The following is a 57,671-nucleotide window of genomic DNA, read 5'->3' on the forward strand; positions in this document are numbered from 1 at the left end:
CGCGCACCGGGCTGTTGTGCATCGCGCTGCTCGCGGTGCTGATGCTGCGCACGGTCAAGCGGCGGATGCTGTACATCGGCGCGCTGGCGCTGGCGGGTGCGGCGGCGGTGCCGATGCTGCCGTCCTCGTTCAGCGAGCGGATGGGGACGATCAAGACGTACCAGGCCGACGAGAGCGCCTCGACCCGGCTCGCGGTGTGGCAGTGGACGTGGGATTACGCGAAGACGCATCCGTTCGGCGGCGGGTTCGACGCCTATCTGCAGAACCGCATCCGCTACGACACGGTGTCGGTACAGGGGACCGGCGCCTCGACCACGGTCAAGCGCGACCTGACCGTGGACAAGAGCCGCGCGTATCACAGCAGCTATTTCGAGATGCTGGGCGAACAGGGCTATGTCGGGCTGGCGCTATGGCTGTTGCTCCAGGCGATCGGATTGTGGCGGATGGAGGTGATCCGGCGCCGCCATCGTGCGGAGGACGACGAACTGGCATGGGCCGGGCGGCTGGCGGGCGCGTTGCAGCACGCGCACCTGATCTATCTGCTGGGCGGCGCGTTCGTGGGGATCGCGTTCCAGTCGTTCCTGTACCTGCTGATCGGCGCGCAGATCGGGGTGGATACCTATTCGACGCGCAAGCGGCGCGAGGGCGTCGCGGCGGCGCGGGTGACGCGGCGGGGGATGGCGGTGGCGCTGGCGTAACCACCTCGTCACCCCGGGCTTGACCCGGGGTCCCGCTTCTTCCTTCTTCGCCGCGCGTAATAGCGGGACCCCGGATCAAGTCCGGGATGACGGAGCGATCACCATTTGCGTGCGGTCACCGTGATCCCCTCGCCCAGCGCATTATCGCGGATCGCCAGCGGCTCGCCGGACCAATTGCCGACGAACACCGGTCGCCACGTCACGCCGGGTGCCAGCGTGGCGCGGTTGCGCTCCACCACCAGCCCGGTCGAATCGTTGTTCGCCCCCTCCGGCGCGACCGAGATCATCACCGAGTGATTGTCCTTGTCGCGCCCCATCACGAAGATGTTGTCCGCGATCCGCCCGCGCGCGCCGTTCGACAGGTCGATCATGTAATTGGTCAGATGACCGCGCGTGTCGTCGAAGCTGTTGCCGGTCACCTCGATACGGGGGCTACGGCTCTTGACGTAATGCCCCCCCGCCCCGCGCTCGAAGCGGCAGGCGGTGACGCGCAGCGCGCCATAGTTGCCGACATAGATCGAATGCGCGCCGTTCCCGGTCGGATCGTTGCCCAGCCCGGCGAAGGTGGAGCGTTCGACCGTGATCGTGCTCGCGGGATCCTCCGCCGACAGGATCCCCGACTGGCTGTCGAGGAACATCGACTGGCTGACGGTCAGATTGCCCTTTTCGATCCGGATGCCCGCGCCATTGCCGTCGCCGACCTCGAAGTTGCGGAACACGATGCCCTCGACACGCGCCGCCCGCCCGCGCAGCACCAGCGCCGCCTTGTCCTCGCACGTCACGCGGGTGAAGATCACGCTGCCGGGGCGATCCGCGACATAGGCGATGCGGCCCGCATCCTGCACCGCGCATTCGCGATAGGTGCCGGGCGCGATATGGATCGTCCCCTCGCCATCGCCGATCGCGGCGACCGCATCCTGCAACGTCGCGAACCCCTGATTGCCGATCGTGAAGCGCGTGCCCGGCGCCTGCGCGACGGCGCTCCCGGCGGCGAGGGTCAGCAACAGGACGGCGAAACGCATGGCAACCTCCGGCGTTGGACGCGCCCGCTGTGCCACAGCGGAGGTTACCGAAGGATGGTCGTCAGCCGCCGTGCGCGGCCATCCATTCCTCGACCACCGGGGCGATGCGGGTGCGCCATTTGGAACCGTTGAAAATGCCGTAATGGCCGACGCCCTCGGCCATGTAATAGCGCTTCTTGTCCTCGGGCAGGTTGGTCGACAGCGTCAGCGCCGCCTTGGTCTGGCCCAGTCCGGAAATATCGTCGCGCTCGCCCTCGATTGCGAGCAGCCCGACGTCGGTGATCGCGTTCAAGTCGATCCGGCGCCCGCGATGCATCATCTCGCCCCGGGGCAGCTTGTGGTTCTGGAACACCACGTCGATCGTCTGAAGGTAGAATTCCGCGGTCATGTCGCAGACCGAGCGATATTCGTCGTAGAAGCTCTTGGTCGCGTCCGCGCTCTCGCCGTCGCCCGTGACGAGATGCTTGAACATCTCGTAATGGCTCATCATGTGATTGCCCAGGTTCATGGTCATGAACCCGCTCAACTGCAGGAAGCCGGGATAGACCTTGCGTCCCGCGCCCGGATACAGCGCCGGGACGGTCGCGATCACATTCTGCTCGAACCAGGCGAAGGGCCGCTCGGTCGCCAGCGTATTGACCGCGGTCGGCGCCTCGCGCGTGTCGACCGGGCCGCCCATCATGGTCAGCGTCCTGGGCCGGCACGGATGCTTGTCCGCGCTCATCACCGCCACCGCGGCGAGGCTGGGCACCGACGGCTGGCAGACGGCGAGCATGTGCGTGCCGCCCTCCCCCTCGTTCGGCCCGATCGCCTCCAGGAAGCCGATCAGGTAATCGAGATAATCCTCCAGGTCGAAATGCCCGTCTGCCAGCGGCACCAGCTTCGCATCGCGCCAGTCGGTGATATAGACGTCGGCGACCGGCAGCATCCGCTCGACCGTACCGCGCAGCAGCGTCGCGAAATGGCCCGACATCGGCGCCACGATCAACAGCTTCGGCCCGCCCGACACGCCCTCGCGCACGAAGCGCTTCAGCTGGCCGAATGGCTTCTGCGCCACGATCTCTTCATGGACGGCGACCTCGCGCCCGTCGATCACGACATGGTCCAGCCCGAACGCCGGCTTCCCGCGGGAGGCGGACGCATGCGCGAACACCTCCAGCGCGGACGCCATCATCGGCCCGCCGCCCAGATAGCCGAACGGATTGGACGGATTCTTCAGCCAGTTGGCCCCGAAGGTCGCCATCGCACTGGCAGACGCCAGCCACGACCGCTGGAATTCATAGGCATCGTACAGCATCGAAATCCTTCCCGATCGACGGACCGGTTGTAAGCCAAAACCTTTACCCCGCAACGCAGCATCGTGGCAAAGGTTACGTTACATGTCTCGACGTGGCGCATCGGCCACAGGGCGGCTCTCCTGTTCCGGCGCACGCCGGAACCCAGGATCAAGCAGGATCCAGGATCAAGCAGGATAACGTCGGTTGGCGCTGACAACCCCGGGGCTCATGCGTTCGCAGGAGCACAATGGTCACCATTGAGCCCTCCGCCCACCGCCTGCTAGGGCGCGGCGCATGGCCAGCGCTCCCGACGTCGCCCCTTCCCGCCGCATCGGCAATCTCGCGATGGTATGGCACCATGCGCGGCGCTATCCGGCGCAGATCGCCGCGGCCTGCCTCGCGCTCGCGGTCACCTCCGCGGCGACGATCGCGATCCCGTACAGCTTCAAGCGCGTGATCGACCGCGGCTTCACCGGCGGCGGCGGGTCGGAGGCGTCGGTGTCGTCCTCCTTCCACTATATGCTGATGATCGTACTGGTGCTGGCGATCGGCACCGCGATCCGCTTCTATTTCGTATCCTGGCTGGGCGAGCGGGTGGTCGCCGACATCCGCACCAACGTGCAGCGCCACCTGATGACGCTGAACCCCAGCTTCTACGAGGAGAACCGCCCATCGGAGATCGCCTCGCGCCTGACCGCGGACACGACGCAGATCGAGACGGTGGTCGGCTCCACCGTCTCGATCGCGCTGCGCAACAGCTTCACCGCGGTGGGCGGGCTGATCTACCTCTTCGCCATCTCGCCCAAGCTGGCGGGGATGCTGCTGCTCGGCATCCCGCTCATCATCGCGCCGATCGCGCTGCTGGGGCGGCGCGTGCGCAGCTATTCGCGCACCTCGCAGGACCGCATCGCCGACATCGGCGCGATCGCGACCGAGACGCTGGGCGCGATGAAGATCGTCCAGGCGTTCGGGCAGGAGGCACGCGAGAGCGGGCGCTTCTCCGCCGCGGTTGAGGCGACGATGGCGGCGGCGCAGAAGCGCGTGGCGTTGCGCGCGGTGATGACCGCGATCGTCATCGGGCTGATCTTCGGTGCGATCACGCTGGTGCTGTGGGAGGGCGCGATCGATGTCGCCGCCGGACGGCTGTCGGGCGGCGCGATCGCCGCCTTCGTGCTGACCGGCGGGATCGTCGCGGGCGCGTTCGGCGCGCTGACCGAGGTCTATGGCGACCTGCTGCGCGGCGCCGGCGCCGCGGGGCGACTGTCGGAGCTGCTCGCCGAACGCCCGACGATCGCCGCACCCGCGCGCCCGGTCGCGCTGCCGCAGCCGCCGCAGGGGCGCGTCGCGTTCGAGGGGGTCGAGTTCCGCTATCCGACCCGCCCCGACATGGCGGCGCTCCACGATTTCTCGCTGAGCGTCGCGCCGGGCGAGACGCTGGCGGTGGTCGGCCCGTCGGGCGCGGGAAAGTCGACGCTGTTCCAGCTGCTCCAGCATTTCTACCAGCCCGCCGCCGGGCGCGTGACGGTGGACGGGGTCGACCTGCGCGATGCCGATCCGGCGGAGGTGCGCGCGCGCATCGCGATGGTGCCGCAGGAGACGGTGATCTTCGGCACCAGCGCGCGCGACAATCTGCGCTACGGCCGCTGGGACGCCGACGATGCCGCGATCTGGGCGGCGGCGGAGGCGGCCAATGCAGCCAGCTTCCTGCGTGCGCTGCCGGACGGCCTCGACACCTTCCTGGGCGAAGGCGGCGCACGGCTGTCGGGTGGACAGCGCCAGCGCGTCGCGATCGCGCGTGCGCTGCTGCGCGATGCGCCGATCCTGCTGCTCGACGAGGCCACCAGCGCGCTGGATGCGGAGAGCGAGCGGCTGGTGCAGGATGCGCTCGACCGGCTGATGACCGACCGTACCACGATCGTCATCGCGCACCGGCTGGCGACGGTGCGCGCCGCCGACCGGATCGTGGTGATGGACGCCGGGCGCGTCGTGGAGGAGGGGCGCCACGCCGACCTGACCGCGCGCGGCGGCCTGTACGCGCGGCTCGCGAGCCTCCAGTTCCACGACGCGTGACCCCGTCACCCCCAGGCTTGACCCGGGGTCCCGCTGGTGCGCGCCGCTCGAAGAAGAAGCGGGACCCCGGATCAGGTCCGGGGTGACGGTGTATTGCCGTACCGCCCCCAGTGCCCCACAACCCCGACCAAATCATCACAGGAGAGCAGCATGTCCCGCGAGTTCGACGTCATCGTCTATGGCGCGTCCGGCTTCACCGGGCGACTGGTCGCCGAATATCTGGCGCTCACCTATCCGCAGGGATTGAACTGGGCGATGGCGGGGCGCTCGCTGACCAAGTTGCAGGAAGTGCGAAGCGAGATGGGCGTGCCCGGCGACATTGCGCTGATCACTGCCAATGCCGACGACCCCGCCAGCTTGCGCGCGATGTGCGAGCGCGCGACCGTCGTCATCACCACGGTCGGCCCGTATCAGCTCTATGGCAGCGATCTGGTCGCCGCCTGCGTCGCGACCGGCACCGCCTATGTCGACCTGTGCGGCGAGCCGGCGTGGATGCGCGAGATGATCGACCGGCACCATGAAGAGGCGCAGCGCAGCGGCGCGCGGATCGTCTTCTCGTGCGGGTTCGATTCGATTCCATTCGACCTCGGCGTGCTGACGCTACAGGAAGCGGCGCAGGCGCAGTTCGGCAGCCCCGCGCCGCGCGTGAAATGCCGCGTGCGCCAGATGAAGGGCGGCTTCTCCGGCGGCACCGCCGCCAGCCTGAAGGCGACGCTGGCCGCCGCCGCGCGCAAGCCGTCGCTGGTGATGCTGCTCAGCGATCCGTTCGCGCTGGCACCGGGCCATGCCGGGCCGCACCAGCCGGCCGGGCTGCTGCCGGAGTTCGACCCCACGATCAACGCCTGGACCGCGCCCTTCATCATGGCGCCGATCAACACCAAGAACGTGCACCGCACCAACTTCCTGCTGGGGCAGCCATGGGGCGACATGGTCTATGACGAGATGGTCGTCGCGGGTCTGGGCGACATGGGCAAGGCCGCCGCGGAGGCGCTCGCCAAGATGAACCCGCTCGCCGGCGACAAGGGGCCGAAGCCGGGTGAAGGTCCGTCGAAGGAAGAGCGCGAGGCGGGGCATTTCGACATATTGTTCGCCGGGCTGATGCCCGACGGCACGCGGATCGACGCGGTCGTCACCGGCGACAAGGATCCCGGCTATGGCTGCACGTCGAAGATGCTGGCGGAAAGCGCGTTGTGCCTGCTGCGCGACGTGGAGGGCGCGGGCGGCGTATGGACGCCGGGCGCGCTGATGGGCGCGAAGCTGCGCGAGCGGCTGGTGGCGAACGCGGGGATGACGTTCACGGCGGGGTGAACGCCGCCGTCACCCTCACCCTTCCGGCGCTTCGCGCCTCCCTCCCTCTCCCACCGGGAGAGGGAAGGGGTCCGCCCGGCGCAGCCGGGTGGGAAGGGTGAGGGCGAGGCGAAAAGCTACCCCCCGATCACCATCGCCCCTGCCGCGGCGAAGCCCGCCACCGCGAGCATCCCCAGCACGCGCGCCAGCGATTCCTTGCGGAAGTCGCCGAGGCGCTTCTCGACCAGCCAGAACTTGCCCTCGGGCGTCTTCTCGATCGCGCCGAACGCCAGCATCCGGTCGAACACGCGGCGCTCAATCCGCCCCTTGGGCCGGTCGAACGCGATCGCCGCCTCCTTCCGCGTCGCTCCGGCGGAAACGAAATGCCACTCGATCCGCTTGCGCGCGCGTGCGACCAGCGTCGCCATTACCGTTCCCGACATGATGTCCCCTTACCGCTTGCGGCCCTGATGTCGGATGTTCGCCGGGCGCCCGCGCCGCTTGAGCACGCGCGGCGCCTCGCGCCGGCTTTCGCGCGCCGCGCCGCCATAGCGCCCCTCGGGCAATTCGAAGCGCAGCGCGCCGGACACCGGGTTCGCCTCTGCCAGCCGTAGTTCGACGCGCTGTCCCTGCGCATAGACCTCGCCGCTATGCTCGCCGACCAGCCGCCGCGCGCCTTCCTCGTAGCGGAAATATTCGCCGCCCAGGTCGCGCACCGGCATCAACCCGTCGCCGCCGACGCCGTCGACGGTCGCGAAGAAGCCGAAATTGGTGACGCCGGTGATCCGCGCCTCCACCACCTCACCGACGCGCTCCGACAGATAGGCGGCGACATAGCGGTCGATCGTCTCGCGCTCCGCTTCCATCGCGCGACGCTCCAACTGGCTGATGACCTGCCCGGCGCGCTCGAAATCCTCGTTCCCCGCCAGTCCGCCCGGCCCCAGCGCATAGGCGGATACCAACGCGCGATGCACCATCAGGTCCGCATAGCGGCGGATCGGCGAGGTGAAATGCGCATAGCTGCCCAGCGCCAGCCCGAAATGGCCATGGTTGAGCGGCGCATAATAGGCCTGGGTCTGCGTGCGTAGCACCTGTTCCATGATCTCCGGGCGGAACGGCACGTCGCCGACCCGCTCCAGGATACGGTTGAACGTCGCCGGCTTGACGACCTGCCCCAGCGCGAAGGCGACGTCGAAGGTCGCCAGATAGTCCTTCAGCGCCACCAGCTTCTCGCGCGCGGGCGGTTCGTGGACGCGGTACATGACCGGCGCCTTCTTCGCCTCCAGCGCCTTCGCCGCGGCGACATTGGCGGCGATCATATAGTCCTCGATCAGCCGGTGTGCGTCGAGCCGCTCGCGCGGGGCGACCGACATGATGCGCCCCTTCTCGTCGAGCACGACGCGGCGCTCGGGGAGGTCGAGGTCGAGCGGCTCGCGCTTGTCACGCGCCGCGGCGAGCGCGCGCCAGCAGTCCCAGAGATGCGTGAGCGGCTCCAATAGCCCTCTCCCCTCTGGGGAGCATCGGGTGAACAGCGCCCCGCGCTGTTCAGTCCACGCCGGGGGCGTGGACGACCCGATGCTGGTTGGGTGAGGGGTTGAGGTCTCACCGAGGGCAGCGTTCGCGGCGGCCCCTCCCCCAACCCCCTCCCCGGAGGGGCGGGGGCTATTTGCGCCGTCAATCAGCTCTTGCGCATCCTCATAGGCGACATTCGCCGCCAGCCGCACCACCGCCCGCGTGAACCGCCACGACATCAGCGCCCCCGCCTTCGTCACCTGCAAGTGACACGCCAGCGCGGCGCGATCCTCGCCTTCCTTCAGCGAGCAGACGTCGGCCGACAGCACCTCGGGCAGCATCGGCACGACGCGATCGGGGAAATAGACCGAATTACCGCGCGCCCGCGCCTCGCGGTCCAGCGCCGAGCCGGGGCGCACGTAGAAACTGACGTCCGCGATCGCGACGATCGCCTTCCACCCGCCCTCGTTCGCGGGATCGTCGTCGGGTGCGGCCCAGACCGCATCGTCATGGTCGCGCGCATCCGCGGGATCGATCGCGACGATCGGTAGATGGGTCAGGTCTTCGCGCCCCTCCCCCAATGGCTGCCGCGCGACGCGCTCCGCCTCGTCCAGCGTCTCCTGCGCGAAGGTGTCGGGGATCCCCAGCTTGTGGATCGCGATCAGCGAGAAGCTGCGTGGCGCGAACGGATCGCCCAGCCGCTGCACGACGCGCGCGGTAATGCGCGGCGGACGCCCGGCCTTCTCCGCCAGCACCAGATCGCCCGCCTGCGCCTCGCCAGCGTCGGACACAGGATATTCGCGTCGTTCCTTCTTCTCGACGCCTTGCAGAAACAGCCGCTCGCCTTCGCGGCGCAGCACGCCGATCATCTGCTCCGACGCGGGCGCCAGCACCTTCATCGGATGCGCGGTCCAGCCGTGGCCGGTCTCCTCGGTGCGCGCCAGTACGCGCTCACCGACGCCCAATGCGCCGCGCTTGCGTTCGCGCACGCGCAGCCGCGGCGCGGGGACGTCGGCCTCCCACCGCTCCGGCGTAGCCCAGACGTTGCCGCCCTCGTCCACGTCGACGATGCGCAGCAACGTCACCTTGGGCACCCCGCCCGCGGCGTGGAAGGCGCGACCGGGGGCACTGTCGATCAGCCCCTCGTCCGCCATGTCCTTCAACAGCGCCTTGAGTGCGATCTTCTCCTGCGCCGACAGCGCGAAGGCGCGCGCGATCTCGCGCTTGCCCGCCGGCTTGTCCGACGCGGCGATGAAATCCATGATCTGCTGGCGCGTGGGCAGGCCGGGCGTTGGTTTTTTGGGCACCGGGATCAGATAGGGCGTCTCACCTCCCGCGTCACCCTGACAAAGTTCCCGCCGTCATGCCGGACTTGTTCCGGCATCCAGGGTTCCGCGCACCTCACGAACGTTGGGTGAGCGGAACCCTGGACCCCGGAACAAGTCCGGGGTGACGAAGGATGTGACGCGAACGTCACTTCACGTCAGGGGTGACGGGACGGCGGCCGTTGTCTCGCTGATCGGCTGCTTCGGCGCATCGGACAGCGTGCGCACCAGCGTCTCGAAGGTACGGTCCGCGTTCACCCGGATCTCGTTGAACGCGGGCGGCGAATGGCGTGTGCGCTTCGACAGCGTGCCCGCGCCGATCAGCCGGATCTGCCAGTCGTCGCGCGCCACCGGAATGTCGAACGGATCGTGGACATGGCCGGACAGCACCGCATGCGCGCCGGCCTGCGCCAGCGCGGCGAGCGCGACGTCGCCATTGCGGGTGCGCGCCGTGCCCTTGGTCGGCCCCTCGATCAGCGGGTGGTGCCCGGCGACGAAGATCAGGTGATCTTTCGGCGCCGCCGCGATCAGCGCCAGCGCGCGGCGCAGCGAGCCGGTGCTCACCCGCCCCTTCGACCAGTTCCAGCGCCATTGCGCACGCGCGGTGGTCTTCAGCGGGACGACGGTGATGCCCGCCACGTCGAGCGGTCGCTCGATCATCCGCTCCACCGCGGCATAGCGCGAATAGGGCGAGAACAGCCGCCGGAACGGATCCCAGTAATACGGGATGTCGTGGTTTCCCACCTCCAGCGTCACCGGCACGCCCAGCCCGGAAAGCCAGGCACCGCCCGCCTCGAACTCCTTCGTGGTGGCGCGCATCGTCAGGTCGCCGGTCATGATCACCGCATCCGGCTTCTCCGCCGCCACCCGTTCGCCGAACCACGCGATCGCGGCCGGGTCCTCGGCCCCGAAATGAACGTCGCTTACGTGGAACAGCTTGGTCATACGGCATCGACTCGCGCGAAGGTGTCGGGAATGCAACCGCCAACGCACGCGCGCGCCAACGGCTGCATGGCGTGACGCGCCCAGCTTGACGGACGGGGCACGGTTGCGCTTCTTGGGTGCCATGACGCTCACCGGCCCCACTTCGCACGCCTTCGTCTCCCAGCGGCTGCGGCTGCACTATGCCGACTGGGGCAATGCCGGCGCGCCGCCGCTGCTGCTGGTGCATGGCGGGCGCGACCATTGCCGCAGCTGGGACTGGGTGGCGGAGCGGCTGCGCGACCGCTGGCACGTGATCGCGCCCGACCTGCGCGGGCATGGCGACAGCCAATGGTCGCCCGACGGCACCTATGACAATGCCGGCTTCGTCTATGACCTGGCGCAGCTGGTGCATCAGCTGGACGCCGGGCCGGTCACGATCGTCTCGCACTCGCTGGGCGGCAACGTGTCGCTGCGCTACACCGGCCTCTATCCGGAGACGGTGACGAAGCTGGTCGCGATCGAGGGGCTGGGGCCGAGCCCGAAGGTGCTGGCGGAGCGCGCGCAGACGCCGTTCGCCGACCGCTGGCGCAAGTGGATCGCGGACAAGCGCGCCGCCGCGGGCCGCCTGCCCAAGCGCTATGCCACGTTCGAGGATGCGCTGGCGCGGATGCAGGCGGAGAACGCCTATCTCACCGACGAACAGGCACGCCACCTGACCATCCATGGCATGAACCGCAACGAGGATGGGACGTGGAGCTGGAAGTTCGACAACCACCTCAACGTCTGGCCCTTCACCGACGTGCCGCAGGCGGAGATCGAGCAATTGTGGCAGGCGATCACCTGCCCCACGTTGCTGCTGTACGGCGCCGACAGCTGGGCATCGAACCCGGAAAAGGACGGCCGCATCGCCCATTTCCGCAACGCACGCGTGGTGGAGTTCGAGAACGCCGGCCATTGGCTGCACCACGACCAGTTCGAACGGTTCATGGGGGAGTTGGAGGGGTTTCTGTAGCCCCTTGTGTTCCGGCGAACGCCGGAACCCAGGGTCAAGCAGACCCACGGTGCTTGGCGTTCGTGGCCCTGGGCTCCTGCCTTCGCAGGAGCACAAGGGATGGCCTCACTCCACCAGCCGCGCCTCGACCCGGTCGCGCCACGCATCGTCCGCGCCCAGCACGTCGCGCGCATAGGCCGCCACGCTGCCGTGCCGCGCGCGGATCGCCGCCATCGCGGTGTCGAGATATGGCGCCTCGACCGACATCAGCGTGACGATCGCGTCGTCGCTCATTCCTGCGCCGTACCGCTCGCGGATCCCCGCCGCGGCCGCCTCGATCCGCGCGTGCTGGTTGCCCGCGGTGTTGGTCAGCAGGTAATCCGCCATCGCATCGTCGGGATGGACCCCCAGCAGGTCGTGGACCAGCCCCACCGCCAGTCCGGTCCGGTCCTTGCCCGCCAGGCAATGGACCAGGTTCGCCCCCTCGCCCTGCGCCAACGCCGCCATATAGAGCCGCAGGCTCCGCACCAGCACCGGACGGAACGCCATATTCTCGTAGAGCCGCGTCATCGCCGCGCGCGCTTCGTCCGCGGTGGCGATCCACGCCCCCGCCTCCTCGTGCGGTGCCAGTTCGATCCCCGCGGTTTCACCGGGCGCGAACAGCACCTCGGCGCCGAATTCGGGATGCCGCACGCATGGTGCCGCGGCGCGCTCCGCATCGCCGCGCAGGTCGACCACGGTGCGCAGGTCGAGCGCATGGATGCGGTCCAGGTCCGCGGCGCTCGCACCCGCATGCTGCCCCGACCGGAACAGCATCCCGCGCCGCAGCGTCCCGGCCGCCGCGCGATACCCGCCGTAATCGCGGAAATTGTGCACGCCCTCCAGCGGCTGCACCCGTCCGTCCGCCACCATCGCCGTCTCCTTCGTCGTCCCGCGCGCCGTGCCATGCAACGATGCCGCGGGCCATGACTTTTTCCATCATGGCGTGGCAGGCGCGTGCCGTTGCGCCCATATGGAAGGCGTTCGTTCATCGCAGCGCAGGGTGCGATGCGGCAGGTGGCGCCGGATCGCAGGAAGGGAGCAAGGTCGCGTGATCGTTTCGGGGGTTGCACAATTCCATCGCGGGTGGCGCGCGGCCATCGTCGCCGGGCTGATGGCGACATCCGCCGCCGCCGGGGCGCAGGTCGCGCCGCAGCCGATCCCCACCGTCACGCCCCCGCCCCCGCCAGCGGCGATGATACAGGCGGCCGCGCCGCTCCCCACGCTGTCCGATACACAGGCGCGCCAGCTGGCGAAGCTGATCGCGGCGGACGAGGTGAAGCAGGGACTGCGCGTCGGCGCCCCGCGCGATCTCGCCACCCGCGACCATGACGCGCTGGTGCGGATCGCGCTCGACCATGCGCGCGCGGTGCGCACCGGACGGCTGATGCCGGACGATTTCCAGAAGGACTGGGGCATCCGCCCGCGCGCCTACGACCCGCTGCCCGCGTTCGCCGACGCGGTGGCGCGCGACCGGCTGTCGGCATGGATCGCCTCGCTGCCGCCGCCCTATGTCGGTTATGACACGCTGGTCGAGGGGCTGGAGCGCTATCGCACCATCGCCGCGGCGGGCGGCTGGCCGGTGCTGACCGGGACGGTCAAGTATGGCGAGCGCGGCCCCGCCGTGGCGCGACTGCGCGAGCGGCTGGCGATCGAGGATTCGCAGCTGTCCGCCGGCGGCGATCGCTTCGACGACGCGCTGCTGGAGGCGGTGCGCCGTGCGCAGCGCCGCTATGGCCTCAACCCCGCCGGGCAGGTCGGCGCGCAGACGCTGGCTGCGCTCAACGTGCCGGTCGAGCGCCGCATCCGCCAGGTGATGGCGAACATGGAACGCTGGCGCTGGCTGCCGCCCGAACTCGATCCGCGCCGCGTCCAGGTGAACATCGCCGCCGCGGTGCTGACCGTGTTCGACGGCGACACGCCGACCATGTCGATGAAGGCGGTGACCGGGCGTCCGGGCAACGAGACGCCGATGCTGATCAGCCGCATCAACAGCATCGTCATCAACCCGCCGTGGAACGTCCCCACCTCGATCGCGACCAAGGAGCTGTGGCCCAAGGAGCGCGCCAACCCCGGCTATCTGAAGCGCAACGGCTTTCGCGTGATCGACAATGGCGACGGCAGCAAGCGGCTCCAGCAATCCTCGGAGAAGAGCGCGCTGGGGCGGTTCAAGTTCGATTTCCCCAACGACTTCGCGGTCTATCTCCACGACACGCCGGCGCAGTCGGGCTTCTCGCGCTTCGACCGGCTGTCGAGCCATGGCTGCGTCCGGCTGGAGAAACCCGCCGATCTCGCCAAGCTGCTGATGCGCACCACCCCCGACTGGCAGCCGCCGCAGATCGACGCCACGGTCGATGCGGGCAAGACGGTGCGCGCGAAGATGGCCGATCCGGTCAGCGTCTATCTGCTTTACTGGACCGCATTTGCGAACCAGAAGGGCGATGTCGGCTTCCGCGAGGATCCCTATGGCTGGGATGCGAAGCTGGCGGCATCGGTGGAGCGACGCTCGGCGACCCAGGCGCTGGCGGCGAAGTGAAAGGACGTTTGGGCGTGAGGACTTTTCCGGCTCGTGGCCTCCTGCTGGCCGCGGCGTTGACCACCGCGGCGCTCTCGGCCTGCTCGCGGTCCGAGCCCGATCCGGTGCCGGAGGCGAATGTCGACATGCCCGCGGAGCCGATCAACGCGCTTCCCGTCGAACCCGCCCCGCTGCCCGAACCGACGCCCGTCGCCAATGCGGTGGAAAATGTCGCCGACGTCCCGCCGGAGGAGGCGCCCGCCCCCGACGAACAGGTCCTCGACGACGCCTCCATCACCGGCATGACCGCCCGCGCACAACGCGACGGCGCGACCGACGAGGCGCCCGCCAAGCAGAAATGATCTTACCCGTTGACGTCGCCGGCTCCGCCATGGCAGGGCCGTGCCACGCCGACGCGCGGGTGTAGCTCAATGGTAGAGCAGAAGCTTCCCAAGCTTACGACGAGGGTTCGATTCCCTTCACCCGCTCCACATTCGCGCTGAACCCACATAAATCCGCCATTCCGGCGTCCGGCGGCGCCTCGCGGGACACCGGATTGTGCACCAAGATGTGCACACGATGGTATCGTCCGCCCGCATGAGAGGTCCGCGCCGGCGTCCGGGCGAGACGTGGACGTGGCCTCGATTTCCTATCTCTGGCGGCGCGGCGCGCGCTATCACTATCGCCGCAGGTTGTACCTGCGGAAAATCGTCAACCGTCCTATAACGGTCCCTTTGGCCACCGCAGATCCGGCCGAGGCACGTCGTCTCGCAACCCGGCTCTCGGCGAAATGGGAGGTGTTGACGATGCAGATGTTCGATCGTGCCGGTCGCGGCTTTCTGAAAGCGGGCGAGTTGGAAAGCGTGTTCCGGGCGGGCCTGGACGAGGAGCTGGGGCTGGCGATGGCCTCCCGGCTCGACGGCGGCATGGCGGCGGGGCTCGACCGTCGTCCGCTCCGCGTCCTGGAGGCGACCTATCGGATCGCCGCGCGCCTGCCGGCCGATGCCGACAGTGTGCCATCCGACCTGATCGACGAGCTGACCGACGGCTTCTCCGCGCAGGACCGCGCCGCCGTCGTGCTCATGCTCAAGTCGCTCGCGCCGCACCGAAGCGCCCGGCGGGACGCCGAGCATGTCCTGAACCAGCTGTCGGCACCGGTGACCGACCGGACGATCGGCGATGCGCGGGTCCAGCTTCTCCTCGCCCGGGCGGAAGCGCAGGCGCGCGCGAACTTCGCGGGCCATCCGCTCGTCGTCCGACAGGGCGATCCGTTCGCGGCGCTGCTCGACGACGACGTCGTCGCGGCAATCCGTCGAGGGAGAGCGCCGGCCATCAGGCACCGGCTGACCTGGGTTCCGCTGTCGATGGCGATCCCTACGCGGCCTCCGCCGCTTCCCTGTTCCTCGTGCCGGATACCCGACACTTCAGCGAGATCATCGAGCCGACCATCACGCTGATCCACAAGTCGGGCGACTGGAACGCCGACCTTGAGCAGCGGCGCCGCGTCATCCATGGCTTCGCCTGGATCAGTGGCGACAAGCGACTCTGCGATTACGGTCCGGCCGACGCCCAGCTTTTCGCCAAGACCTTGCGGGAGCTGCCGGTCGATTTCCGCTGGGGGACGTCGACAGAGGGCGCCATGTCCCGTCCACTCGCCGACGTCCTCGCCGAGATCGAGGCGATGCCGGCCAAGACCTCGCGCAGCGATCGCACGTTCAATCGCGACCTGACGATCATGGCGCGCTTCTCGCGCGAATTGGCCAAGACCGCGTGGCGACCGAAATTCGGCAAGGACCTGATCGTCGACTTCAACGCCTTCACCACCTCGATCAAAGCAATTCCCGGCGAGACGGATCGGATGCCGTGGACCGAGGAGCAGCTGGTCTGCGCCTTCTCCAGCCCGATCTACACCGGCGGCGGCGGATGCAAGCGGCGGCTGAAGAACGATCCGAACGCAACGGTCTGGCAGGACGCCGCCTATTGGGTGCCGCTGCTGCTGGCCTATACCTTCATGAGCCGCGAGGAAGCCTGCGGGCTGGAATGCATCGAGGTCATCTTCGACGTCACCACGCCGTTCCTGCTCGTCAAAGCCAATATGACGAAGAGCAAGGACGGCATCCACGCGGCCGGCCTCAAGCGCGCCTCACGCTACCGCGTCATCCCGCTGCACCCGGAACTCCTGCGCCTCGGCTTCGAGGACTATGTGGCGGCGATCGAGGCCGAAGGGCACAAGATGCTGTTTCCCGAACTCTATCGCGGAGATCTCGCAAAGCGTGGCGGCGTCCGATTTTACGCGACGTCCGGTCGGTACCTGCTCGATCATGTCGATAGGATCACGCCGCTCCTCCGGACTGCGTCGGGCAAGCGCGCTGATCTACACTCGATGCGCACCTCCGGGGGGAGCGCGCTGGAGGATTCGCGCGCCAAGCAGATCCACGTCGACGACATCATGGGCCATGCGCGCAAGGGCACGGGTCCGCGCAACTACAGCAAGGCGTGGTTCGCCAAAGGCGGTGCCGCGATTCTGGAAAAGCGGCTCGCGCTGATGTGCGAGGCGACGCCGAACGTCACGGCGCACCTCGCGCGCGCGCCGCTCGCCCTGCTGCCGCTGGAAGAGCGGTCGCGGACGGGGTCGTCGGTGGGATGCGCCTCCCGTAAGAAGGCGTGACGGTCGACGCGTCGGCACCCCTTCCCATGAAGGCGTGGCATCACGATCCACACGATCGCGATGCCACGCCGCATCTAGGCGAAAACGGATTACCGCGCGCCATCAGGTGCGCTGGTCACCCGATTGGGGCAGTGCGCCCAGCGATCAGGGCTTGCGCCTCTGCCGATCCGGCAGCGGTGGTGATCTTGCCCGCCTGGATATCGTCGGCGATCGCCAGCAGGCGGGCGCTGATCACGGTGCCGGTTTCCGCTTCCTCCGGGATGGCGATACCGCCCTTGGTGTCCGCTACCCGGGTCCATGCGGCCCGCACCGCTGCCCAATAGTCCTTGGTCTTCGCCCAGTAATCGTTGGCGGCCTTCACGTCATAGCCGTCGAACCGCTCATAGGTGTTGAGAACCGATTCCTGCACGATCGGCACGGGCTTGCCGTCCTTCAGCGCCATCTTGGTATTGTCCTGCCAGTGAATCCAGCCGGTCGGCGTCGGCTGGTGGCGGTTGATCGAATAATAGCGGTCATAGACCGGATGGCGCACGGCATCGCGGCGGGCGAGCGGCCGCCAGGTCCAGTTCGACCGCCAGCGGCGGACACCGGCCTGCGTCTCGAACTGGCCCCAGCCGGCATAGCGTGGGCTGTCGTCGACCTGATAGACGGTCTGCGACCAGCGCCCGGCACGCATGCGCTCGGGCACCGCCTCCCACACCCATTTGCCTTGGCCCGAATAAACCAGCACTCGGGTCGGCTGATAGTCCCAGTCCTGTCGCCAATGCTTGATGACATGGGATTTGCCGTCATGCTCGACGACCAGCAGGTGCTGGAGTGCAATGTGATCGGGCGTGTCCTCGATCACGCGCACCACCTCGTTCCCACCGGAAACCTTGCGCTCCAGCGGCGTATAGCCCGCCACCCAGGGGGTCGTCTCCTGCATGTCGAAGCGCACCCTGTAGTTGCCCGCCATCGCCAGGATCTCGGCGCGGTCGGCGGCTTTGGCCGCCAGCGCCTCGGCGGCGGTCTGCTTGACCGGGCCATCGGCCAGCGCGGGGACGGGCAGCAGCGCGAGCGCCGCGACGATCAGCATCGAGGGATTCTTCATGATGTCTGTCCTCTCAGAAGCGGAAGGTGAGCGAGGCGCTGGCGTTGCGGCCCGGCTGGGTGAAGGCGACCGGGGGGACATCGGCCGCGCCGGCGGGCAAGGGTCGCGGCACCGACAGGCCGCGCACGTCGGACCACCAGGCGTAGGTGGCGTTGGTCAGGTTGAAGACGCCTGCGCGCAACGTCAGCGTGTCGGTCAGCCGGGCGAAGACGGTGGCGTCGAGGATGGTGAAGGCGTCGGGCCGGAAGCAGGTGCTGGAGCACAGGCCGGTCGTGTCCTGCGCGGCCTTGCGCGCGCTGTGCGTCATGATGAGCTGTCCGCCGAAGCGGCCGGCTCCCGGCTCGCGCCAGCCCACGCCCATCACCAGCTTGAGCGGATCGACCGTCGACAACGGCGTGGTCATTCCGTCGGGCGCGATCTGGTCGCCCTCGGCATAGGAGATGGCGATCTGTCCGGTCAGGCCGTTACCCGCGCGCGCATCCAGTCGCGCCTCGGCACCCTTCACCTTGGCGCGGTCCAGATTGATGAACTGGTACACGGCCGGATTGGTCGGGGTGAAGGCGCCGCTCACCACCTCCTGGCTGATGAAGTCGCGATAATCGGCGCGGAAGACGCTGGCCGATAGGTCGACCGCCGTGCTGTTCAGGCGCAGGCCCGCCTCGATCGCCTCGCTGGTTTCGGGTCGCAAATTCGGGTTGGGGGCCGAGGTGTAGCCGAAGGCGAGGTTCGAGAAGAACTGGTTGATCTGCCCCGGCTCGGGCGCGCGGAAGCCACGGGCATAGCTGGCGAACAGCCGCACCGTCGGGGCGAGCGCCAGCACCGCGCCGATGCGCGGGCTGACCCGGTCGGCGGATTGGCCCGCGCCGGTGAATTGCGGCAGCAACGGATCCTTGTCCGGCGACAGGCGGTACCAGTCATAGCGCAGCGCGGGGTGCAGGGTCAGCGGGCCGATGCCGATCTCGTCGCCGACGAACGCGCCCGCCAGCGTGAAGTCGGTGCTCGGAAAGGCGCGGGTCGGGAAGGTCTCGCCCGCCGGCGGCACCGTGCCGTCGCGCACGCCCCGCTGGCGTAGGACGCTGATATCGGCCCCCGTCACCAGCCGATGGGTGATCCCGCCCGTGGCGAAGCCCAGCCGCACCTCGCCCGAGCCGCCATAGACCCGGTTCTCCAGCGTGTTCAGCCGGGTACGGTCGGCCAGCGTGCGGCGATCCTCGGCGCTGAACTGGCGGTTCTCGGCGTCCTGGACATAGACCGCCGCCCGCGCGAACTGGACTAAACCGATGCCGTCATAGGTCCAGTCGAGCCCGCCGCGCCAACGCTTGCCGGTATCGCGCGCCTGCAATCCCGCCACACTGGCGTTGATGCCGGTCAGCACGTCGGTCGCCACCCGGTTGTCGAGATATTCGCCGGTGGCGCGCAGGCGGTGGCCGGGCGCGACATCCCAGACCAGCTTGCCCATCAACGCGTTGGCCTGTCCGTCCTGCGGATTGGGCGCGGTGCGGGTGACGCCGGTGCCTTCGACATCACCCTTGTTCTTCAACTCGGAAAAGTCTCGGCGGGTATAGGCCAGCATCGCCGACACCGCGCCCGTTTGCCCTGCCACCACCGCCGACTGGGTGAACTCGTCGTCGGCCGAATTATACTGGGTCCGCAGCGATCCGCCGAAGGACTTGCTCCCCAGAATGTCGGCCGGATCGCTGGTCGTGAAGCTGACCGCGCCTGCCAGCCCGTCGCTGCCGTACAGCGCCGAGGCGGGTCCGCGCAGGAACTCGACCGACTTGATGAGGCCGATGTCGACATAGTCACCGCGCCCGACATCCTGCGCGCCGAAACTGAAGCCATAGGGTACACGTACTCCGTCGACCTGTATCAGCACACGGTTGCCGCCGATGCCACGCACGACGAAGCCTTCATTGCCCGCGCGCCCCGTCGACCCCATCGCCGCACCGAACCGGGTCGGCGCGCGCCGCACGCTGATGCCGGGTTCGAAGCGGACCATATCCTTGATGTCGGTGGCCAGTTCGTCGGCGATCTCGTCTGCGTCCTTGACCGAGACGGTGACCGGCGCGTCCTGCGCCTCGATCGGCGCACGTGTCGCGGTCACGACGATATCGCGCTGCTCGACCGGCTCGTCGCCCCCACTCGCCGGATCTCCAAGCGCTGCCAGCGCCGCCAGCGTTCGAAACATGACCCACCCCATTTTAGCTATCGACTATCAGTCGCAATAAAGAGGCGACTACAGGTCGGCAACTAGGATCTGCGAATGCGTCGCATTACTTTATCTGTCTGGTTCAGTAGTGGGCTCGATCAGGGTCGCGCGTGGGACCAGATATCGAACCGCCGGCACGGGTGCGGCGAACAGCGGGAGCGCCCGCCAGTCGAACAGCCGCTCCCTGAGCCAATCAGGTTGCAGCCATTCGTCCGTCACGTGCCGGCCGACCAGCAGGAACAACCAGGCGGCGACGACGTCGTCCTCGGAGGGGTCACCCTCGGTGTGATAGGCACACTGTTGAGACAGGTAGCCGGTGATCGCCCAACGCCGCTCCGCCCAGTGCCACCAGATCCGGCAGCGTTCGTCGTCCAGGAGGATGTCGTAATCGTGGTCGATCAGCCGCGACAGGTCCGGGTCGGGCATGTCCGCGCCAGTCTGGGCGACGATGCGCGCATAGGCGCGGTCGGCCCATTGCCAGATTTTCTCGTCGGCATCGCGAGGCGTGTCCCGCATCATCCGGACGTGCATCGAGAGGTTGGTGAAGCGTTGCCGCGCCTCCTTCGCCCAGAAGGCGAATTTCGGGTCGCGCGCGATCATTTCCTCATAGCTGGCATAGCGCGGCATGGAATCATCCTCCCACTCGAATTCCGTCCCGTCGCCAACGGGAAGGTCGAGCGGGCAGTGGAAGGGGAAGGCCCGGACCGCATCCCAATACGGGCGCGGGATCGGCCGACCGGATTTTTCGAAATCGGCCGGCGGCAAGACGAACCCCGTCGTCAGCGCGCCAGGGACGCTGTCGGTCTCCTCAGCCATCGGGAGTGCCGGTGCATCGTCATGCTCAACCAACCCCTCGTCACGCGCTCGCATGAATGCAGCATGGAAAAGCGCGGGCGCCGGCATGGCGGCCTTGCGCTCGCGGGTGAGCGCCCCCTTGATCCTCGCCGGCAGATCCGTCGCCAGTTCTTCCGCTGGTGATCTGCCCTTCTTCTCCGACCGCTCGACATACTGCCGCTGCTGCTCCAGCTGCGCCAGACGCAGCAGTTTGCCCAGGGTCGCGGGCAGCTCCGATGCCAACTCGTTACGCAGCCGATAGATCGCCGGTTGAGCGTCCTTGAGCGCGCTCGCGGTCGTGCTCGTGCCCCAGGGCTGGCGCACGGCCTTGCGATCGCCCCGCTGGATCAGCGCATCAATCTCGGCCTCCAGCCGATCGCCGTGCTCCTCGCACGCGGCGACCAGCGCCTTCAGGAGCGTGTCGGGCGCAAATCGCCAAAGGGGCGCGTCGTCATCGAGCATTCGGGTCCTCGCGTCGTCGCCATCGCCATGACGGCCAGTGCCGCGAGTGTAGGCAAGGATCGTAAACCGAACCTTGCCATTCACGTCCGCGAGTGTCTCTAACTCTGCTATCGGCGGATGGCGTTCCCGCCAAGGGTTATTCGGCAAGGATTTTTCCACGATCCTTGCCAAACCTCAATTCGCATTTCCCCTAAAACTCGGATTGAGCCGATTTCTGACCCCATTATTCGGGAATACAGCCCCGAACGATTCAAGTTGCGCAAGACCTTTGCCGGGTATGCGGCACACCCGATAAAGGGAAAGCTCTGGCGAGCGGTCGCTTTGCGATAATCACCGTCGTCATCGACGGTGGCGGCAATAAGCCGTAAATCTTCCCGGTTCATCCTATAAACCGTGGAGACACATGTCATGCACAATTTCTATTGTGTATCGATAGTATCCGGTGGACACTATCGACCATGACATCGCAGCTCGCCTTCAACTTCGAACCCCCGGCCGAGATGAACTCGCACGAAGCTGCCCGCGCACGGGCCGCCATCGGGCGATACCGCTCGCGAATGTCCGATGACGATATCACCGGGCGCGAAACCGACGTCATGGGCCTGCAGCGACGTCGGACGATCGACGAACCGAAACGTCAGGTCGCGGCTGAGCGGCCGGCTCGTCAGTCGCGCGGTCTGCCGCCGGCACGCTTTCATAGGCCCCGCCCGCCGGTCGGCAGACCGTGCACCCCGGACGGGCGGCAAGCGTTCCACTTCAAGCTGACGAAGGTCACCAAGGGGGTGGATGGGGCATGCCGCACCAATGACGGTGAGGCCGCCGATCCCGTCGGCCACATCGGTTATGTGACGCGCGAAGACGCCGTCGCGCTCGCCGTCCCGGTCGAGGTCCATGACGCCGTCGCGCATGTCGGCTATGTGGCACGCGATGAAGCCCTCGCGCGCGAGGGTGATGGCGCGGCGATGATCGAAAGCAACATCCCGGGCGATGCCGGTGCCTTCTTCGCCACCGTGCTCGCCCATGAGGACAGCGGCCATCCCGACGGCATCTGCCTGGCCGAGCGGTTCGATCCGCAAATGCTCCACGTCATGATGGAAACGCCCGACATCCCGCCAGCGCTCAAGACCGCCCTCGAGCGGATCATGGCCGATCCGGAGGCGCATCGGGTCGAGAAGGCGGGGCGAACGGACGGGGGCTCGAAGAGCCGGACGCACCCCTTCCAGGTGGACGCCGACATCGCCGGTTGCGCCGGCTGGTTGAAAGAGCATGATCCCGATAGACGGGTCCACCTCCGCGAGGGCCGCGGCGGCATCGTCCAGCGCCGGATCACCGGCGAGTTGTCGGCGGATCTCGATCTCGACGGATGCCGCAGGGTCATGAAGGCAATGGGGAGCGAATTGGCTCGCCGAGACCTGCGCTATTATATCGCGCTGCACGCGCCGACCGCCGCGAACAACGAGCGCAACTGGCATTTCCATCTGCTCTACTACGACCGTCCGTGCGAGCGGATCGACGGCCAATGGGATTTCGCCATCGTGGAGGAGAAGCGAACCGCATCGCGCAATCGCCGGCGGAGCTATCCGCATCGCCAGAAAAAGTGCGCCGAGGTCCGTCACAAGGACTGGCCCATGTACATGCGGACGCGCTTCGCCGACGCGGTGAACGCGGAGCTGGAGGCGATCGGATCGCCGCGGCGCTACGATCCGCGTTCCTATGCGGATATGGGAATTGAGGCCGAGCCGCAGCAGCACCTCGCTCCTCGGCTCGCGTTTATTGCGGCATGTGGCGCCGCGCCCGAAAAGGATGTCGAAAACGCCCACAAGGGCTGGTGGGCGCGAATGGTCGCGTGGCTCAAGCGACACGACGAGATCGAGAAGGCCGACGAAGAACGGGTCGCCGATCTGCGCCGGACAAGCGTCGAAGGGCCGGAGGATGGCGCTTTCCTCGCGGACCTCGCGCGCGAATTGGCGCGGCGGCGCGCGGAAGCGCGCACCGCCGATGTGATCCTCTCGATCCTGCATCCCATGGCCCGCAGCAATGCCGAACAGACCGCCGAGAAGATGCGCGGCTATGCCGACGACCTGGCCGACAAGCTGCGGGCGAAGGGCAAGGACCCCGAGGGGCACCCCCGGTACGAGGCGCTCGTACAACGCGAGCGGGACGCGCACGCCTATCTTGACGACCTCGAAAAGGCAGTCGCGCCCGACGTCGCATTCGCAAAGTCGCTGGCAGACCATGCCCAGATCGGTCGCGACCAGATCGAGTGGGGATTCCAGATGATGCAAAAGACCGCGATCTGGCGGCGCGAAGACGCCGGGATCGAACACCCGATGATGCCCACGCCTTCGAAGGAAACCGGCCAGCGCCAGACGGTGGAAGATACCGTGCCCCCGCTGACCGTGACGGCTGAGCCGGCATCGGCCCCGGCGCCCTCGGCCAAGGAGGAGGTTGCAGCGAAGGCCCTGGCCAGCGCCGAGGTCGACGACTGGCTGGCGCGGATCCGGACCCGCCGTCGCCGTATCACGCGCCGCGATGGTCGAACCGAGCCTTACAAAATCGATGATCTGGACCGCCGGATGCTCGACTTGGCATCAGCGGAGCAGGTGAAGGAGCTCGACCTGATCCGCGACCGGCAGAACCGGCTGATCGGACGAATGGTCGAGGCCGTAAAGGCGGAGCCCGGCATCCTCACCATCCCCGCAGACCCCAGCGGCAAATGGACGCTCGCGCACCGCGAGCGCGATCTCCAGGACGGGCTGCGCTGTTACATCGCCGATCCCGACGTGCAGGGTCGGCTGCGCAACGCCCGGGACGAGGGCCTGGAGCTGCAGGCGGCGACGCGGCAGGCACGGCCGCAGGTTCACCGCGCGATCGACGAGATTTCCCGCGCGAATATCCCGGTCCACCGGCAGGACGACAGCATCGTCCTTCGCGATACCGATGCGGCTCGGCTGGGTGTCACCCCCGGGGCATTGCAGTCGAAAGACGCGCAGCGCCGGCTGGAGGGCATCCGTCAGTCGCAGGAGAAGCGGACCGCGCCGGTCGCCCGGCCGCCCGCGACCGAAGCTCCACGTCCACCGATCGAGCCTACGACGTCGCCCGCACCATCGCCAACGCCCGCCGTGTCGACGGCGCCGAAGACCGAGCGTCCCGCAGCGGCGGACATGAAAGATATCGCCCCGGTCGTGCCGCCCGTCGCAGCCCACCCGCTGGTCCTCAGTTGGCGGGAGGCGCATGACGCCAACCTACGGCCCGGCAGCGCCATCACGGTCGGCGAACGCAACCGGCGCGCGGCGGTGGCCCTGGCCGACAAGGTCGCGGCGGCCGAACTGGCCCGGCTGGCCCCGGCGATGTTGGCGGAAGCGACGATGCAGGCAGCCGCAAACCGGCGATATATGCAGCGCGCCGCCGGGCGAACGGGTCCGTCCCCCCATATCCGGTGAGGGGTGCGCGTCCATGACCGTGTCGCGCCAGCCACGCCTTCGCCCTTGGCGGACGGATTGACCATCCCGATATCACCGGCGCAGATGATCCGATCAATCGCGAGGGGATAGACCATGTCCATACCGCCCGTGGATACCGATCGCATCGACGAAGCCGTGCTGGCGCTGCTGTACCTGACCCTCCATCGCGATGGTGCCGGGGATCCGGCATGGCGCGCATGGAAGACATATGACTGGTCGGCGCTGGACCGGCTTCACGAGCAGGGACTGATCGCCGATCCGGTCAGCAAGGCGAAGTCGGTTGCGCTGACCGAGGAAGGTATCCAGCGCTGCAAGCAGGCATTCGACCGTCTGTTCGTCCGGCAGTCCTGATCATTGAGACCGACCCACGGCGAAGAACCTTGCGAAATCACAAGGATTGCCGGCACCGGTGGATGAAGGGCGAAACGCTTCGTCCATCCACCGGCCGTGGGCAATCGATCGAACCACGGCCAGCCGTGATCACATCGTGATGTACCACTTGCCATCGACGCGGCGGACCTTGTCGGTATCGGTCTGCGTCGATCCGTCGCCAAAGCGGGTGACGGTGGTCACCACGGCGTGATCGGCGTCGGTCTGATCGATCTTTCCGACCGTAACCGACGTGACCCCGCCCTTCGCCTTGGCCTTCTTGGCCTTGTCCTGGAGCATGGGCGTGATGAAGATGCCGGCGGAGGCCTTGATCTCAGGGTCAATCCGTTCGAGCGCCTCGGCGGTCTCACCGCGACCGGTCGCCTGCGTCGCCGCACGGACAGTATCTCCTGGGCCTTGGCCGCAGGCGGTTAGCGCCAGAAGGGCGGCTGCTGCGACAAGCGGACGGATGTGCATCGTGGGGGTCGCTCCCATCCGGCGCTTCACAGCGTCGGCTTCTTGGCGCGAGCGGCGATGAAGGCGTCGGCGGCCTGCTCGACCAGCCGGCCAGGTTGCTGGCGCGATCCATCTGGCTGCGCGATCTCCACGGTGCCGCCCCGTGGGCCGATATTCGCCGCAGCCCGGAACCCATTCCCGGCGGCGCCCCAGCGCGCCGCGAATGTGTCACCCGCCTGCTCTTCGCGGGGTTTGCCCCATTTCTCGACCAGCATCCGGCGCCATTCTGCTGCCCCCGCACCCTGCGGCGCGAGGTACACAATCGACGAAATTCGCGCGCCATCGGGCCAGACCAAGGTTTTCAGCATGTAACGCCCACCCGCGTCATCAGTCAGCGTCGCCTCGCCGAGAACACCGCGCTTGGTCGGCACGCCAGCGGCACCGCCGCGCATGTTGATGGCGCTGCGCACCTGCGTCTCGAAATCGACGTAGCGCATCACGGTCTTGGTGGTCAGGTGGCGGGCCGAAGCGATCGCCTCGGCCTCCGCCTCACTCATGCCGAGACGAAAGCCACCCAGGTCATAGGTCGCCGGATCGCTCGCTACGGTGCGATCCACAGCCTTGGTCAGCCCGACAATCACCGGCGTCGCGGGCAAGGTGATTGATGGCTGCTTGGGCCCGCTGCCCAGCAGGCTTGGGACCTTATCCAACAGCCTGGTGATGGGTGCTCGCTGCGCAGTGGCGGGCACGGCGGCCAGCCCGATGACGAGCGCGATGGTCAAACGCATGAGTGTCTCTCCCTGTGATATCGGTCGGATCAGAAGCCGGATTGCCAGCCGACGAGCGCGGCGACGGAGCCGTTGGTGACGTCGTGCATGACACCGAGGCGGAGCGGCATGGCGGTGCGACTGACGTACCCGGCGGTCAGCTGGACGCGGCGTTGCCCAGCGAGGCTGGCGCGGGTGACGCCGTACATCACCGAGCGCGTCGCAAGGTTGTAGCCCGTCCCGAGGGTCAGCTCCGCCGCGCCCGCCTCGTTGGCGAGCGGCTGCGCGATCCCCAGCGTCAGCAGGCCGCCGGGCACCGCGCCGGTCGCCTGCACGCCGATCCGGCTGCCGATGATCGGGGTCGCGCCGGTGACGAGCGAGGCGGCGTCGATCTTCAGCCGGGTGACGCCCAGCGAGCCGTATCCCTCCAGCGTCCAGCCATCGGTCACGCCGATCCGGTGGTGAACCTCGACCATCACCGTGCGGGCGCCGCGTCCCAGCCGCAGCGCACCGCTGCCGGTCGGCATCCCCATCAGCGTGCCGTCCTCGTCGATGAACGAGGCGCGTAAGGAGAGATCGCCACGGCTCCAGCCCAGCGTCATCGCCTGCGCGGCGCTACCGGCGGCGCGTCCCGCCGCCATGGTCAGCCCGAGCCGCCCGCCACCGACCGCCCGGTCAACGCCGAGGCTGGTGCCAGCTTGCGGGACATAGGCGAGCACGCCATCGGCGAAAGGCGCCAGCCCCATCACGTCCGCCTGGAGCATGTCGGCGCCGTTCCACGCCGCATGCACCCCGGTCGTCCCGTCGGTATAGCCGAAGGTCCCCGCCGTCGCCGCGGCACGGACCTGATCCTGTCCGGGGCCGATGCGAACACTTGTATAGCCCATGGTGCCGCTGAAGCCGCCAAACGACAGCCTCGCCTGCCGCCCCATCTGCTGGACGCGCCGTTCGATCCGGCGGTCAGCCATGACCTGCGGCTGGACAACGAGTGCAGAGATCGAGCCGGTAAAGTCGCGGCCAAAGGCGTCGAGCACCGTGACATGTGATAGCGCCGTCTGGATCCCGGTTGTGCTGACCGCAGTCGGCACCACCATCACCGATGTGGCGATGCTGGTCTGGGTGCTGCCGTTCGACAGCGTCGGATTGACCGGCGACAGCGCCGCCTGGAAGTCGACCAGCCCCATGCCGAACACCTCGTCCGGCCCCGGTGCACCGATGTCCTTGGCGGTCTTCAGGATGACGTCGCCCGCCTGCTGGCCGCTCAGCTGCGGCCATTTCGACAGGATGTCCGCGGCGAGAGCTGCAACGCTGGGCGAAGCCGAACTGGTGCCAGAGAACACGCCGACCGTGCCGTCCACCATGGTGGTGACGTTCGAGCCGACGGCCGTCACGGTGCGCTCCTTCATGGAGCCCGCCCTGTTGGAGTAGCTCTCGATCTGGTAGGAGTAGAGGCCCGGCAAAAGGGCGACCACGAACAGCACGGCGTTGCGGTTGTTGTCGTTGATCCACTGCGCATTGTAGGGATCGGCAGTTCCGAAGTTGCCGGCCGAGTTGACCAGCAGGCCACCCGTCGTCGCAAGCCGTTCCGTCGCCGCGGTCCAGCTGGGGCTGCCGCCGACCAGCGAGCTGCTGACGATCTTGATGCCCTTGTCCGCCGCGTAGCGGATCGCCTCGTCGGTGTGCGACAGGATCTCGCCCTGCGTCTTCTCGTCCCAGTCCGCGACCCGCAGCACGGCGATCGTTGCGGACGGGGCATAGCCGACGGTCGCGTTGCCGTTGACCCGGGCGGCGATGACGTTGGCGACCGCCGTGCCGTGGTCCGACGCGGTGCTGCCCAGTTCGTTGCGCTTGGTCCGCGTGCCATCGGCGGCCACGACATAGCCGAAGTCCCTGGACAGCGTCTGGTCGATGCGACCGTCCAGCTCGCCGTTCACGTTCATCACGCCGTCGTCGACCACGGCGACGGTCACGCCCTGACCGGTGTGCCCGCTATCCAGCGCGTAGAGGGCGTTCATGAACTCGTTGGCGCCGTAGTTGCGGCGGAACTCCGGCGTGTCGTTGACCGAGCGGATCGGCTGCTTGTCCGACGGGGTAATCACATATCCCGCTGGCGGCGGCACCGGCGCCGAATAGACCGGCGCGTCGGGGTTGGAGTCGGGGTTGGCGTGGGAGCCGGTGTCGGCGTGGGTGTAGGTGTAGGTGAAGGCGTCGGAGACGGCGTGGGCGTTGGGCTCGGCGTCGGCGTTGGTGACGGCGTTGGCGTCGGGCTCGGCGACGGTGTCGGACTTGGCGCAGGCGTCGGCGTTGGCGTTGGTGATGGACTAGGCGTCGGTGTCGAGCCGCTGGTCGGCGGTGGCGTCGCCACGCTGCCCGCACTGCTGATCCCGCCGCCGCCCCCGCAGGCGGCGATCGTCAACGCCAGCATGCTCACCGACGCTGCTCTGATCCCCCGTATCCCAACCATCATCATCCCCCGATGGGGATGCACGCCGGCCAGCCGGCGGCACCCCGTGAAATGGCGGGGTGCCGGCCCTCTGGAGACCGGATGTTCGAAACCTGCAGTAAAACAGGCGCGGGCGCCTTTAGCCGGGTGGCCTGGACATACGCGTCCGCCACCCGGTCACAAAGAGCTTTGCGACCGTTTGTTGGTCTTGCGACCGGCTTTTACTGCAGGGTTTCGACGCCCCGGTTCACGGACAAAATCCGCGAACCGCCTGAGGCTATAGGCCAATCCTTAACAGATTGCGACAGCCGGAAAGGCACAACCATGCCAGCGGCATGGAAAAGGGCGCCGTTGGCGCTGATCCGTACGGACGGATGAAGCGAAGGTTTTGAAAGAAGGGAAAAACAGGGTCGGCATCCGCCGGCTCAGCCCTCGGCCAGAATTTTCGTCGTCGATCGGTTCTGCCGGTCATCCCCACCGTCCGCCTGTCCTCACCCCATCCGTTTCGCGCGGCATGGAGGCGAGGACGCGCGCCTGGAGCACACCGCCTATGCTTCCCACACCTATCATCACCGCCCTCAGCGTCGCGCGGCTCGACATCGGTCATCTCGTCGGCGTCGACCGCCAGATTGCTGTCGGCGCAGCCATCCTGACCGCTGAACTGCGCGGTCCGCTCGTTCAATTTTCCCTCGGCAGCTGCGTCCTCCAGCCTTCTGATCCCGCCGGTTCGCTCCTGACATGGCTGGACGAACAACTCCTGCGCGAAGGAGCGACGATCGCCCGATATCGCCTCGACGACGACGCCGCACTTCTGGACCATCTGCCCGGTGCGGAATGGTCGCCTTGCATCCGGGCGCTCGCGGGGTGCGGTCAGCAATATGCCCTCAACCTGACCGCCAGCCGTGACGGCGAACCGCTGACCTTCGCCCAGGCCTGTGCGAATATGGGCATCCTCTGCGCGCCAAGCGATCCGGGCCGCCGCTTCGCCGCCTGGCTGCGGTCCGACGTCAGTGTGATCGCGCGGGACGTGGAAGTCGATGCGATCGCCGTCTTCCGCCTCGTCATACGGCGTCTCGCCGCGCTAAATCCGGTCGGCCGCAGCATCGCCGCCGTCATCAGCAACCACCTCGCGGCCTGGCTCGGCGAAGCCGATCACCCCGCTGCACAGGCGCATGTCGCGGACCTGCTGTCCGCCGCCGACTGATCGAACCCGGCCGACGTTCGGCCAATACACAAGGAATTGTCCATGTCTCTCATCGACCTGTCGATCGAGGAGCGCGGCTTCGCGCCCGCGTCGATCGCGCTCGCCGTTCGCACCATTGGCGCCTGTCCCGCCGCCCGCAACAGGCCGGATGCCCGTATCCTCTGCGGGATCGGTATGCTTACCGTTACGCCGGATCACGACGGCTACCGCTTCTCCAGCGACGCTCGCTGTCTCGGCGAAGGCGACATCGTCGCCCACCTGCTCGATTGGCTGGAGCCGCACATCGCATCGCCCCATGCCGTGGTCAGCTGGGACAACTTCGGCGCCGTCCCGCGCCGTCTGCTCGCGCTGGCCGATCCGGCGCGCCATCCACGGATCATCGCGGCCGCAGCCGACACCGCAGGACGCTGGCGCGCCTTACCGCTCGGCCACACCTGGCACCTGCGCCAAGCCCGCGCCCACCTCATGCCCTGCGTGTGCCCGCCGCAGACGCCGGTCGACGAGTGCGAGGCGGCGATGCCGACCGTCCTGCTGCCGGACCCGGCGGTCACCGCCGTCGAACTGGTCAACGAGGCGATCGCCGGCTGGCGATGCTGGGCCCAGGGCTTCGGCGATTTCGACGACGCCGACCACCCCGCACAAGCCGCGCTTCGGGCGCTGGACCGCTGGCGCGCCGATCAGCCCGCCACCCGCTGACCATTCCCCCATCGACATGCGGTCGCGCGAGCGCCCGCCGGAGAACATCCATGCACCACGACCTGACCTCGCTCTGGAAGAGCAACACGCCGCGATTCGTCGTCGTCCTTGATGCCGAACTCGCCTATGACCACGAAGTGCACGCCCGCTACCAGGCGAGCGAGCGTTTCCTGCCCGCCGATGCCGCGCACCTGTCGCCGCGTGAACTGCGCACCGACCCGCGCGTGACGCCGCGCTGGCCGTGCCATCGGATCACGACGCTGTCGTGGCTGGTGATGACCGAGGCGGAGGACGGCCTGCGCCCGGTGCGACTGGAAACGCGCGGCCTGCCGGAACAGGATGAAGCCGCTGTCCTGAAGGCCTTTTTCGCCGACATGGAACAGCTTGGCCATGTCCAGCTCGTGACCTGGGGTGGATTCCACTCCGACCTGCCGCAGATCCTGATCGGGGCGATCGACGCCGGGTTGCAGCTGCCGTCTTGCCTCACCGGCCTGTTGTCGCCGTGGCGGCGTGACGCATCGGGCCATCTCGACCTCTGCAGCGAAATGTGCGGCGGGGCGGCACCAGCGCACCTTGCAGAGGTCGCCGCCCGGCTGGGCATTCCGGCCAAGCTGACCTGCCGGCCGGACCTCGTCTCCCAACTGATGCAGCAGGGCAAGTGGTCGGCAGTCCGCTCGGTCGCGGAGGGGGACGTACTGAGCACGGCGGCGCTGCTGATGCGCTGGCGTCACCTCTCCGGCGGCACCGTTTCCGTCCTGGAGGCAATGCGGCGACTGACCGGCTTCGTCACCGAGCACTGCGGCCACCGCCCCTACGCTGCCGATTGGCAGCGATACGCCGACGGCCTGCTTGGCGCGTCCTACGCGGCGGAAGCCCGCAAACTGGAAACCGTGGGAGCTGCGGCCTGCAACTGAGCCGTGATGATGGCCTCTCGGAAGGGGCGGAAAAGAAAGAAGGATCAACGATATGAGCGTCATCGAATCAATGGACACGATGCAGGCCTGGACCGTCGGCCTGCGCCTCGCCATGGGGTATCCGCAATATGCGCCCGTCGGCAATCCGATCAACTACGCCTCGGGCGGGCGCAAGAACTTCGCCGAGGCGCTCGAGATCGCCGCCATCGTCGAGCAGACCAACCGCGACCTCGTCCTCGTCGCATTCGACCTGCCCATCGCCGACGGGCCGGTCGGCATCTCGCTCGCCACGCGCGGCAACATCCTTGTCGACTGGCATGCGGACGTGCAGCCCTATCTCGCCAGCGACGATGGGGTCATCGAACTGCTCAGCGACGCGCATCGCTGGTCGGTCGGGCCACGCGCCATCCTGACCGCGTCGCCGCTGCCGTCCCGCAGCCGGATCAAACGCGGCATCGAACGCGCGCACCGGCGCTGGCGGGAAGCCGCGGATCAGATGCGCGGCATCGAATTACACGGCTCCCTCTTCATCCCCGCCGGGGGCAGCTACTCCGACGCGATACCGACGGAGGCGGTGCGCGCGGCAGCGTGAGACGTCGTCAGCCTCGTTGCCGCGTAAGGTCTTCGCACCATCAACGCTGAAAGGACTGTTACATCGCTGAGGTCGATTGGACGACAGCGTTCAATCGACCGCCAGCCCGTCCACTGATGACGACCGCGCCCTCGTCGCCGAACACTGCTGGCTCTGGCTGCCGCAGAGCGGCGGCCGGTGCTGGCTCTCCCGGATGGCGAGGGTTGGGTCGCATGCCGGCTCGACGCCGACCTGAAGCTGCGCTACCATCCACGCGCCCCGGTGCGCGGCGAAAAGGCACGACAGGACGGCTGTATGCGCGCCTACGGGCGCTTCGCCGACATCCTGGACGAGCAGTACGCCAATGGCGTCCGATTACCGTTGCCGGAACAGCTGCGTACGGCTGCGTGACACGGTACCAAATCCAGGGCGTTAGCAAAGAAACAGATGCTCGTCGTCACTGGCGAGCATCGTCATTATGCGTCGCTCGTTTCAGCCACCGCGCAAAGATGTATTTTTAACAATTTGGCGCTGATATCCATATAGAAAGGGTATCGAATATGCACATATATCGCATTCTTGTCGGCAACAAATTTCATACCGCTTCTTTGCTCGTTGCGTCTACGGATGAAGAAAGTGCGCTATCTGCGGTCGAAAACCACCTTCAATCAGAGGAAAATCGTGAGATAGAGCGCCAAGAGATTGAGTGGTCAAAGGAGGTGGAAAGCAAAGAAATTGTTTCCGAAAATGATCACCGATACGCCACTTTCGGCCATCCCGTCGAGAGATGCGATGATCTTTATCATCAAAATGACAAACATGGCCCTTCCTTCATAAAACAGCTTTTAGCCAATCCTGGCTCCGTGATCCTGGATGACAGCTGGCACAACGGCTAGATAGACTTGAAGAACTTGCCGAGGCGATCAAGATGGCCGCCATCCTCGAACAGACCAAAGGCGACCTCGTCCTCGTCCAATTCGACCTGCCCATCGCCAACGGGCCGGTCGGCATCTCGCTCGCCACGCGCGGCAACATCCTTGTCGAGTGGCACGCGGACGTCCAGTCCTACCTCGCCAAGGACGACGGGGTCATCGAACTGCTCAGCGACACGCATCGCTGGTCGGTCCGACCGCGGCATCGAACGCGCACACCGGCGCTGGCGGGACGCCGCCGATCAGATGCGCGGCCTCGAACTTCCCGGGTCGGTTTTCATCCCCGCCGGGGGCAGTTACTCCGACGCGATACCGACGGAGGTGGTGCGAGCAGCGGCGTGACGCGCCACGACAGCCGATGACTATCGGGCGGACATGACCTATCGTCCGCCCGATGAATCAGCCCCGCCGATGCGGGCCAGCCTGTTGGACCTGACGAACCGAATGAACGCCGTCGAAATCGAAGAAGCCGTATCCGACCTCGTCCAACAGCCGTTCGACGCCGCCGAATTCCCGTTCCAGTTCATCACCGCGTTCGGCGCCAAGAATGCGACCGTTGACCGGCTGCGCGCGACGAAGAACGGCACCAACCAGTCGGACGTCGGCGGCGTCCTGCAGCGGAACAACATCCATATCGGCATCGCCCCCGCCGGGCAGGTCGGCGCGACGCTCGCCACCTTGCGCGCCAGCCCCAAGACCGCCAGCGCCAAGGCCAAGTTCATCCTCGCCACCGATGGCGAGACGGTGGAGGCCGAGGATCTGGTCGGCGGCGACGTCATCGCCTGTCCTTACGCCGAGCTGCCGCGCCATTTCGCGACCTTCCTGCCGCTGGCGGGTATCTCGACGGTCAAGGAGATCAAGAACAACCCCGTCGACGTCAAGGCGACGGGGCGGCTCAACAAGCTGTATGTCGAGCTGCTCAAGGACAATCCGGACTGGTCGACCGACGAGCGGCGCCCCGCCCTGAACCAGTTCATGGCGCAGCTGATCTTCTGCTTCTTCGCGGAGGATACCGACATCTTCCACGGCAGCTACAAATTTACCCCCACCGTCGAGCGGATGACGAGCGGCAACGCCGAAAACACGCAGTCGGTCATCACCGAGCTGTTCCGCGCGATGGGGACGCGCCCGGAGCACCGCGCAGCGGGTCGGTTTCCGACATGGGCCGATGGCTTTCCCTATGTGAACGGCGGCTATCTGTTCACCGGCACGACGGAGTGCCCGCGCTTCAGCCGCACCGCGCGCGCCTATCTGTTGCGCGCGGGCGAGCTGGACTGGAAGGAGATCAACCCGGACATCTTCGGATCGATGATCCAGGCGGTCGCCGACGATGGCGAGCGCGGCGAGCTGGGCATGCACTATACCAGCGTGCCCAACATCCTGAAGGTGCTGAACCCGCTGTTCCTCGACGGCTTGCGCGAGCAGCTGGAGGCGGCGGGCGACAGCCGCCAGAAACTGCGCAACCTGAGGCGGCGGCTGGCGAACATCCGGGTGTTCGACCCGGCCTGCGGATCGGGCAATTTCCTGGTCATCGCCTATAAGGAGATGCGCGCGATCGAGGCGGTGATCGTCGAACGGCTGGGCGGCGAGGCCAATCTGAAGCTGGAGGACCGGCGCAGCGTCATCCCGCTCAGCAACTTCTACGGCATCGAGATCAAGGGCTTCGCCGCCGAGATCGCCCGCCTCGCGCTGCTGATCGCCGAGTTCCAGGCGGACTGCATGTACCTCAGCCAGCAGGAAGCGCGCGCGATGGTGCTGCCGCTGCACAAGACGGGGCAGATCACGGTCGGGAATGCGCTGCGGCTGGATTGGTTGGAGGTGTGTCCGCCGGTTCGAGAGGTGACGGGTGCGGAGCATGATCTTGGCGGGCCGACCGGACGGCTGGCGCTGGAGGAAAATGGGCTCGATGCGATTGGCTCGATAGAGACATACATCTGCGGCAACCCACCCTATTTGGGCAGCACATGGCAAAGCGAGGATCAAAAAGCTGATCTAGCAGCAATATTCGAAGCGCGGACCGATCTTTGGAAATCGCTTGATTATGTTGCAGGCTGGTTCATGAAGGCTGCCGACTTCGGTGCCACGACGATTACAGCGAGCGCCTTCGTCAGCACCAATTCCATCTGCCAAGGTCAACAGGTGCCGATCCTATGGCCCCTCATATTTTCCACTGGTCGTTCGATCAAGTTTGCCCATACTTCCTTTAAATGGGCTAATCTGGCGAGCCACAATGCGGGTGTGACAGTCGTCATAGTCGGCCTCGCTGAGGAGAGTAAAGGCGGCACCCTTTATTCGGTGAGTGACGATGGCGTTATCACCACTAAGCTGGCTGGTCATATCAACGCCTATCTGATCGACGCTGCCGACGTCGTCGTGGAGAAATCGACTTGGCCGATCAGCGATCTGGCGCCCATGGATTTCGGCAGCAAGCCGGTAGATGGCGGCAATCTGCTGCTCGATTCAGCCGAGGTCCGGTCGCTTGGCCTCAGCAGGGAAGATGAGGCACGCTTCATCCGCCGGGCCTACGGTTCATTCGAGTTTATCAATGGTGTCGTCCGCCATGCTATCTGGATCAGTGACAAGGACAAAGATGAGGCCAGCCTGATCCCTTCACTAGCGGCACGATTTGACAAGGTAGCTGCGATGCGAGCGGCGAGCACGAAAGCGCGGACCCGCGAAGGTGCGGCATGGCCGCATAGGTTCGACGAACGACGGCAAAGCGGACGTGAATTGGTCACTATCCTACCGAGCGTCTCGTCCGAGAGCCGCGACTATCTGCCGGTTGGCTATCTGGAAGCGGGTTCAATCGTTACCAATCTGGCTTTCGGTCTGTACGATGGTTCTCTCTGGAATATGGCGTTGATCGCTTCACGCCTTCATCTTGTTTGGATCGGAACAGTTTGCGGCAAGATGAAGACCGATTTCCGCTACTCGAATACGATGGGCTGGAACACCTTCCCCGTCCCGAAGCTCACCGAACAGGACAAGGCCGACCTCACCCGCACCGCCGAGAACATCCTGCTCGCCCGCGAGGCGCATTTCCCCGCGACCATCGCCGATCTCTACGATCCCGAGGCGATGCCGGACGACCTGCGCCGCGCGCATGAGGAGAATGACGAGGTGCTGGAGCGCATCTATATCGGCCGCCGCTTCCGCAACGATACCGAGCGGCTGGAAAAGCTGTTCGACCTCTACACCAAGATGACCGCCGATGCCGGACCGAAGGGCGGCGCCAAGGCCAAACCGCGCGGCCGGAAGGCGGCGTGAGGGTGGCATCACCCGTCCTTGGCCGCGCTTGATCCAACCGCGCCAATCCATTATGTATCGCAATTGAGATACACGTAGGAGGCGATGATGGCGACGTCCATGCTTCACGTCCGAATGGACGAACAGTTGAAGGCGCAGGCCACGGCAGCGCTCGACGCCATCGGGCTGTCGGCGTCGGACGCGGTGCGCCTGCTGTTCCACCGCATCGTCGCCGACCAGGCCTTTCCGCTGGAGCTGAAGGTGCCCAACGCCGAGACGCGCGCGGCGATGGAGGAGATCGCCCAGATGAAGGCGGACGGTCGCGAGCCGTTCCCTACGGCCGAGGCGATGTTCGCGAGCCTGGAGCGTGGCGAATAAACGCGCGCGGCATCCCCGCGCCTGTCGATACGCCAAAGCATTCACCAAGGATTGGGACCGGCTCGATCGCTCGGGCCGATACGATATGCGTCAGCTCAAATCGGTGATCCTTCACCTGATCGCCAATGACGTGCCGCTCGGGCCGGAATGGAAGGATCATCCGCTCAAGGGCGATTGGGCGAGCTACCGCGAATGTCACATCGGCGGCGACTTCCTGCTCATTTACCAGATCGACGAAACGATGGGCAAAAGCGGCACGGTCTATTTCGCCCGCGCCGGCACCCATAGCGAGCTGTTCAACGAATGACTTCCAGCACCATCCCAGCCGTCCGCCTCGTCACCGGCCAGACCGGCGCGTCCTCTAGCGCCAACGAACTCGGTATGCGGCCGATGCAGGCGCGGGCCTATGCCCATCGCGGCGAGCAGTATCTGCTGATCAAGTCGCCGCCCGCCTCGGGCAAGTCCCGCGCGCTGATGTTCATCGCGCTCGACAAGCTGCACAACCAGGGCGTCAAACAGGCGATCATCGTCGTCCCCGAACGCTCGATCGGCGGCAGCTTCGCCGACGAGCCGCTGTCGGCGCACGGCTTCTGGGCCGACTGGACGGTGAAGCCGCACTGGAACCTGTGCAACACGCCCGGCGCGGACGATGTGAAGGTCGCCAAGTCGAAGGTGAAGGCGGTCGGCGAGTTCCTGGCCAGCGACGACACGGTGCTGGTCTGCACCCACGCCACCTTCCGCTTCGCGATCGACGAGCTGGGCATCGCGGCGTTCGACGGGCGGCTGATCGCGGTGGACGAATTCCACCACGTCTCGGCGAACCCGGAAAACCGGCTGGGCGCGCAGCTCGGCCAGCTGATCGCGCGCGACAAGGTGCATCTGGTCGCGATGACCGGCAGCTATTTCCGCGGCGACGCGGTCGCGGTGCTGTCGGCGGAGGACGAGGCGAAGTTCACCACCGTCACCTACACCTATTACGAGCAGCTCAACGGCTATCGCTATCTGAAGACGCTCGACATCGCGTACAGCTTCTACACCGGGCGCTATATCGACAAGATCAACGACCTGCTCGACCCGACGGTCAAGACGATCGTCCATATCCCCAGCGTCAACAGCCGCGAAAGCACCAAGGACAAGCATCGCGAGGTCGAGGAGATCATGGATCATCTCGGCACGTGGAAGGGCACCGACGCGCAAACCGGCTTCCACCTGATCGAAACGGCGGCGGGCGCGACGATCAAGGTCGCCGATCTCGTCGACGACGATCCCGCCAAGCGCGACCGCGTGGCGGCGGCCTTGAAAAGTCCGGAGGCGCGGAGCAACCGCGACCATGTCGACGTCATCATCGCGCTGGGCATGGCGAAGGAAGGGTTCGACTGGATCTGGTGCGAACACGCGCTGACCGTCGGCTATCGCTCCAGCCTGACCGAGATCATCCAGATCATCGGCCGCGCCACCCGCGACGCGCCGGGCAAGACGGTCGCGCGCTTCACTAACCTGATCGCCGAACCCGCCGCCGCCGATGACGTGGTGGCCGAAGCGGTCAACGACACGCTGAAGGCGATCGCCGCCAGCCTGCTGATGGAACAGGTGCTGGCCCCGCGCTTCGAGTTCACGCCGAAGGATGCCGGGGAGAAGCCCGGCTATGACTATGGTCCCGGCGGCTACCAGCCCGGTCAAACGAATGTCGGGTTCAACGAGGAACGCGGTCAGTTCCACTTCGAACTGAAGGATCTGGTGCTGCCCAGCTCGACCGAGGGCAAGCGTATCTGTGCCGAGGACATCAACGAGGTCATCACCAGCTTCATCCAGGACAAGCAGGCGATCGAACGCGGTCTGTTCGACACCGAGGTGGTGCCGGAGGAACTGACTCAGGTCCGCATGGGCAAAATCGTCCGCGACCGCTATCCCGACCTCAGCGAGACGGACCAGGAAGCGATCCGCCAGCACGCCATCGCCGCGCTCAACATCACCCAGCAGGCGGCGAAGATTGTCACCGAAACGGCAACCGATGACGGTACGGGCGAGCTGAAGGCGAACACCTCGTTCGTCGACGGCGTGCGCAAGTTCATGAACGTGCGCGAGCTCGACATCGACCTGATCGATCGGATCAACCCGTTCGATGCCGCCTATGCGATCCTCGCCAAGGCGATGAACGAGGGCACGTTGCGGCAGGTGCAGGCCGCAATCTCGGCGCGCAAGACCACGCTGAGCGAGGAAGAGGCGCGCGCCTTCGCGATCCGCGCGGTCCAGTGGAAGCGCGAACGCGGTCGCGCGCCCGAGGCGACGTCGCAGGATCCGTGGGAACGCCAGCTGGCCGAGGGCGTCGCCGCCTTCGCCCGCTTCCGCGCCAAGGCCCAGGCCGCGGGAGCCGCCGCAAATGGCTGACATGACCGACGACGATATCCTCGCCGAACTGGGCGTTGACCTCACGCCGAAGAAGGTCCGCGCCCGCACGCCGCGCGAGGAACGGATCATCGCCGGGTTCGAGGACATCGTCCGCTTCCGCGAGGAACATGGCCGCGCGCCACAGCATGGCGAGGGTCGCGACATCTTCGAGCGGCTCTATGCCGTGCGTCTCGACCGGCTTCGCGCGCAGGCGGACTGCCACGAACTGCTGGCGGATATGGACATGCACGGCCTCCTCGACGGCGCGACCGATGCCGATGCGATCGACGATCTCGACGACAGCGCGCTGCTGGCCGAACTGGGGATCGAGCCCGACGCATCGGACGACATCACCCAGTTGCGCAACGTCCGCTCCAACGCCGATCGCCAGGCGGCGGAGGAAGTCGCCAGCGCCAAACGCTGCGCGGACTTCGCGACGTTCAAGCCGCTTTTCGAGCAGGTCCAGACCGATCTCGACGCCGGCGTCCGCATCACGCGACCCTTCGTCCGCGATCTCGGCATGTCGAAGGCCGATATCAAACCCGGCGAGTTCTTCATCGTCGGCGGGCAGATCGCCTATGTCGCTAGCATGGGCGAGCCGATCGAGGCACCCAACGGCGACACCGACGCCCGCCTGCGCGTCGTCTATTCCAACGGCACCGAAAGCGACCTGCTGCTCCGCTCGCTCCAACGCGCTCTATACAAGGACGAGGGCGGCCGCCGGATCACCGAGCCGACCGCCGGGCCGCTGTTCGACAGCGCCAAGCCGGTCGACGTCGAACCCGACCACCTGCCGACGGGCACACTCTACGTCCTGCGCAGCCGTTCGACCCACCCGACCATCGCCGCGCACCGCGAACTCGTTCACAAGATCGGCATCACCGGCGGGTCGGTCGAGGCACGCATCGCCGGTGCCGCCGACGACGCTACCTATCTGTTGGCCGGCGTGGACGTCGTCGCCACCTACAATCTGTACGACGTACACCGCTCCCGCCTGGAGGCGCTGATCCACCGCGTCCTCGAACCCGTCCGCTTCGACGTCGAAATCCCCGACCGCTTCGGCAAACCTGTTCGCCCGCGCGAATGGTTCCTGGTGCCGCTGCCCATCGTCGACGAGATTGTCGCCCGCATCGCCGACGGAACGCTGGCCGGAATGACTTACGATCCGCAAACCGTGGCTCTGGCTTCGGTGAACACACACGGCGGATCGGTCAACGATCAACGACTCACGTAACAAAACCATATTCGGGGATGACCCAGGTGCGGACGCTCACAGCCGTTCGACCCCTTCTCGAAAGCGGACGTCCATTCAGGCGACACGGCCCGATCGAAACTGGGCCGTAAGCCAACAGGCAGCTCTTGATCTACGATACAGCTTAAGCGGAAGACCGTTCGGCGGCCTCCGCGGTGGGAATGGCCCAGGCCGGCCGCCTAGCTTACCAAACGAGGCATTCGACATCGATTTTAGCTCAGTTTCCTGCACCATCCTTGCTGAAGAACTATACAGCCCCTGTTTGAGACCGACGCCGAGGGCCTGTGTGTTCGGCGTTGGCGGTGGCGGGGGCGCGCCAGTCCGCCAGTTTCCGTAGATTGCGTTTGATTGTCGCGAGCGTCGATTCGGGCGAAATGCCGTGGACAGCTGCCAGCTGTCCAACACAGTCGGTGGCTTCCCAAGGATAGAGTGGTCGGTCGCCCGATCGTGCGAACGGCGCGTCGGTCTCGGTAAGAACTCGATCAAGCGGCATCGCAGCTGCCAGTGTGCGCCCTTTGGCCGAACGCATCATCGCCGGCCCTACGCTGAACCAGCAGCCCGCAGCGGCGGCGCGCTCTGCCTGCTTCGTCGACCCTGAGAACCAATGAAGAATGGGCAGGCCGACGCGAGGATAGCGCTCAATCCCTTCGATTACTTGATCCGCCGCCGCGCGCGAGTGAATGGTGAGCACACGTCCTCCAAGCGTCTCGCATTGATGCAGGATCCGATCGAAGACCTTCTTCTGCAAGTCGAAGGACCCACGATGCGGCGCGCTCCCGTCAAGGCCGATCTCGCCAACGTACCGTGCTTCGGGCAGCAGCGCACATAGAAGTTCAACTTCGGCATGGCGGGTCGCTACCAGTTCCGGATGAAGGCCGAGCGCTACCCGGATGCGCTTCCTATCGCCCACGAGCCGACGCGTGCCGCGCCACGCCTTGGGAGTCGTGGTGACCGCGAGGACAAACGCGCCCCGGGCCTCGGCTTCGTCCAGGATGGCCGCGGGATCGGGGTAGAGATCCACATGGCAGTGAAGATCGATCAAGTCACACCCAAGTGTTGGTGCAGAGTCGCAAGTTCGGCGATACCCCGACCGACGACGTCGCGATACGGGGCCACGTCGCCAAGCATCTCGCCGTTCATGGCGCCGCCGATCCAATGCTCTAATCCGTTCTGCGCGATCGCATCGATCGCCATCGCTACCGATCTGACGTCGTCGAAGCGCGTGTGCCAGCGGTCGCGCTGACCCAGCGGGTCATACTTGTATCCCTTCGCAGTCCTGTCAGCCTTGCCCCAGGCGGTGACGGCGCCCCGACGGACCTGACAGGGAACACACCGACCGCAGTGCTGGAAGCCGGTGCGGGAGTAGCGTCCGCAGCTCGTTGAGCTCCAGGCAAGCTGGTCGAGGATCGCCTGATCGCGACACTCGGCGAGCATCTCGCCCTTGGTCTTGAACTCGTACGGGTTTGATATTCTCGCGGATAGTCCGGCGGCGTTCAGGACCTTCTGCAGTTGCCTGAAGTAGAAGGGGTGGGTGGTTCGCGTGCTCAGCGAGCCGGTGCGAAGCGGCGTCAACGGCACGTTCTGCGAGATGAACCCGTTCTCGGGCACCAGGAGATCAACGCTGCCGCCGTCCCTAGTCACTGCCAGACTGCTCGCCGCCAGAACGCCGAAGGCGAGGAACACGATCGAACGCCCGCGTTGCGAACGCTCGGAAGGGCCCGGTGGTCTGGCGTTGTGGCTGAGTTGCAGATGCAGCGTGCCCGGCGAGATCCGCTTGGCGAAGGCCAACTGATCGGCACTGTCTCCCTTCGCCTTCTGGCTGACGAGCAGGGGGCGTTGACCAGCGGCGACGGCGTCTATCGCGCCGACGAGGCTGTCCATCCCGCCCGAGAGCAGGCAGACGACGTTTTCGGGGCGGGGCCGTGACCCGTTCGGCGGGGCGGGCGAGTGGCCGCCCGGCACGAAGGTCAGCGACCAGATGTCGCCCGTCAGGAAGTCAAGCGCCCGCCGCAGCTCGTCCTTCTGCGTGTCCCAGAACGCAGGTGCCGCAACAGCCACAATCAGTTCGATCTGGCGGGTCCATCCATCGGGGCTGTCGAGCCGACTCACCGCTTCGTCGGCGGCGACGACCGCAAGCGCGATCGATGCGAAGTCCCAGGCCCGCTCGGTTGGCGCTAGGCGCAGCCGCTTTAGCACGGGTGGGACAAGCCCGCCGACCCTGCCGCGGCCGGCAGACGGCTCTCGGCCATAGAGGTCGAAGCGCAGGATGTTCGAGCCGAGCGGCGTCGGCAGCGAAGCGGGGAGACAGGCGACCTTCATCACAGATAGCTTTCGAAGACGTCGAAGGTGTCATTGATGACGTCGCGGCCCAGCTGGGCGGCGGTCTGGCGGTCCAACGTGCCGCTAAGCGCCCGACGGGCGGCGTATCGGCTGGCAAGCTCCTCCTTCACGTAGGCCTGCATCTCTTCCAACCGCTGCTGGCCGAGCTTGGCCGTGGGCGCCTTGTCGATAACCGCAAGGCCGACGTCGAGCGCTATGCGGTGCGCGATCTCGTTGCCGAGGAAGGTCTGGACGACTTGGTCGATCTGCTGCTGATCGAGTTCTATCACGTCGCCGCCCTGATCGACGATGTCGGTCAGGGCGCGTGCCGCGGAGTCGCGGGAGGCTTCGGCGTCCTGCGTCCCGTCGACTGGACACAGCGCGTCGACGAGGACGTCGATGATCTCGGCCTGGCTGAGACCGGCGAGCCTCGAGCGGGACACCTCGTATTGCGATGGGAGCGGCTGGTCGGCCGCGAGCGCAGAAAGCGCTTCGTATATGGCGCCCGCGCTGGAGGCGCTTCCGGCCATGCGCGACGTCGCGTTGCCCGCGCCGCCCATCCCGCTTGACGTGTAGTGGCCTAGACCTCGCCGCAGGTGTCCGTCGCCCCCCTCGCGCGCCCACTTCCCCAGCGAAGTCCGTGCTGGTCGGAAGCGGCGCGGCTGCGCGAGCGGAGGAGGCGAGCCCTTGGGCGGCGGTGGAGGCGGATCCGGGTCGTCGACCCAGGGAGGCACGATTGGGACGTTCGGACCCGGACCTCTGCTCGACGCGGAGGTTCCCATCAGCTGAGCTCCCTTTCGACCCGCTTCCGCATCGGCACGCTGAGGTCGGCCTTGTTCGCCCAGAGCCGCAGCAGGTCCTTGCCCCACGGAAGCTGGACCACGCGCGGCACGATGCCGGCCTCCAGCTGGGGCCCCGGCCTGTTCGCCAGAAAGGACGAGAGTTCGCGTGCGTGTCGCTCGTCGACCGAAGCGACGGAAAGGGCGCCGTTGAGTATCGGCGGAACGCCCCAACGCGTCTCCTCGCCCGCCTTGACGAGTATGCGGTCCATGATCGCGGCCGCTTCGCGGTAGCTCAACGCCTTGACCTTCTCGGCGAGGGGCGGGCTGGGCTGCGTTGCCGCGAGAAGTGCTTCGAGCACCTCGACAGCTTCCGGCGACAGTTCGTCGGGGCGGGAGATGATGGCGAGGTTGTCCCGGCTGACGTAGGCGGCGGCCCTGAGGTCGCGCTCGCCCAGCGGCGGGTCGAGGAGCATCCAGTCGCGCACGAAGGGATCGTCGAAGGGCTTGCCAAGCGGCGCGCTCGTCTCGCCTCGAACCGCGTCCTCCATCTCCTTTAACTTGCTCGACTTGCCGTCGGCCGCCTCGTTGACGGTGGAAAGCAGGGCGGTGTAGGCGTCCGCCGATCCGCAGCGTTCGAATAGCAGCAGCTTCATCAGCACTTCTTCGTCGACCGCCACGCCCTGCCGCTCGGCAAGGGATCCACGAAGGCTGAGCGAGTTCAAGAAACGCTTGATGAGCCGCGGATTGCCGCGGATCTCGGGCGAACTCGTCAGGATCGGCGCAATGCGGTCCGCGATCGCTATCCGGCTGCGCAGCTCGGCAGGACAGTCGTCGCCGATGGTATCGAGGACGAACGCGCGGTCGAAGCGCGCGCCGTTCCAGGTTTGGCCCAGACGGGTACAGACCGCGTCGCGGATGTCCTCCTTGCGGTCGGCCTTGAGGTCGCTTGCCTCGATGAAGAGCAGCATGAGGTAGGCACGCACGTCCTGGGTGCCGAGCGGCGGGACGCGGAAGGGCAGCTGGATCAGCTTGTCGAAGTAGCTGCGGACCATGGCCTCGCTGAGCTGAGCGCCCTTGAAATGCACTCGCACCGACTCGCGGATCATGTCTTCGTCGGCTGCGATCACGAAGGCAGTGCGGTGCAGGAAGAGGAACAGCCGCATCGCCTCAAGCGTGGCGATGGCCGTCTCCGGCAGACAGCGGTCGAGATCGTCGATCAGCACAACGAGCGTGATCTTCATCTCCTTCAGGGTCGCTTCCAGATCCGCGCGGAAGGCGTCGATCGCCTTGGGCGGGGTCATCTTCACGACCGTCTCCTCCTCCTTCTTAGCGGCGAGGAAGTCCTTCCCCTCCTTGCTGATGGCGGCATACGCGGTCTTGATCTTGGCGAGATCTTCGTTCGACAGATCGCCGTCGAGTAGCCCGCCGCCTGCGCTCGCCATGGAGCTTAGCATCAGCGGTAGCGGGGATCCGGTGTAAAGGGCGAGCGCACCTCCGGCGGTCATGCTCGCGACGCGGAACCACTTGACCCTGGCGAGAAGGCCCTTCGCCTTCTTTACGACGCCATCGCCGAAGCTCGCGCCATCTGCTTCTGCGCGGTCGACCAGCGACTGCGCGATCGCCTCCATGAGCGCGGCGCGCGCGTCGTCGTGTCCCTGATAGAGCCACGCGTTGAAGTGCACGTACCGGACCTCGTCGGGCGGCTTGCTCTCGCTGCCGGCGTCGGTTGCGATCTTGTGGGCCATGGCCTGCTCGGCGACACGTTGCTGCAACGCCGTGTGCAGCAGCTCCATCATCGAAGACTTGCCCATTCCCCAGCCGCCCGAGATCCCGATCGACAGAGGCTGTCCACGCGCTCCGAAAATCCTCTCCGCCGCGATGTCGGCCACGTGCTGGAAGTTCAACAGGTCGCGCGATGTCTGATTATCCGACCACATCCCCGTGTCCGCCCCCCCCCCGACAACAGGGTCGTCATGGTAATGTGAAGAAGGTGTTACGCAAGCGAGATCGCTGTTTCAGGCCGTCGAGTAACCTGGAAAAAGCAGCCAAATTAGATCGAATTCGCGAGAGGACCGCCACACTGCGAAACGTGCCGTCAATGTCATCACGATTGCTGCAACCGACTAACATGATCTATCCGCCGCGGGATCTGACCCAAACTAGCGGCGAGCTGGCCCGCGAACGGAGGGCACCGCTCGCCTGGCCCAACAACGTCACCGCCTTGCACAAGCCTGTTCGTCAGGGTCTATCCTCGCGTCCACCTGAACATGTTTCGAATCTTTCGATCAGCGACCCGACGGGGATCAGGAGTGCGCCGGGTCACAGCCTCTACATGCTCTGCCGATAATCGGTGGCTTGGCGCTCCGGCTCGTTCATCCTCCTGCCTACCTGCCTCACAAACGAAAGTCTTATTTAGCTCAGTCTTCGTCAAACGCGGGCTGTTAACTTCCTACCCAAGCTCTTGCTCGACGCTTAACCTGACAGAACGTCCACTTTTAGGGCTTGCAGCTGACTCGTTGGACGACCGGGATCAGGCGCGTTGCAGCCCGGCAGGTTGATGCTCGCCAAACGGCGGGTCTTGGCACAAGCCGTCGTTCCCGTATCTTTCGGCGAACGGCACATGTTGGTCGAGAGTTGCCGGTTCCTTCTCCGCCAAGATGACCAATCCCGGACGTTCAGCTACTGCCGGCCGCCCCTCGACACCGGACCTTCGTTCATCGCGTCGGCAGCTGCTGACGCCGAGGTGAGCAGCTAAATTGGACCGGCTTGCTTGAAAGCGACCGTTCGGCGATCTTCGTCGAGGATGAGATGAGCAAGTGAACCCGGAGCTCTGCTCGGTGTTCCTCGCGAGATTAGCTTGTTCGACATCGATGCGATCAAGAATATCCTCAGTGTTCACGCTCCAAGAGGCCACCAACAAATCGAACTGACGTTCGACGGCGTCGCGGGCAATGTGACATCGGCGCGCTACTCCGATCGTTTCTGATTCAGGGTACGGCGGCTGACGTGACCCCCGCCTTTCATCCAGCGGCAACCAGAGACTGACCGGTGTTGTTGCGCATGAGCGCAGGTGAAGCAACGGGCGGGGTTAACCCCGCCCGTTGCTGTTCGAGTTGGGCGGCGAATGCCGCCGGGGTGGCGTAGCCGAGCGAAGAGTGCGGGCGCTCGTTGTTGTAGTCGTCGACCCAGCGGGCCAGGATCGAACGGGCCTGGCCGATGGTGAAGAACAGCGTCTCGTTGAGAAGCTCGTCGCGCATGCGACCGTTGAAGCTCTCGACGAACCCGTTCTGCGTCGGTTTGCCTGGCGCGATGTGATGCCACTCGATGCTGGCATCGGCGGACCAGGCGAGCACCGCATTGGAGGTCAGTTCGGTCCCGTTGTCGCTGACGATCATCTTCGGCCTGCCACGCTCGGCAATCAGATCGGCCAGTTCGCGCACGACCCGCCGGCCCGAGATCGACGTGTCGACTACCGCCCGGAGGCATTCGCGCGTCACGTCGTCGACGATGTTGAGCACACGGAACCGCCGCCCGGTGACGAGCTGGTCGTGGACGAAGTCCAGGCTCCAGCGCTGGTTGGGGAGCGCCAGCACCGGTGAAGGTGCCCGCGCGCCCACGGCGCGCCTTCGTCCTTTCCGGCGCCTGACCGTCAGACCTTCCTCCCGGTAGAGCCGCTGGGTCTTCTTGCGGTTGATCGTGATGCCGTCCCGGCGCAGCAGGATGTGCAACCGTCGATAGCCGAACCGCCGACGCTGCTGTGCCAACTCGCACAGCCGCGACCGCAGGTCGCCATCGTCTGCCCGGCACGAGCGATACCGCATGCTCGTGCGATCCGCCCCGACAACCGCGCATGCCCGCCGCTCGCTCATCCCCAGGGTCGCCTGGAGATGCGCGACCGCTTGCCGCTTCGCGGCGGGCGTCACCACTTTTTTGACAGCAGGTCTTTCAACCCCGCATTGTCGAGCATCGTATCCGCGAGCAGCCGCTTGAGCCGGGCGTTCTCCTCCTCAAGCGACCGCAGGCGCTTCGCGTCGGACACCTCCAGGCCGCCGAACTTCGCCTTCCACGCGTAATAGGTCGCGCTCGACATCCCGTGCTTGCGGCACAACTCCGTCACCACTGCGCCCGCCTCGGCCTCCTTCAGGATGCCGATGATCTGCTCTTCCGAGAATTGCTTCCGCTTCATTCCGTCCGTCCCTTTGAGGGGCCGGTCTCTAGTTCCACCTGGATGAAGAAACGGGGGTCACGTCACTTGAACCATATCGTAATGGCTGAAGGGCAAGGCTCATTCGGGACGAAAGGATCAGGCCTCGGACTGGTGGGATGACCGGGCCGCGGGCTCCGCGCGGCAGACTGGCGCCACTGATTGCTCATTCGAGCGAGGAATTTCGTAAGGCAAGCAGGACCTCGTCAGTGTAGCCCGGCGGCCTGCCCTTAAAAGTCTTGCCGCCCGTTGCCTGATGCTCGACCAACTCGCGGACGGGAAGGCTGAAGGTTTGCACGGTGGAGAGGGAAGGCCCGTCGTGCCGGTAAATCACGCGTCTCGGCGGCTCGCGGAAGGGCGAGACGGCGAGGGAGCCGCCGAAATGCCCGCAATTGCAGACCACGACGTTCGTATAGACAGTGCGCGCAAGCGCCTCGGCCATGTGGTTGAACGAGTGCGAGTCCCGATTGAAGCTCAGCACGAATAGATGCTGGATTCGCTTGCGATACATCGCGGCGCGCTCGAGATCGAGGAAGTCGTAACATAGCGCGACGCCGAAGCTGCCGAAGCCGCCGCCGTCGAACACCCAAACGGACGGCTCCTGAATGAAATGTAGCCCTACCTCTTTGAGGCCCCGCTGCTCCGCCTCGGCGGCGTAGGTCTTGGCAATTCGGCGAGTGACTGTGCCCCGACCCACGCGACGGTCACGCCAAACCGACGGGACGATCACGACGGCCTCGTTGCGGACGCCCGCCGGTCCGACGGCGTAGTCGACCCCCGCCACGATCACCGCACCGAGCCGCTCCGCCAGCCGGCGGAGCTCCCGCTCCCAGCCCCGCGGCACCGCCAGTTCGGGAAGCAGGATGATATCGGGAGCCTCGGGCCCCTGAAAGGCGCCCATCAGGGTCCTGATCTCCGCAATCGCGGCCTCCTCCTCCTCGCGCGACATCTTCGCTCCGCTCTGCCACGCGCAGGGATGCACCCCCGTCTGCACGAGCCCCACCCGCAGCCACTCCACGCAAGCGCTGGGGTCAGGCAGCGACATCGGCATCATCCTCCACCGCGGCCTTGGCCGCCTCCGCGAGCCGCACCGGCACAAGCTGTCGAGGCTGGTGGTCCATGACGGTCACCTGCTGACCCTCAAGTACCGAAACGATGCGAGCCAGTTCGTCCCTCACGTCGGCGAGGGTCTCGAACCGGAGCTCGAATTCGGTGTCGTCGGCGACCTGTTCGATCATGGATAGCACCTCGGGATCGGCATTCTCCACCCCACGCGGCGTGAGGCAGGCACGCAGGAAGCGCGCGCTGTCCGACGATATCGGCAGGGACTCCAGGTCGGCGTAGAGGCGTCGCAGAACCGCGCGCTCCTGCCCACGTATGTTCCAGGGGGACGGAAGCGCAAAATCTCGTCTGAACAGCCCCCAGAGCAGCGATCCGATCGCGTGCAGGGGCTCCGTAAGCCGGGTGCCCGAGGCCCCCTCGACGGAGTAGCGGTAGTCGAGGACCGGCTCTGACCGCAGGGTCGGCCTCTCGCCATCCCTGGCAACGGCCTTCCAGCCCTCCCAGGTTCGTTTGATCAGGTCCGGCTCGGGGTCGGCCCAAGCATCCGGCACGCGCACGTTCGCCGGGTGCAGCCGCCTTGCGACCTCCAGCGGCTGGACCGGGTCGATCGTCTGCTCAAGCAGTCGGCGAACGAGGGTCAGAGCCGTCCATTCGGTAAGCCGCGGATCATGGACCGACGCGCCCCTGAGCGCGTCGATCCACCCATACAGGGACACTCCGCCATCGACCAGCGAACCCTCCGGCGAGCGCACCCGCTCCCGCACGGCGGTCAAGCCCGAGAGCCGCTCCACGTCCAGCAGCCAGCCACCGTCGTCGTCGCGCAAGTCCGGTCCGATCCGCTCAAGAATGGCAGTGGTGACACGTCCGGGGTGGCGACGGACCGCATTACGGTCGGCGGCCTGCGAAAGGTCGGCCAGCGCGAGCGCAGCATTCCACCAAACCGGGGGCCGGTCGTCGGACGCCGACACCATCTCCCCCCAGTGCAGCCACGAGAGCGGCGTCGCGCCGACGGCCGCCCGCCAGGCGGCGATCCCGTTGGCGCTGGCGCTGGAAGAGGCGAGCGCCAGTCCGCGCAGGCGTCTCGCGATGGCGACGAACGACCGGTCACGTGCGGCCCTGCCAGCGTGGACCAGCCTAGCCGCCGCGACGGCGTAGGACGCGATCAGCGCACGCCGCGACGACGCGGCGAACTCGGCCGCGTCGTCCACGCCGAATCCATCGCGCCCAAAGTCGGCGACGTTAGCTAAAAATAGTTGCGCAGCCTCCCGCTGGCGTCCCAGCATGTTTCGGTCGCCAACTGAGCCAGCCGCATCCACCACCAAGCGCGCGAGCAGCTGATTGCCGAGAGCGCGCATGTACCGCCGGCGCGCCTCGTGGCACGGCGTGGAGCCGCGCTCGGACAGCAGCTTGGCAAGGGCGCCTAGTCCGTCGTGCCCAGTGCGACGGCAATACTCCAGGGCGCGTTGAAAGAGCCTCGGCTTGTCCGGGTGCGCCCGCACCGCATCAACGAGCAACTCGAAGTGGCGGACGAGCATGGCCTGCCGCGCCTCCCGATCGGACTTTCTTAGCCCTTCAAGCTCCGCGTCCCTTCGCCTCGCGGCGTCATCCTCCGCACTGTCCCCCGTTAGCCCGGCGTCGTCACCCCTCGCGCAGACACGCAGCGCCTCGACTAGGTCGCGCGACACCTTGTGGTGCCCGGGAGTCATCATCGCGATCCTCCCCGCAGCGAACGAGGCACGAGTGTCGCCCCTGATCTCCGCCTCGGGGATGTTGGCGAGGAGGAGGTACTTGAGCTGGTCGAGGTGGGTCGTGCGGGGGCCATCAGCCAGCACGTCGGGTTCGACGCCGGCCAGCACTGAGACGAGTGCCAGCGTGCGGGTTGTCAGCGTGATCGACTTGGAGCCGTCGATCTCGCATGCCTTGCGCGCCTTCTCGAACTCTTCCGACCTAGCGGGGCCCTTCAGCGCGCCAGCCAGATTCTCGGGCTCATACTTTTCGGCGGCGATGCCGGCCGCGATGCCGTGGTGCTGCAGCCGGTCGCCATACCAGCCGATCCAGTCGACGAGCCTGGCGAAGTCCCTTGAGAGGAGGGCGTGATCGTCGACATAGCGGAAGTGGGCAACGTCGCGGTCTTCGATGAATTTCCTGTCGACGTCGTGATCGACCGGGAGCATCGCGACGTTTGCGAGGAAGCCCGCCACCATGAGGCCCGTTGGCACGCCGTCATAGGCGGACGGGACCACCTTTCGCCGCGCCTCATCGGCGAACACGAAGAGTTCGCCCGCGTAGTCGTGGCTCACGTCGAACCGCAACATGCCCTCAAGTAGCCGCAGCACCCCGTCGCCGAGCGCCGGCGAGGTCGACATACCCGCCATAACGTTCGCCGCCGTTAAACTAGGGTAGAAGTCTTCAAGGTCGAAGGTGGCATGGTAGAGGCGCGTTCCCTCCCCGTCGCCCCCGAGGCCGTCGAAGTAGGGCAAGCGCGTATGCCCGCTTTGGCCCATGAGCCAAGCTCCCTTCTCGGTATCCTCCTGCTCGTCCTCGCGCAGGGGGCGACGGAGCGCGACGGTGCGCGCGACGAGGGAGAGGTGCCTGCGGAAGAGCGGCCAGGAGTGCTTGAACCGCCGGTAGGTGTGCCCGGTCGTGTGCCGATACGGTCCGATGAGCAACTCGCGGGAAGAGCCCGGAGCCCTATCGCCGTCGAACCAGACGGTGCGGTAAAGCCTGTTGCCGTAACTCCACCCCGGCATGCGCGCGTCGAGGGCGGGTCCGATGGCATTCAGGACCGCCATCCACGCGACCTCGTCGCGGACCGTAGGCAGGAACGACTCCCGCATGCGCGGATTGCCGTCCGCATCGGGCTTCTTCGGCTGCGGCTGGAAGCGGAGTGGATCGCACCGGTACTCCCCGGCCGCTAGGCGGGAGCCGATGTCCCGCAGGTTAGACTCGAGTTCCAGGTCGAAGACGGCTACCTCGCCCTGATCGTAAAGGCCGTCCATGTGAACGTAGGCGCGCCTGACCTTCAGCCAAGCTCGCATCAGGTTCTCAGGCTGCGCGATGCGGGCCAAGTCAACCACGGGAGCACATGCTCCAGTCGTTCAGGTCCTTGAAGGGTGTCGGCACCCGAAACTCGTCGGCCGCGATCCCATGCGCGCTGAGCAGACGTAGCAGGCGTCTAGCGAAGCTCCTGCCTCGATCATCGTTGTCGCCAACAACGTAAACGTCGCGGCCGCGAAGTAGGGCCAGCGTCGCATCGTCGAGGCCCGCGTCCGCCCCAAGCATGCCAAGGGCGTCATGCCCGAGGCCAGCGGCGGTGAGCGCGTCCGTCACGCCCTCGCAGATCCACACGCCGCGCATGCGGTCCTCGCCGAGCAGGCGATAGGCGCGCTTACGTTGACCCCTGAGCCCCATCCACCTCGCGTCGGCGCCGCCGAGGCTCCGCGCCTGGAGCGCCACCGGCACACCATCCTCTTGGAAGGGGAACAGGAGGGCTGGACCGCGAAACAGGGGGCGGCGCGGTCCGCCGGGCTCCCCACCGAGCAGTCCGGCGGAATCGAGCCTGTCCTCACCGAACTCGCGCTGCAGGAGATCGAACGCCCCCCGGTCCGCAGCGATCTCGCCTACGTGCGACATCTCTATAACGCGGGCGGCGATCGCTCGCGAAGCGAGATAGTCGCGACCCCGTTCCGAAAGCGGGGAAAGCTCTAGCAGGCGGGCGTAGACATCCGGATCCGGCTCGCGCCACTCAAAAACGGCAGGTCCGGCCGACACCCGAGCCAGCGCGACCGCCGAACTGCCGCGCCAGTCTCTGAAGTGCTCCAGCGCCTCGGGCAGGTCGCACGACCGCGCCGCGCGAACTAAGTCGAGGGCGTCTCCGAAGCGCTGGCAGCCGAAGCACTTCCAGCGGCGCCCATCGGGGCTGATCCAGAACGACGGATCGCGGTCAACGTGGTCCGGGAGCGGGCAACGGCCGCTCCGCCGCCTCCCGAGCGGCATCGCCAGGCCGAGCGCCAAGCCCACCCCGCGCACATCGGCCTCGCGCGCGTCCCGGAGATTCGGGGACTGCACGACACTGCGAACGCGACGCCAACCGCTACGCATGGCGCTCGCGCCAGGTGACGCGGGAGAAAGCGGGCGCGCCGCCCGAACTGTACACCTTGCGGTCAAGCCACTCGCACTCCGCGCCAAGCGCCTCCTCTCCGATCTCGCGACGCCAGCGCCTGTCCCGCTGGTTCCACCGATAGCCGCGGGCGCGAAGCACCCTCGCGGCTTCGAAGGGGGCGTCGACGGCATCAACAAGCACGGTGTCGCGACGAGCCGCCTCCAGCAAGACTTCGAACAATGCGCGCCCGTCGCGGAGGCGGTGGACCAGCATCGCAATGAGCGCCCCAACGTCCGAGGCAGCCCTGTGTCCGTCGAAGAACATCCCCAGCTGGAACATTAGGTGGGAGAGAGAGCGACCCTCGAAGCCGAGCGCAGCCCAATCCACGTCGTTGCAGGTGCATGCCCACGCGCCGCCCGCCACCTGGGGCAGCCGGCGCTCCACGAACGGCCGGTCGAAACCGGCGTTGTGCGCGACGATGAGGTCGGAGGCCCTTAGGACGCTCACAGCCGTCCGGTCGTCGATGCGCCGGCCCTCGAGATCGGCATCGGTCAGGCCGGTCAGACGCACCACCTCCGCGTCGAGCGGGCGGCCAGGATCCTCAAGCCACGACCGCCGCTCGCCGAGCCCGACGAGCCGCCCGTCCAAGGTCATGCGGATCCGGCGGATCGCGAGCTCGACGATGCGGTCGCTGTCCGGGTCCAGACCAGTAGTCTCCACGTCGACCACCGCCACGCTCATAGAAGGTGACCCGTCGTCCGGCTCAATCGGCGGTTCCTCCGGCACACGCCTCAGCAGCCGATAGTCGTCTGAGGCGTCCATGGCCTTCAGGAGGCTCACAAGGCGGGTCGCCGGCGCGTCGGTCACGTCACGCCTCGACGAACCCGGCGGGCGCGCCGGGCAGCTCGGCAAGGTCCAGCTCAACGCGGCTACCGCCTGCCGTCGCTGCGCCAACGGTGAATGCGCCATAGGCGACGAGCTCTAGCCGCGCCCGGCCCTTCCGGAAAACCACTGAACGGCGGTAACGCTTAAAGGTGGGGTGGAGGAAGAACGTGACCACGGTTCCGTCTAGGCGGTCTCTCGCCTCCCGTGTCCGGCCCTCAAGTTCGATGCCCAGCGCGTAAAGACCCGGCCTCGTCTGCAACGGCTCGACTTCGCCGCGCAGCCGCACCTCCGCGTCCTCTGACTCGCCTCCGAACTGGCCCTTCCATGGGTCGTCCGGATGGTCGCCGGGAACGATGGCCGCTAGGGCGGCCGCGTCGGGTCCGTCGAGAGAGGCCCTGGACGTCGAGACAGGTGTGGTCTGGAAGTCGCCGCTACGGACGGCCTCGTCGATGATCTCCCGTTCGGCCTCCTCCCGTCCGCGCCTGAGTTCGCCAAGGAAGTAGCGCCGCATCCAAAGATAAGCGATGAGGAAGCCGAGTACGGCGAAGCACGCCATGATCGTCCCCGCGACGGGGGCGCCGCAGGGCTCCCCGGCGGGTCGGCAGGCCATTGCGGCGGCGATCTGGGCGGCGGCGTTCTCCAGCCGTCCACTGATGACGTCGAAGCGGGTCAGGGTGATCCCGACAACTATCTTCACCAGCCAATCGGCGATCTGCTCTAGCGACGTGCTCTCGGCGACCGGGGCGGAGGGCGTCCCCGCAACGCGCGGTACCAGCGAAGGCAGGCCGAAGAAGAGTCCGAGGGCGAGGCCGACTGAGAAGGACGCCAGCGCGGTGGCCACTGCGATCCCGAGGTAGGACCACGACGCCGCCACCGCAGGAGCCGTGGCGACGAGGAGCGCGAACGCGCCTGCGCTGAGGCACACCAGGAACCCGAGCGCTCGCTCGGTGTGCCGCAGTCGGCCCCCTCTCCAGAACAAATTTGTGTTCCGCCCCACCATCAAGTCCCCTGCACGACCCCAAGAAGCAACTCGTGCCATACCCCCAGCCGGGGTCAAGAAGGGACGTGAGAACAAGGGGCTCCGTCCCGCTTCGCCGCTGCGCCGGGAATCTAGCCGCTCGACAACGAGCTGTTTGCATACCACTGACCTGCGCCCGTTCTAAGGCGAGCGTTTGACGCTCCTCCGCGCCACCTGAATGAACGGCTACATGGTTCGTGTAGTACTCGACAGCGGACGTGCTGCTTTCCACCACGACCAGACGCAAATGAGCTTATCGAATTCCGGCCACGGCTGCCTTCCGGATTGTACATTGAACTGTGCACCAACCTGTAGCACAAGGCTGATCGGACGAACCAAGAACCGCGGATTTCCGTGGCTTTCGGCGCCGTAAGATATTGGAACGGAATCCCTTCACCCGCTCCAGCTTTCGCAGCTTGGTTGCTGCGCAACCCAGCGATCAGCGAAAGCCCGGCCAGCGCCGCGTAGTGGCGACTGACGACGCGGCTTTGCCGCGGCGGGCCTCCAACGACCCTCATGCTACTGACTGCGGTGTGTTTGCGGTGAGAGGTAACGTTTCCTCGCTCTCCCCCTTGGCATGGAGTGGTTACAGGCCGCCTCTTCGCACCAGTTTTGACCGGCACTCACCCACGCGCACGCGCCACCATGGTTAGCGCCTCGCTAACCTCATATTGCGCATTCTGGTCACGCCTCGTTTACCCACAATGACTACCAAGAACCCATGACCGCTGCCGCTCAACGCTCCGCCCCCGTGTCCTCCGCCGATCAGCGCCGTGCGCCGCGCCATCCGGTCGATTGTCGCGCCACTGCGAAGCTGGCGCTGTCGATCTCGATCCTGGATGCCTCGGTGCTGGGGTTGCGTGGGCGCGCCTCGCTGCCGCTGCCGCCGGGGACGCTGCTGAACCTGACGCTGCCCGGCCATGCCGCGCGGCATGCGCGCGTCACCTGGGCCGATGGCGACACGTTCGGCTGCGAATTCCTGAAGCCGCTGACGGCGGACGAACTGCGCCGGCTGACCGACGCGACCACCCACGCGCCGCAATTGATGGTCGGCTAACGCGGCACGATCGCGACCGCGCCGGCGGCGCGGTCGATCGTGACGCTCACCTCCGGCAGCCGCATCTCGACCGCGTCGGCGGTGTCCCAATCCGCGTCGCGCATCGGCGCGCCGTCGCGGCAAAACCAGCGCGCGTCGTGGCGGAGCGCGGGATCGCGCAGCGCCGGACAGGCGGCCCGCAGCGCGGCGAGGTCCGCCACGAACGCCTCCAGCGCGCGGTCGCGGCCGTCCCAGTCGAGCCAGACGGTCGCATTGTCCTGCGCATAGGCATTGTTGTTGCCGTACTGGGTACGCCCGAACTCGTCGCCTGCGCACAGCATGATCGTGCCGCGCGTCGCATAGAGCGTCGCCAGCATCGCGCGCACGCCCTCGCCGTTACGCGCCCAGGCGATCTCGCCGTGATGGCCGTCGCGATTGTCCTCGCCGTTCGCGTGATTGCGGCGCTCGGAATAGGTCGCGGTGTCGCGCAATGTAAAACCGTCGTGCGCGGCGATGAAGCTCACCCCGCGCGTGCGTTCGTCGCCGAAGACGTCGCTCGATCCCGCGATCCGCGTCGCCAGCGCGCCCAGAGCACCGTCGCCGCGCCAGAAACGACGCACGTCGTCGCGATAGCGGTCGTTCCACTCCCACCAGTCGCGCGGGAACTGCCCCAGACGATAGCCGCCGGGGCCGGGATCCCATGGTTCGGCGATCATGATCCGGCGCGACAGCAGCGGATCGGCGGCGATCTCGGCGAAGATCGGGGCGTCGGCAGCGAACCCCGGCGCGCGCGCCATGATCGTGGCGAGATCGAAGCGGAAGCCGTCCACCCCCGCCTGCGTCACGAAATGGCGCAATGTGTCGCACACCAGCGCGCGCACGCTGGCCTGCGCGAAATCGAGCGTGTTGCCGGTGCCGGTATCGTTGATGAGCGCACCGTCGGGCGCGCGGGCATAGGCCGCGTCGTCCAGCCCGCGCAGCGCCAGCGTCGGCCCCATCACATCGCTTTCGCCGGTGTGATTGAAGACGAGGTCGAGGATCGTGCCGATCCCCTCACGCCGCAGCGCCGCCACCGTGTCGCGCACCTCCGCGATGCCGCCGGGCGCCACGCGCGGATCGAGCGCCATCGGCACGACCGGATTATAGCCCCAGGCATTGCGCAGTCCCAGCGGCGGCAGGTGACGCTCGTCGATCCAGGCGACGATCGGCATCAGCTCGACCGCCGACACCCCGATCCGCTTCAGGTGCGCGATGATCGCGGGATGTGCGAGCGCCGCGACCGTCCCGCGCAGCGCCTCCGGCACGTCGGGGTGCAGCATGGCGAAGCCGCGGACGTTGATTTCGTAGATCAGCCCGCCGGGTTGCAGCATCGGGGGCAGGTCGAGCGCGGGTAGCGGCGCGGTGACGATCGCGCGCGGCACCAGATCGGCGGTGTCGGCGCCATATTCCGCCAGTCGCGGATCCTGCACGAAGGCGCGGTCGAGCGTCACCGCATGCGGATCGACCAGCAGCTTCGCCGCGTCGAACGGCGGCGCGCCCGCCGCACGGAAGCCGTAGCGTGCGCCCTCCCCCACGCCCGCGACGTCGACCGTCCAGTCGTCGCCATCCCGCGTCATCGCGATGCTGCGTTCCGTGTCGTCGAACAGGCACAGCCACACCGCCTCCGCACGCGGGGCGCGGACGGCGAAGCGGGTGCCGTCCGGCCGGAGCGTCGCGGTCATGTGATGACGTCGGGTTCGTTGCGCGCGGTGTGGCGCGCGATGCCCGCGATCGCCTCCGCCGCGGCGACGATCTCCGCCAGCATGTCCGCCGTTTCGGCGTCGAGGTCGCCGTCGGCGGGTTCGTAGCGCTCCAGATAGACACGCAGCGTGGCGCCGCTGGTGCCGGTGCCCGACAGGCGGAAAACGACGCGGCTGCCGCCCTCGAACAGCACGCGCACGCCCTGGTGACGGCTGACCGAGCCGTCGGTGGGATCCTCATAGGCGAAGTCGTCCGCCGCGGCGACGGTCAGCGTGCCATAGGATTTCCCGGTCAGGTCAGCGAGTTGCGCACGCAACCCGGCCATCAGCGTGTCCGCGGCGGCGCTGTCGACGCCCTCATAATCGTGGCGGGCGTAGTAATTGCGCCCGAACCGCGCCCAATGCTCGCGCGCGATCGTGTCGACGCTCTTGCCGGTGACGGCGAGGATGTTGAGCCACAGCAGGACCGCCCATAGCCCGTCCTTCTCGCGGACATGGTCGCTGCCGGTGCCGGCACTTTC

48 protein-coding genes and 1 tRNA gene (2 of these 49 cut by a window edge) are annotated in these 57,671 nt (G+C 66.8%); 25 read left to right on the forward strand and 24 right to left on the reverse strand.

The genetic code is table 11. From position 1 onward, the window contains the following. On the forward strand, positions 1-698 hold the 3' portion of the coding sequence (locus PGN14_RS08830; protein WP_335299115.1) for a putative O-glycosylation ligase, exosortase A system-associated. Its footprint begins 661 nt before the window's first position; only the last 698 of its 1,359 coding nucleotides appear in the window; the start codon falls outside the window, past its left edge; the stop codon is at positions 696-698. Positions 699-796: 98 nt separating this feature from the next. Here the strand turns inward: PGN14_RS08830 and PGN14_RS08835 are convergent, their stop codons facing one another. After that, entirely contained in the window at positions 797-1,720 is a 924-nt protein-coding gene (locus PGN14_RS08835) for a right-handed parallel beta-helix repeat-containing protein (RefSeq protein ID WP_335299116.1), read from the reverse strand. Positions 1,721-1,781: 61 nt separating this feature from the next. Continuing rightward, on the reverse strand, positions 1,782-3,017 hold the full coding sequence (locus PGN14_RS08840; RefSeq protein WP_335299117.1) for a polyhydroxyalkanoate depolymerase: 1,236 nt from the start codon (positions 3,015-3,017) through the stop codon (positions 1,782-1,784). A gap of 274 nt (positions 3,018-3,291) precedes the next feature. Here PGN14_RS08840 and PGN14_RS08845 point away from each other — a divergent pair, with 274 nt between their 5' ends. Both PGN14_RS08845 and PGN14_RS08850 read left to right on the forward strand, forming a co-directional pair. Then, a complete protein-coding gene (locus PGN14_RS08845; RefSeq protein ID WP_335299118.1) occupies positions 3,292-5,067 on the forward strand; it encodes an ABC transporter transmembrane domain-containing protein in 1,776 nt (591 codons plus the stop codon). 150 nt (positions 5,068-5,217) lie between these two features. After that, entirely contained in the window at positions 5,218-6,375 is a 1,158-nt protein-coding gene (locus PGN14_RS08850) for a saccharopine dehydrogenase family protein (protein ID WP_335299119.1), read from the forward strand. Positions 6,376-6,491: 116 nt separating this feature from the next. On the opposite strand, the gene PGN14_RS08855 is transcribed toward PGN14_RS08850, so the two are convergent. From PGN14_RS08855 to PGN14_RS08865, 3 genes are all read right to left on the reverse strand, one after another. Next, positions 6,492-6,797: a hypothetical protein gene (locus PGN14_RS08855; RefSeq protein WP_335299120.1), complete on the reverse strand. Its 306-nt coding sequence runs from the start codon at positions 6,795-6,797 to the stop codon at positions 6,492-6,494. A gap of 9 nt (positions 6,798-6,806) precedes the next feature. Then, complete coding sequence (locus PGN14_RS08860; RefSeq protein WP_335299206.1) at positions 6,807-9,128, reverse strand: ribonuclease R family protein; 2,322 nt, start codon at positions 9,126-9,128, stop codon at positions 6,807-6,809. 216 nt (positions 9,129-9,344) lie between these two features. After that, a complete protein-coding gene (locus tag PGN14_RS08865) occupies positions 9,345-10,136 on the reverse strand; it encodes a metallophosphoesterase family protein (RefSeq protein WP_335299121.1) in 792 nt (263 codons plus the stop codon). Between the two features lie 121 nt (positions 10,137-10,257). Here PGN14_RS08865 and PGN14_RS08870 point away from each other — a divergent pair, with 121 nt between their 5' ends. After that, positions 10,258-11,127: an alpha/beta fold hydrolase gene (locus PGN14_RS08870; RefSeq protein WP_335299122.1), complete on the forward strand. Its 870-nt coding sequence runs from the start codon at positions 10,258-10,260 to the stop codon at positions 11,125-11,127. 105 nt (positions 11,128-11,232) lie between these two features. On the opposite strand, the gene PGN14_RS08875 is transcribed toward PGN14_RS08870, so the two are convergent. After that, positions 11,233-12,018, reverse strand: a complete 786-nt coding sequence (locus tag PGN14_RS08875; protein ID WP_335299123.1) for a tyrosine-protein phosphatase — start codon at positions 12,016-12,018, stop codon at positions 11,233-11,235. A gap of 241 nt (positions 12,019-12,259) precedes the next feature. Here PGN14_RS08875 and PGN14_RS08880 point away from each other — a divergent pair, with 241 nt between their 5' ends. The 5 genes from PGN14_RS08880 to PGN14_RS08900 all read left to right on the forward strand — a co-directional run bounded on the left by PGN14_RS08880 (position 12,260) and on the right by PGN14_RS08900 (position 16,328). Next, positions 12,260-13,681 (forward strand): L,D-transpeptidase family protein, encoded by a 1,422-nt coding sequence (locus tag PGN14_RS08880; protein WP_335299207.1) that lies wholly within the window; start codon positions 12,260-12,262, stop codon positions 13,679-13,681. 14 nt (positions 13,682-13,695) lie between these two features. After that, positions 13,696-14,022 (forward strand): hypothetical protein, encoded by a 327-nt coding sequence (locus PGN14_RS08885; RefSeq protein WP_335299124.1) that lies wholly within the window; start codon positions 13,696-13,698, stop codon positions 14,020-14,022. Between the two features lie 55 nt (positions 14,023-14,077). Next, positions 14,078-14,151, forward strand: a tRNA-Gly gene (locus PGN14_RS08890). Between the two features lie 144 nt (positions 14,152-14,295). Next, on the forward strand, positions 14,296-15,117 hold the full coding sequence (locus tag PGN14_RS08895) for a DUF6538 domain-containing protein (RefSeq protein WP_335299125.1): 822 nt from the start codon (positions 14,296-14,298) through the stop codon (positions 15,115-15,117). After that, the gene (locus tag PGN14_RS08900) at positions 15,066-16,328 is read left to right on the forward strand and encodes a hypothetical protein (RefSeq protein ID WP_335299126.1); all 1,263 of its coding nucleotides are present in this window, start codon (positions 15,066-15,068) and stop codon (positions 16,326-16,328) included. Before PGN14_RS08895 ends, PGN14_RS08900 begins: the two co-directional genes overlap by 52 nt. Positions 16,329-16,443: 115 nt before the next feature. Here the strand turns inward: PGN14_RS08900 and PGN14_RS08905 are convergent, their stop codons facing one another. The 3 genes from PGN14_RS08905 to PGN14_RS08915 form a co-directional block, all read right to left on the reverse strand. After that, a complete protein-coding gene (locus PGN14_RS08905) occupies positions 16,444-17,418 on the reverse strand; it encodes a DUF6607 family protein (protein ID WP_335299127.1) in 975 nt (324 codons plus the stop codon). 13 nt (positions 17,419-17,431) lie between these two features. Further along, the gene (locus PGN14_RS08910; RefSeq protein WP_335299128.1) at positions 17,432-19,606 is read right to left on the reverse strand and encodes a TonB-dependent hemoglobin/transferrin/lactoferrin family receptor; all 2,175 of its coding nucleotides are present in this window, start codon (positions 19,604-19,606) and stop codon (positions 17,432-17,434) included. A 90-nt stretch (positions 19,607-19,696) separates the two neighbouring features. Beyond that, entirely contained in the window at positions 19,697-20,923 is a 1,227-nt protein-coding gene (locus PGN14_RS08915) for a hypothetical protein (RefSeq protein ID WP_335299129.1), read from the reverse strand. 458 nt (positions 20,924-21,381) lie between these two features. Here PGN14_RS08915 and PGN14_RS08920 point away from each other — a divergent pair, with 458 nt between their 5' ends. Together PGN14_RS08920 and PGN14_RS08925 are read left to right on the forward strand one after the other, a co-directional pair. Beyond that, the gene (locus PGN14_RS08920; RefSeq protein ID WP_335299130.1) at positions 21,382-24,366 is read left to right on the forward strand and encodes a MobA/MobL family protein; all 2,985 of its coding nucleotides are present in this window, start codon (positions 21,382-21,384) and stop codon (positions 24,364-24,366) included. Positions 24,367-24,480: 114 nt separating this feature from the next. Beyond that, entirely contained in the window at positions 24,481-24,738 is a 258-nt protein-coding gene (locus PGN14_RS08925; RefSeq protein WP_335299131.1) for a DUF6429 family protein, read from the forward strand. 129 nt (positions 24,739-24,867) lie between these two features. On the opposite strand, the gene PGN14_RS08930 is transcribed toward PGN14_RS08925, so the two are convergent. From PGN14_RS08930 to PGN14_RS08940, 3 genes are read right to left on the reverse strand one after another with little or no spacing between them, the layout of a single operon-like run. Beyond that, positions 24,868-25,233 carry a DUF4878 domain-containing protein gene (locus PGN14_RS08930; protein ID WP_335299132.1) on the reverse strand — a complete coding sequence of 122 codons (366 nt, stop codon included), beginning with the start codon at positions 25,231-25,233 and terminating at the stop codon, positions 24,868-24,870. 26 nt (positions 25,234-25,259) lie between these two features. Then, a complete protein-coding gene (locus tag PGN14_RS08935) occupies positions 25,260-26,000 on the reverse strand; it encodes a hypothetical protein (RefSeq protein ID WP_335299133.1) in 741 nt (246 codons plus the stop codon). A gap of 29 nt (positions 26,001-26,029) precedes the next feature. Then, positions 26,030-28,078: a S8 family serine peptidase gene (locus PGN14_RS08940; protein ID WP_335299134.1), complete on the reverse strand. Its 2,049-nt coding sequence runs from the start codon at positions 28,076-28,078 to the stop codon at positions 26,030-26,032. Between the two features lie 894 nt (positions 28,079-28,972). On the opposite strand from PGN14_RS08940, the gene PGN14_RS08945 reads away from it, so the two are divergent. From PGN14_RS08945 to PGN14_RS09000, 12 genes are all read left to right on the forward strand, one after another. Continuing rightward, entirely contained in the window at positions 28,973-29,626 is a 654-nt protein-coding gene (locus tag PGN14_RS08945) for a hypothetical protein (RefSeq protein ID WP_335299135.1), read from the forward strand. A gap of 42 nt (positions 29,627-29,668) precedes the next feature. Beyond that, positions 29,669-30,322: a hypothetical protein gene (locus PGN14_RS08950; RefSeq protein WP_335299136.1), complete on the forward strand. Its 654-nt coding sequence runs from the start codon at positions 29,669-29,671 to the stop codon at positions 30,320-30,322. Positions 30,323-30,372: 50 nt separating this feature from the next. After that, positions 30,373-31,236 carry a hypothetical protein gene (locus tag PGN14_RS08955; protein ID WP_335299137.1) on the forward strand — a complete coding sequence of 288 codons (864 nt, stop codon included), beginning with the start codon at positions 30,373-30,375 and terminating at the stop codon, positions 31,234-31,236. A 52-nt stretch (positions 31,237-31,288) separates the two neighbouring features. Further along, positions 31,289-31,828: a hypothetical protein gene (locus tag PGN14_RS08960; protein ID WP_335299138.1), complete on the forward strand. Its 540-nt coding sequence runs from the start codon at positions 31,289-31,291 to the stop codon at positions 31,826-31,828. Positions 31,829-32,005: 177 nt separating this feature from the next. Then, positions 32,006-32,218 (forward strand): hypothetical protein, encoded by a 213-nt coding sequence (locus tag PGN14_RS08965; RefSeq protein WP_335299139.1) that lies wholly within the window; start codon positions 32,006-32,008, stop codon positions 32,216-32,218. A gap of 149 nt (positions 32,219-32,367) precedes the next feature. Next, positions 32,368-32,703: a hypothetical protein gene (locus PGN14_RS08970; protein ID WP_335299140.1), complete on the forward strand. Its 336-nt coding sequence runs from the start codon at positions 32,368-32,370 to the stop codon at positions 32,701-32,703. A 32-nt stretch (positions 32,704-32,735) separates the two neighbouring features. After that, entirely contained in the window at positions 32,736-33,101 is a 366-nt protein-coding gene (locus PGN14_RS08975) for a hypothetical protein (protein WP_335299141.1), read from the forward strand. Positions 33,102-33,183: 82 nt separating this feature from the next. Then, positions 33,184-36,006, forward strand: coding sequence for a class I SAM-dependent DNA methyltransferase (locus tag PGN14_RS08980; protein WP_443019491.1), 2,823 nt, complete (start codon positions 33,184-33,186; stop codon positions 36,004-36,006). A gap of 99 nt (positions 36,007-36,105) precedes the next feature. Continuing rightward, positions 36,106-36,363 (forward strand): type II toxin-antitoxin system RelB/DinJ family antitoxin, encoded by a 258-nt coding sequence (locus PGN14_RS08985; protein WP_335299143.1) that lies wholly within the window; start codon positions 36,106-36,108, stop codon positions 36,361-36,363. After that, positions 36,353-36,670 carry a type II toxin-antitoxin system YafQ family toxin gene (locus PGN14_RS08990; RefSeq protein ID WP_335299144.1) on the forward strand — a complete coding sequence of 106 codons (318 nt, stop codon included), beginning with the start codon at positions 36,353-36,355 and terminating at the stop codon, positions 36,668-36,670. The genes PGN14_RS08985 and PGN14_RS08990 overlap by 11 nt, the downstream gene beginning before the upstream one ends. Continuing rightward, the gene (locus PGN14_RS08995) at positions 36,667-38,751 is read left to right on the forward strand and encodes a DEAD/DEAH box helicase (protein ID WP_335299145.1); all 2,085 of its coding nucleotides are present in this window, start codon (positions 36,667-36,669) and stop codon (positions 38,749-38,751) included. The genes PGN14_RS08990 and PGN14_RS08995 overlap by 4 nt, the downstream gene beginning before the upstream one ends. Position 38,752: 1 nt before the next feature. Continuing rightward, positions 38,753-39,985, forward strand: a complete 1,233-nt coding sequence (locus PGN14_RS09000; protein ID WP_335299146.1) for a GIY-YIG nuclease family protein — start codon at positions 38,753-38,755, stop codon at positions 39,983-39,985. Positions 39,986-40,250: 265 nt separating this feature from the next. Here the strand turns inward: PGN14_RS09000 and qatD are convergent, their stop codons facing one another. The 4 genes from qatD to PGN14_RS09020 all read right to left on the reverse strand — a co-directional run bounded on the left by qatD (position 40,251) and on the right by PGN14_RS09020 (position 44,993). After that, positions 40,251-41,045, reverse strand: a complete 795-nt coding sequence (gene qatD, locus PGN14_RS09005) for a Qat anti-phage system TatD family nuclease QatD (protein WP_335299147.1) — start codon at positions 41,043-41,045, stop codon at positions 40,251-40,253. Continuing rightward, positions 41,042-42,322: a Qat anti-phage system QueC-like protein QatC gene (qatC, locus tag PGN14_RS09010; protein ID WP_335299148.1), complete on the reverse strand. Its 1,281-nt coding sequence runs from the start codon at positions 42,320-42,322 to the stop codon at positions 41,042-41,044. Before qatC ends, qatD begins: the two co-directional genes overlap by 4 nt. After that, positions 42,322-42,882, reverse strand: a complete 561-nt coding sequence (gene qatB, locus PGN14_RS09015; protein ID WP_335299149.1) for a Qat anti-phage system associated protein QatB — start codon at positions 42,880-42,882, stop codon at positions 42,322-42,324. The genes qatC and qatB overlap by 1 nt, the downstream gene beginning before the upstream one ends. Positions 42,883-43,103: 221 nt before the next feature. Next, positions 43,104-44,993 (reverse strand): KAP family P-loop NTPase fold protein, encoded by a 1,890-nt coding sequence (locus PGN14_RS09020; RefSeq protein ID WP_335299150.1) that lies wholly within the window; start codon positions 44,991-44,993, stop codon positions 43,104-43,106. Between the two features lie 968 nt (positions 44,994-45,961). Between PGN14_RS09020 and PGN14_RS09025 the strand changes: the two genes are divergently transcribed. After that, a complete protein-coding gene (locus PGN14_RS09025) occupies positions 45,962-46,090 on the forward strand; it encodes a hypothetical protein (RefSeq protein ID WP_335299151.1) in 129 nt (42 codons plus the stop codon). Positions 46,091-46,124: 34 nt separating this feature from the next. On the opposite strand, the gene PGN14_RS09030 is transcribed toward PGN14_RS09025, so the two are convergent. The 6 genes from PGN14_RS09030 to PGN14_RS09055 form a co-directional block, all read right to left on the reverse strand. Further along, positions 46,125-47,290 (reverse strand): IS3 family transposase gene (locus tag PGN14_RS09030; protein ID WP_443019486.1). Its coding sequence is split into 2 segments (ribosomal slippage): positions 46,125-47,029 and positions 47,029-47,290, totalling 1,167 coding nucleotides; the frame shifts between segments, so codons are not numbered across the junction. Between the two features lie 184 nt (positions 47,291-47,474). After that, on the reverse strand, positions 47,475-48,353 hold the full coding sequence (locus tag PGN14_RS09035; RefSeq protein WP_335299153.1) for a hypothetical protein: 879 nt from the start codon (positions 48,351-48,353) through the stop codon (positions 47,475-47,477). After that, positions 48,340-51,438 carry a hypothetical protein gene (locus PGN14_RS09040; protein ID WP_335299154.1) on the reverse strand — a complete coding sequence of 1,033 codons (3,099 nt, stop codon included), beginning with the start codon at positions 51,436-51,438 and terminating at the stop codon, positions 48,340-48,342. Before PGN14_RS09040 ends, PGN14_RS09035 begins: the two co-directional genes overlap by 14 nt. 1 nt (position 51,439) lies before the next feature. Continuing rightward, positions 51,440-52,384, reverse strand: coding sequence for a toprim domain-containing protein (locus PGN14_RS09045; protein WP_335299155.1), 945 nt, complete (start codon positions 52,382-52,384; stop codon positions 51,440-51,442). A 79-nt stretch (positions 52,385-52,463) separates the two neighbouring features. Continuing rightward, on the reverse strand, positions 52,464-53,339 hold the full coding sequence (locus PGN14_RS09050) for a 3'-5' exonuclease (RefSeq protein WP_335299156.1): 876 nt from the start codon (positions 53,337-53,339) through the stop codon (positions 52,464-52,466). Position 53,340: 1 nt separating this feature from the next. Beyond that, positions 53,341-54,198, reverse strand: coding sequence for a pYEATS domain-containing protein (locus tag PGN14_RS09055; protein WP_335299157.1), 858 nt, complete (start codon positions 54,196-54,198; stop codon positions 53,341-53,343). A gap of 898 nt (positions 54,199-55,096) precedes the next feature. On the opposite strand from PGN14_RS09055, the gene PGN14_RS09060 reads away from it, so the two are divergent. Then, entirely contained in the window at positions 55,097-55,432 is a 336-nt protein-coding gene (locus PGN14_RS09060; RefSeq protein WP_335299158.1) for a PilZ domain-containing protein, read from the forward strand. Here PGN14_RS09060 and PGN14_RS09065 read toward each other — a convergent pair. Beyond that, positions 55,429-57,132 (reverse strand): glycogen debranching protein, encoded by a 1,704-nt coding sequence (locus PGN14_RS09065; RefSeq protein WP_335299159.1) that lies wholly within the window; start codon positions 57,130-57,132, stop codon positions 55,429-55,431. The genes PGN14_RS09060 and PGN14_RS09065 overlap by 4 nt on opposite strands. Next, positions 57,129-57,671, reverse strand: partial view of an alpha-D-glucose phosphate-specific phosphoglucomutase gene (locus PGN14_RS09070; protein ID WP_335299160.1) — the end only. The gene runs 1,077 nt beyond the window's last position; 543 of the gene's 1,620 nt are visible here — the last part of the coding sequence; the start codon falls outside the window, past its right edge; it ends in the stop codon at positions 57,129-57,131. The genes PGN14_RS09065 and PGN14_RS09070 overlap by 4 nt, the downstream gene beginning before the upstream one ends.

The sequence above is a fragment of the Sphingomonas adhaesiva genome (assembly GCF_036946305.1).
Taxonomy (GTDB): domain Bacteria; phylum Pseudomonadota; class Alphaproteobacteria; order Sphingomonadales; family Sphingomonadaceae; genus Sphingomonas; species Sphingomonas adhaesiva_B.

Coding starts and splice junctions, on each gene's coding strand:
- PGN14_RS08835 (WP_335299116.1), bottom strand. CDS start 1,720: ATGCGTTTCGCCGTCCTGTTGCTGACCCTCGCCGCCGGGAGCGCCGTC.
- PGN14_RS08840 (WP_335299117.1), bottom strand. CDS start 3,017: ATGCTGTACGATGCCTATGAATTCCAGCGGTCGTGGCTGGCGTCTGCC.
- PGN14_RS08845 (WP_335299118.1), top strand. CDS start 3,292: ATGGCCAGCGCTCCCGACGTCGCCCCTTCCCGCCGCATCGGCAATCTC.
- PGN14_RS08850 (WP_335299119.1), top strand. CDS start 5,218: ATGTCCCGCGAGTTCGACGTCATCGTCTATGGCGCGTCCGGCTTCACC.
- PGN14_RS08855 (WP_335299120.1), bottom strand. CDS start 6,797: ATGTCGGGAACGGTAATGGCGACGCTGGTCGCACGCGCGCGCAAGCGG.
- PGN14_RS08860 (WP_335299206.1), bottom strand. CDS start 9,128: ATGGATTTCATCGCCGCGTCGGACAAGCCGGCGGGCAAGCGCGAGATC.
- PGN14_RS08865 (WP_335299121.1), bottom strand. CDS start 10,136: ATGACCAAGCTGTTCCACGTAAGCGACGTTCATTTCGGGGCCGAGGAC.
- PGN14_RS08870 (WP_335299122.1), top strand. CDS start 10,258: ATGACGCTCACCGGCCCCACTTCGCACGCCTTCGTCTCCCAGCGGCTG.
- PGN14_RS08875 (WP_335299123.1), bottom strand. CDS start 12,018: ATGGTGGCGGACGGACGGGTGCAGCCGCTGGAGGGCGTGCACAATTTC.
- PGN14_RS08880 (WP_335299207.1), top strand. CDS start 12,260: ATGGCGACATCCGCCGCCGCCGGGGCGCAGGTCGCGCCGCAGCCGATC.
- PGN14_RS08905 (WP_335299127.1), bottom strand. CDS start 17,418: ATGAAGAATCCCTCGATGCTGATCGTCGCGGCGCTCGCGCTGCTGCCC.
- PGN14_RS08910 (WP_335299128.1), bottom strand. CDS start 19,606: ATGTTTCGAACGCTGGCGGCGCTGGCAGCGCTTGGAGATCCGGCGAGT.
- PGN14_RS08915 (WP_335299129.1), bottom strand. CDS start 20,923: ATGCTCGATGACGACGCGCCCCTTTGGCGATTTGCGCCCGACACGCTC.
- PGN14_RS08920 (WP_335299130.1), top strand. CDS start 21,382: ATGACATCGCAGCTCGCCTTCAACTTCGAACCCCCGGCCGAGATGAAC.
- PGN14_RS08925 (WP_335299131.1), top strand. CDS start 24,481: ATGTCCATACCGCCCGTGGATACCGATCGCATCGACGAAGCCGTGCTG.
- PGN14_RS08930 (WP_335299132.1), bottom strand. CDS start 25,233: ATGCACATCCGTCCGCTTGTCGCAGCAGCCGCCCTTCTGGCGCTAACC.
- PGN14_RS08935 (WP_335299133.1), bottom strand. CDS start 26,000: ATGCGTTTGACCATCGCGCTCGTCATCGGGCTGGCCGCCGTGCCCGCC.
- PGN14_RS08945 (WP_335299135.1), top strand. CDS start 28,973: ATGCTTCCCACACCTATCATCACCGCCCTCAGCGTCGCGCGGCTCGAC.
- PGN14_RS08950 (WP_335299136.1), top strand. CDS start 29,669: ATGTCTCTCATCGACCTGTCGATCGAGGAGCGCGGCTTCGCGCCCGCG.
- PGN14_RS08955 (WP_335299137.1), top strand. CDS start 30,373: ATGCACCACGACCTGACCTCGCTCTGGAAGAGCAACACGCCGCGATTC.
- PGN14_RS08960 (WP_335299138.1), top strand. CDS start 31,289: ATGAGCGTCATCGAATCAATGGACACGATGCAGGCCTGGACCGTCGGC.
- PGN14_RS08970 (WP_335299140.1), top strand. CDS start 32,368: ATGCACATATATCGCATTCTTGTCGGCAACAAATTTCATACCGCTTCT.
- PGN14_RS08975 (WP_335299141.1), top strand. CDS start 32,736: ATGGCCGCCATCCTCGAACAGACCAAAGGCGACCTCGTCCTCGTCCAA.
- PGN14_RS08980 (WP_443019491.1), top strand. CDS start 33,184: ATGAACGCCGTCGAAATCGAAGAAGCCGTATCCGACCTCGTCCAACAG.
- PGN14_RS08985 (WP_335299143.1), top strand. CDS start 36,106: ATGCTTCACGTCCGAATGGACGAACAGTTGAAGGCGCAGGCCACGGCA.
- PGN14_RS08995 (WP_335299145.1), top strand. CDS start 36,667: ATGACTTCCAGCACCATCCCAGCCGTCCGCCTCGTCACCGGCCAGACC.
- PGN14_RS09000 (WP_335299146.1), top strand. CDS start 38,753: ATGACCGACGACGATATCCTCGCCGAACTGGGCGTTGACCTCACGCCG.
- qatC (WP_335299148.1), bottom strand. CDS start 42,322: ATGAAGGTCGCCTGTCTCCCCGCTTCGCTGCCGACGCCGCTCGGCTCG.
- qatB (WP_335299149.1), bottom strand. CDS start 42,882: ATGGGCGGCGCGGGCAACGCGACGTCGCGCATGGCCGGAAGCGCCTCC.
- PGN14_RS09035 (WP_335299153.1), bottom strand. CDS start 48,353: ATGTCGCTGCCTGACCCCAGCGCTTGCGTGGAGTGGCTGCGGGTGGGG.
- PGN14_RS09060 (WP_335299158.1), top strand. CDS start 55,097: ATGACCGCTGCCGCTCAACGCTCCGCCCCCGTGTCCTCCGCCGATCAG.
- PGN14_RS09065 (WP_335299159.1), bottom strand. CDS start 57,132: ATGACCGCGACGCTCCGGCCGGACGGCACCCGCTTCGCCGTCCGCGCC.